This is a genomic window from Streptomyces sp. NPDC048278 (assembly GCF_040652195.1).
Lineage (GTDB): Bacteria > Actinomycetota > Actinomycetes > Streptomycetales > Streptomycetaceae > Streptomyces.
This window is the reverse complement of sequence record NZ_JBEZLP010000047.1, coordinates 1-57,671: the sequence shown is the minus strand read 5'-3', so window position 1 is coordinate 57,671 and position 57,671 is coordinate 1. Positions and strand designations below refer to the sequence as shown.

Genomic DNA, 57,671 nt, shown 5'->3' with positions numbered 1-57,671 from the left:
CGGCGATACGGCAGGGTAGCCCGCCGTGGAAAGCGTCCCTCTCCCCGGCCGGATCGTTTCCAGGAACAGGATGGAGCCCAGGGGACTCGGCAATGCGGGTCGGCGCGTGCAGGCCCGTGCGGTCGGCGCGAGGAGAACTACCATGACAACCTCCGATGCCTCAGCACCGCACAGAACTCCGGCCGGGCTGAAACTCGGCGGCGTGGAGTCTGAGCATCATCCCTGGCAGATACGCCTGGTGGATCATCCCAAGCGCTTCGAATCGGCGTACTTCCGCGCGGCCAAGGAGACAGCGCACAAGATTCTCGCCGAAATGGACAACGACGACCTTCCCTACGGGTCCCGGCCCTCCGGCGCTCAGCATTGGGAGATGCACCACGGTGGCAGCCTGTGGGTCAAGGGGCAGAACGGTTGGCGGATGTACCGCGCCAGGGTCGGAATCGAGTGGAGCATGCAGTTCTGCGCCGAGCCGTCGAAGGTCGATCGGCTGCGCCGGGATGCGGCCGAGCTGGTCGACGCCTTCCCTCTCACCCTGCCTGCCCTGGCAGCACTGGGGTATGAAGAGTCGGCAGACCTGCTCCGGACCCCGGTCACGGACGCCGATGGCGTCGAACGGTGGACCGACTGCTTGTTCAACGCCTGTGTGCCGATGAGCCATGGCAACCACCAGGGAGTCCTGCCACAAGTTCCCGGGGAGCACCACTACCCCTGGCCTGTGAAGGGCGCGGACTTCGTCCGTTACGAGGACTTCGAGCTGTGGGTGACCCTGCCCGACGGGACTCACGGCGCCGTCGCGCCGGTGAACCGGCGAGGCTCGGGCGACGGCCACGTACGTCTGGTCCACGTGCCGGAGGAGAGCGTGGCGGCGAGAGCGTTCATGCAAGCGCAGGAGCAGGGCAAGATGGCGGTACTGCCGCCCAACAGTTCCGTGGCGCTGCAGGCGTTCAGTCAGCAGATCGAGCCGGACCGACGGACTGCGTCCGGCCCGCTGGTGTCCTCGTCGAGTCGGGCTCGCACATTGAGGCCGGCCTCCGGTCATTCCGGGTAGCCGAGGAGCAGATATGTCGCGCAATATCGTCATCTGCCTGGATGGATCAGGCAACCAGGTGGGTGCCAGCCACCCTACCAACGTGGTAAGGCTGTTCGAGATGCTCGAGGCGGACCACCCCGAACGTCAGCTGCTCTACTACGACCCGGGCGTGGGCACCATGTCGTCGGCCACTGCGCGCGGTCCGGCTGGCCACTGGCTCTCCCGCATGTGCGGGCTGGCCTTCGGCACCGGGCTGAAGGCCAACCTCGCCGAGGCGTACACCTACTTGATGCAGCACTGGCAGCCAGGCGACCGCGTGTACGTTTTCGGCTTCAGTCGCGGCGCGTACACAGCTCGCGCACTCGTCGGAATGCTCAACAAACCCGGACTCATGCGCCCCGGCTCGGAAAACCTGGTCGCGTACGCCGTGGCGAAGTACGCGTTCAATCAGGACATCGAGGCGAGCCAGGAGCAGGTCGCCCGCTTCTCACGCGCCTTCTGCCGACGGACCGAGAGCGAGCCTTTGTGGGCCACGGTGAAACAGAACAACCCGCGGCAGGTCTCGCACCATGCCCTGCCGGTCACCTACCTCGGTCTCTGGGACACAGTGAAGGCAGCCGGTGTGCTCCGGCTGGGCAGTCTGCGTTGGCCCTACACTCACCAGCTGCCCAACGCCGCCCGCATCCGCCATGCCGTGTCCCTCGACGAAAGACGCCGCCCTTACCGCGAATACCTCGTCACCGCCCGCGAAGGACGTCTGCGGGACTCGGCTCAAGAGGTGTGGTTCGCCGGTGTCCATTCCGACGTGGGCGGTACCTTCGCACATGCCGCGGGCGCACCCTTGCTCTCCTCGATACCTCTGAAATGGATCGCCGATGGCGTCCATCAGGAGCTGGATTTCGTTCCCGACGCCTACGACGAAGCCTGCGCCCTGACTGAGGATTTCGCCGACGCACCCCTCCACGACAACGGAGCGCTGTGGATCCTGGCGGGCCGGCGCACCCGCTCCGTACCGAAGGATGCGTCGCTGCACGCGAGCGTCAGGCTGCGGCGCGAGCACGATCCCGGCTACCGCCCTGATCTCCCCGGTCCGCAGGAGGCAGGGCGCTGGGCCGACCTCGACTGGGTCAAGACGACGTGAAAGCGCGCCCGATCCGCCGTTCCGCGCCGCTGGGCGATTCCTCGGCGCTCCGCCGCTCACCAGCACCATCACGAGGCGCTGGAAGTCGTTTTGCGCACGGCTGAGGACGCCGGCCGGCCGGTCCGGGGGCACGGAGGGCGGGGTCTTGTTGATTCCGGCGAAGACGAGGCCGCGGGTGGGATCGCGGAAGATCACGCCCTCTTGCCGAAGGGCCCGGAAGACATTCCGCAGGATGATGTGGATCGAGCGGGCCGGCGTCCCCTTGCGGGTGGCGATGGCCCTCTCGACGTCGTCGCGAGTGATCTCGCGCAGGCTCTCGATGCCGTCCGCGAGCCACCCCTTGGGGATCGGGTCCAGGACATGCCAGTAGCGGACGGAGGCTTCGGTAATCCAAGCGCTTCTGTTGCGAGTCCCGGCGGAACTCAGCATCCGGGATCGGCAGCCCTCGGGTCTCAAGGAACTGCGTGACCCGCCGTCCGCTGAACTTCAGGGGACGGTTGTCGACGAACGCCTGTCTTACCTGACCAACCACACCGTCGCGACCCACTGGGGCTACCCCCAGCCGGACCGGTTCTCCTGCGCCTTCCGCACGGCGGTGGGATGTCGCCGAGCGAGTACCGGGTGGCCATGCGGACGGCTCCGGCGCCGGGTGAGGCAGCAGGCGAGGCGGCGGGTGCTGGATGAGTGCCGCACGGGTGCTCCATGAGGGCCACGGTCAGAGTTGAGTCCGGGCGGCACCGAACCGGGTGTCCTCGCCCAGCGCGGTCTCCTGGGCGAACGCGGCGTACGAACTCGGGTTGACCAGGGCGTCTGCGGTAGGGATGGTGCTGTAGCGCGGCATGGTGACACCGTTGATCACGGCCGGGCTCTGCTGCACTCCGGCGACCACCTCGCTCGACCACTCCGGTACGTCGACGCCGGCGTCGAAGCGGAAGTGGCTCGCCTCGTGGATCAGCGCCGCCGCCCGGCCGTTGGGCCCGTGGAAGGTCGAGAACTCGTTCCCGATCTCGGTCAGTGTGCCCGGCGTGGTCACTGCCGCGAACCCCAGGGCCGCCGTCCACTTGAACTGGTCCGGAAGTGCGGTGAGCCGTTCGCGGATTTGCCGGAGCCGATCGCGGACCGTGTTGACCACGGTCGTGTCCGGGGACCCGGTCATGAAGTGATGCGCGAACGCCGTCAGGGTGGCGGGATCGAGCGGTGTCGCGGCGGCCGCCGTTTCGGCCCGGCCGATCCAGTCCAGGGCGAGCTCGATGGCGGGTCCGGCGTCGAGCAGCGGAAAGAGGCCGTTCCACTGCCCGACGACGTCGGCTGGATCGGTGACGGTGTTGTCGACGACCTCGTGGTCGAAGTCGTAACGGCAGTAGACCGGCACATTCACGACGAAGCCACCGCTCGAGACCCGTCGGCCGTCCCGGTTCACCATGGTGGTGACGGTCCGGAACAGGTACGCCTTGGTGCCGAAGGCCCGCAGGCCGGTGATCTCGCCGTCCAGGTCGTGGGTGAAGTCGCCGCTGGTGTGCCAGTTCGGGCCGATCGGCTTCGGGTAGCCGGCCGAGGCGGCGTTGGCCGGCCAGTCGAAGCGCATGTAGTCCGGGCCGTGGAAGAAGTAGGCGAAGCCGCTCTTCACGCCACCGCCGGGGAAGACGGCGTCGAGCGTGGTCCATTCGGACGGCAGGAACCAGTTGTCCGCCGTCGAGGCGGGGTCGCCGTCCGGCTGCAGTCCGACCAGCTTGATCCGCTGGTAGTTGCCGCCCTGGAAGACGTACTCGAAGTCACTGAAGGCCTGTTGGCCGAGCAGCGCGCCGTCCAGATCACGGTCGAACGGCGCGGGGAAGAGCGGTTGGGTCGGCGCACCCGCGGTGACCACGTGGTCCGCCGCCCAGTCGTAACCCACCGACCAGCCGCCGGCGAAGACGACGCTCAGGCTCGGGTCGGCGTCCGGCGTGGGCAGCGCGCCGGCGATGCGAACGGTGGAGGACATAGCGATCCGCCTGGGGGAGAGGGGCAGGGTGGGGGCCGGGACGTCGTCCGGGTCAGGGGCGGCACGGCGGCTCCTTTCCACGCTAGACCCTCGGGTGCGGGCCCGCACCCGATCGCCGCCGGCCGCGCTCGCCGGCAACTCGACGGGACGTCACCGTTGTTGGAGAGGCTGCAGTCGGGCCCGGACGCCGTCGGGCGTCCGCCGGTACCGGGAACCCGCGGGCAGCAAGGGAGCCGATGCCACCTCGCGAGAAGGTCCCACCGTGGTCGCCGGGCACCTCTTCGGGCTCTTCACGGTCGTCCGGAAGCTGGGCGCCTGCCCTACGGTCTCAACGGCGCCTGTCGCACCCCGTCCTGGCGGCCGAGGAGGTCCCGGGTGAGACCTCGCCGCTGATCGGGGACGCGTACCCGGGCGGCCCTCGCCGATGCTGCGACGGCTGTCGCTCCCCGGTGGCGGGCGTCCGCCACCGGAGTGAGCATGGAAGAGAGCGTGGAAGAGAGGGGAAGGCGCCTTCGTCGCGCCTCACCGCACGCACGACTTCTTCTTCACCTTCACATGAGCCCGGGTGAGCCTCATGTCATTCCGTACCCGCCGTCCTGTGTCCCTCAGGCTCGGGGAGGAGCTGCGCAACCATCCCGGTGAGGAGGGAGGACAGCACGACGACCACGGCGGCGAGCGCGGCGACCGCGCCGGCGGCGGAGGGTTCGGGGGCAGCGGGTTCGGTGGGGGGCGTGGCGGCCCAGGTGGCGGGTTCGGTCCGCCGCACGGCCCGCACCCTGGCCCCCCGCACGGTCCTGGCCCGCACCCTGGTCCCGGCCCGCACCCTGGTCCTGGTCCGCATCCCGGCCCCGGTCCTGGTCCCCATCCTGGGGGTGGGCCCCCGGAACCCCCGCCGCCGCACGAGGTGGACGTCGCGGAGGGGCCGTTCCGGGTGGTACGGCCGGCCGACATGCTTGTCGTCGACATCGCACTGATGGGCCTGCTCTTCGACGGCGCCCGCCACCGTCTCGTGCGAGCCCCCGACGCACTGAACGCCTTCATCGTCGTCGGTCTGCCGCCGCAGCATGTGGTGGAAGAGGTCCCCGACGATCTGAGCAAGGTCACTGCTCCCATGCAGGCAGTCTCCGCCGGCTCCACCCGGCTGGCCTTCTCGGTGCCCGCCGACATCAAGGAGCTGGAGCTGTCGCTGGACGGGTTGCTCGACTGGGAGCGCCTGGTGCCGCTCAGGGTGCCCGACGGCCAACAAATCCCGGACACGCCGGGGACGACGGTCTTCCAGGGCATCCCCAGAAGCGTCATCGAGTTTCCCACCCGGCTGTTGATCAGCTACGACGAGCCCGTGGACTGGTTGGGCGGACCGCAACCCCAACAAGCTGACGGCCGCACCGCTTTGTGGCATGTCCGGCTGCACCCTGCACCGGACGGCGCCGGGCTCGGTGCATCTGACGGCAGCGTGAAGTTGCGGGCCTTCGCGATGGTCACGAACGGTGGGACGCTGCCACCCGGTGCCCCGTACGTAGCGCCTGTCCTGCAGGACCTCGTGACCCTCACCAGTCGCATCCCGTTGCCAGGAATAGGTGGGCCGCTCGAAGTCCACAGTGATCCCCTGCACGCGGAGCAGTTCCTCATCACGCCCATGGGCACCTCGGCCCATCTGCACGGTGCCTGGGATCCGTTGTCGGCTCCTGCCCTCGCCCGCTACCAGGAGGTCGATCGGCGTGCCCCGGCTCTGGTGGCCTACGACCACATCACAGGACTGGGGCGTGACCAGTACGTCCGCATCGTCCACCACGGCCGCCTGTCCACGGGCCATGAGGCCCTGCACATGCAGGAGTACAAGCGACTCTTCATCGCGCGTCCGGACGACGGAATCGTCGCCTACCTACAGCGGGAGGACCGCATCATCGTCAAGCAGCCGGAGATGACGTACGGAGCAGCCAACGGCTTCCAGCACAAGGGACGCGAGATGCCGTTCCAGGTGCTGCGCATCACCGACCGCGTCACTCCGCTGATCATTCCGCCCAAGCCTCCCCATGACCCCCCACTGCCACCCGAACAGGACGAGCCGGACCTCGCGGCCTTCTGGGTGCGTCTCAAAGAATCCGGAAAGGACCATGAATTCACCCTGATCGGCACGGATTCCGAGGCCCGCAAGGTGAGCTTCACCATGCCGATGGTGTTCGTTCCTGACGGACTGGCCGATGAACAGCAGCAGTTGAAGGGCCTCTACGACCCGGAGAAGGAAAACACACCGGCCGAGCCCGGCAAGATGGAGCAGCGCCAGAAGCGGGAGCTGCATGGCCAGGTGATGGCGATGGCGCAGCCCCCGCCCGGCGCTCCCGGCAGCACCAGTCACGCGGTCGGCTCCCTGACCTTCCGGCTCGGGCCGAACGGCGCGCCGGTAGTGGGCCAACCCTGTGTTGCGGCCGCTGAGGTCCGCGTCCCCGCCGTGGAGCAGTTCACCCCGAACGCTGGCAACCTCAAAGTCGAGTTCAACGACACGTATCTGCGGCAGACCATGGACGGGCATCCGGCAGGGGCGTACCTGGATCTGACGGACTCGCTCAAGCTCGTCTTCGGCGCGGAGCAGGCGGGTGGCCTCTCCAGCCCCAACGCCATGGTGAAGACGATCACCAGCCAGGCGGGCGTCATCCCCGACCTCTTCAAGACGGACCCCACCACCGGAGCGGTGGCTGATGCGAAGGACATGCAGGTCATCAGGGAAGCTTTCGGCGGGGCACAGCTGCTCGGCATCGACCTCAGCAATTACCTGAAGAGCCTTGTCAAGGACCAACTCGGCGCACTGCGGCAGCTGAGCGACGAGCAGATCGAGAACATACTCGCGGACGCGAACGGCCTGCTGCCCGCACCCGTGCTGCGTATACGCGACCTGGCGGACGGACAGGGCAAGGAACTGCGGTACGTGTGGAAGCCGCCGTTGGACCGGCCCCCGGCCGCCCTGATCGACGTGTCCAAGGCGTCGCTGATCCTGGACGCCCGGACCGTCCGTTCGACGGACGCCGTCGACAAGTCAACGGTGCAGGGCAGCCTGAGCCACTTCGCGCTGGACTTCCTGGGCATGGCCCGAGTGGATTTCGAGGAGCTGAAGTTCAAGACCGGCCCGGGTCAGAAGCCCGACGTGACCGCCTCCGGTGTGGAGCTGACATTCCAGGGTGCCATGGAGTTCGTCAACACACTCCGCAGCGCCCTGCCCGCTGATGTCTTCGGCGCCGGCGCGTTCATCGACGTCCAGAGCACCGGCATTCGTGCCGGATACACACTCGCCCTTCCCACCCTCTCCCTCGGGGTCTTCAACCTGGCCAATCTCTCCCTGTCGGCCGAGCTAGCGATCCCCTTCGACGGCAAGCCGGTCTCTTTCCGCTTCTCGGTCTGCGAGCAGAAGCATCCTTTCAACCTCACGGTCTCCCTGTTCGGCGGAGGCGGCTACTTCTCCTTGCTGCTCGACGCCAGTGGCGTGCAGGAGGTCGAGGGTGCCATCGAGTTCGGCGGCGCCGCGGCGCTGGACCTCGGGGTGGCGAGCGGCGGGGTCTCCATTATGGCCGGCATTCGCTTCATGCTCGCCAAGGTCAATGGCAAGGACGACGTCAAACTGACCGGCTATCTGCGGTGCAACGGCTTTTTGACGGTGCTGGGCATCGTCACCGTGTCCGTCGAATTCTATCTGGAGCTCACGTACGAGAAAAAGGGCAAGCAGTCGACGGTCCGTGGCAGGGGCACCCTCACGGTCAGCGTACGGATCGCCTTCTTCAGCAAGTCCGTTTCGCTCGAACTGGAGCGGACCTTCGCCGGCGCGCCGGTCGACCCGACCTTCGCGCAGTGCTACTCGAAGGAGCATGACTGGCCGAAGTACTGCGCGGCGTTTGCCGCGTGAGCGAGCCGCGTGGAGACCACCATGGACTTCGAACAGCAGATCAACTGGACCGTTCTCCCCGCGGGGCTGACGGCCGACGGTACGCAGGTCAAGGTGTCGGTGTTCATCGCGCCGCGGCTGCTGGGGCCCGCCCCGCCCGACCCGACGAAACGCCTCACGCTGGACCCGCACTTCCCCGATTTCCTCCGCTGGCCGGAAAAGATCGCACTCGCCACTTTTGATTTCGCCGCCGGCGCGGGCACCGTCGAGCCCTCCACATCCACCGAGGCGGACGAGGAACCCGACACCACGCCCGCTCCCTCGACGCCCTTCGCCACCGGGCTGAAGCCGCAGGACCCGCTGCCCGACGTGCACTTGTGGCAGGCCCTCTTCGGTGCCGGCACGCCGCTCGATCCCTACACCTTCGAAAGGCATACGGACCAGATCTGCCAGACCTACTCCACCAAGGAGGTCAGCACCTTCATCAAGGACAAATACGCCGAAGCGGCCATGACCTCACCCGAGGCGCCACCCCCCACCAGAGACCTGGTGATGCCACCGAGCGACGGCCCTGCGGACGGCGGGGCAACCAACGGCAGCTCCGCCGACGGCGGTTCAACGGACGGCGGTTCCCCGACCGACGGGTCCGGGGGCGCCGTGGGTCCCGGTGCCGTGGGCCCCAGGGACGTGCCCACGGTGGTCGGCGACATCACCGCGGACGAGGATCCACTGATGCCTTCGGAGCTCCAGCGCCTGCACAGCTTCCACACGATTGCCATGCCGCCGCAGCCACCCACCCTCGCCGGCGAAGAACCGCCGCCGCCACCACCACGACCCGCGAAGCACGACCCCGACTTCCACCAGATGCTCACCTGGCTCGGCGATCACCCCACCCTGCTGCGCCACCTCGGACTCGTTCTGGACTTCCGCCTTCCGGCCGACCTGCTTCCCGTCTCGTCAGGGCAGCTGTTCCTGAAGGTCATCCCCCACTGGAAGTCCGAACTGGGAGAGGAGGCGTCGCACGACGTGTCGCCCCGCACGCGATATGTCTTCCTTCCGGACCACCGCGTCTTCGCCCCCAGGGCCGCGGTACCGACCGACGGTCCGCTGACGCCACCCGCCCGCGGCCTGGTGGAACTGAAGGGGAACTTCACTCTCGAACCGGCCGACATCGACGCCGCCGCAGGCAAGATGGTCGGGCCCGCCGAGGGCGCCACCGGGCTCGCCACGGTGCGGACCCATGGGATCGCGCTGGTCAGGGACGAGCGCATGGAAAGCCTCCGGCAGGAGTTCGCCCGGGCAGCCGAGCACGACGCGGCGTTCACCCGGGTGGTCGAGCAGCAGAAAGCGCAAGGTGCGACACCCGACCCGCAGAATCCGGGGGCTGTTCCCCCCACCTCGGCCGACCAAGTGCCCGCCCCCGAACTCTTCGCCGAGAACCTGGTGCGCGGCCACCGGCTGGATATCTGGGACAAGACCCGGGGGCAGTGGTTCTCGCTGCACGAGCGCGAGGTGGAATACCGGAAGCCGCGCGGCGGCCCGCTCCTGCTCACGGCCTCCGACGAGGGCTTCTTCCAGGCCCACCTGCTAAGACCGCCCCCTGAGGCGATGCACCCCGACCACCTCTACGTGCCCGAGCAACTGGTCACCTGGGACGGCTGGTCACTGTCCGCGCCCCGGCCGGGCCTGGTGCTGGACACCGATGCGGGCTCGCTCGACGAGGACCGCCACCCCAACGAGCCGGTGCCACTCGACAACGAGGCGCAGACGAAACTGCCGTTGGAAATCACGCCGAATGTGCGCGCCGGCACGCTGCCCCGGCTGCGGTTCGGCAACGAGTACCGGGTACGCATGCGCACCGTCGACCTGGCGGGCAACGGGCTCGGCAAGTCGGAGGCCGACGCCCTGGTCGACCTGGCGGACAACGCAACGGACGGGGACGGGGCGGCCTCCGAAAGGCTGGAGGACCGGAAGGCCCTGTTGCTCCCCGACGACGCGGGGCTGCTGACCTTCCAGAGGTTCGAGCCCGTTCTGGCGCCCGCCGTGGTGGCCAGGTTCCGGTTCGGCGAAGGCGCCTCGGACTTCCGGCTGGTGATCCGCAGCAGCCCGGGATCCGGCCCGCCGCCGGCGGCTTCGGGGACGACGCCGGTTGTCACCGTCCACCGAGCCAATGTCCAGCCCGGCATGACCAATGACGAGGTACGCATCGTCCAGCAGGCCCTCATCGACCAGGGACATCCCCTCCCGGTCGGCCCGACCGGATTCTTCGGCGACCAGACCAGGGCCGCCTACGCCGCCGAGCAGCGCGCCCAGGGCTTCACGGGCAGCGACGCCGACGGCAGACCCGGCTGTACGACTCTCGTCGCACTCGGCCGCAAGAGCGGCTTCGCCGTCGTCGACTGCGGCAGCGACGGCACCAGCACCAGCACCGGCACGGGAACCGGTACCGCGGCCGGCACCGGAGCCGGTATGACGGCGGAGCAGTACGCCGCGGACTTCAACCGGTCGTCGCCGGTCACGTCGGGAGCCCACGACCCCTACCGGGGAACCGACGAACGCCATCTGGTGGCACCGAAGGCGTCGCTGCGCTGCATCGAGTGGCACGGGCTGCTGGACGACGCCATCGGATCCACGGACATGAACGTACAGAACGCGGTCTACGACCTGGCCGTTCGGGAGAGCGGCTCGCTGAGCGACCCGTCCCAGCCGGACGTCGAAGTGAAGACGATCAAGTCGCCGGCGGCAGACCCCGAGAATCCGGCGAACACCGTGCTGCACACAGGCCAGCAGGTCGAACTCCCCTACCTCCCCGATCCGTTGTCCACGGGCGCCGTCTTCCTGGACCTGCCGGGCATGCCCGATGGGCAGCCCTTCCCGGTCCCCTGGGACGGCGACGTCTGGCACCGCCCGCGTTCCCTCAGGCTGCGGCTGGCCGAGGGCAGCGCGCCGCCGAGCTTCGACGAGGCGTCCCGGGTGCTGACCGTCTCGCTGCCGAAGGGCGCCGTGGCGACCGTCCGGGTGTGTTCCAGGATCGACTTCGACGAGCACATCATGGGCGTGGCCGGCTGGTGCCGGAAGCAGCAGGAATCGGCACCGGGGCTCGCGAGGGAGGGCGAGGGGGAAGATACGGCGAGGGCGGCGGCGCGGCACACCGACGACGTGCTGGCAGTGGCCGCCGCCAGTCGGCACTGGATGTTCACCCCCTGGCAGGAACTGACACTGGTCCACGCGGTCCAACAGCCCTTGAAAACACCGGTGTTGAGCCTCGTACAGCCGGTGCCGCCGACGACTCTGCGTCCCCTCGGCGCGACCGCGGAACACCTCTCCGGGGCCATCGCACTGGACGAGGCGAGTACGGACCGCATCGACCTGATAGCCGAGTGGACCGAGGTGCGGGACGCCGGCCGCGACGGCCGCGACACCCGCGAGATGACCGCCCCGGTCTTCGACCTGCTGACGGCGTGGGCGGCGAGCCAGACGGGCGACCCGGGCGCCGAACCCGCCCTCCTCCGGGCCGACGTCCTGACCTTCAATACCGAGGCGGCGGAGAAGAAGGCGAAGGCCGACGCCGCGGATGCGGTGGCGGACCCGGACAAGCGCCCCGGCCCACCCCACCCCGCTAAGCACGAGTTCGGCGACACCAGACACCGGGCGGTGCGCTACCACCCGATGGCCGGCAGCAAGTTCGCCGACTACTTCCCGGCGGAGTTCGCCGCGCCGGGCGAGAACGCGCTGACCGTGGCGGGGCGGCCGCAGGAACACTCCGTGCCGAGCAGTGCACGCCCCACGGCGCCGCGACTGCAGTACTGCGTGCCCACCCTCACCCTGGAGGAGGTCCAAGGACCGCCCGGCGTCATCGTCCACCGTCGGCACGGTCGCGGGATCCGGGTCTACCTGGACCGACCCTGGTACTCCTCCGGAGACGGCGAACTGCTCGGCGTGGTTCTCGGCGAACCGCCGGGAGGCGACCCCACGTCCGTACGGGATGCCTGGGTCACCCTGATGGGCCGCGACCCCATCCACCGTTCCGCACCGGTCGTGTCCCCGACCCCGGAGATGTTCACCAACGCGGTGCAGCGGACCCCGAAGCCGCTCCCTCTCGATCCCCCCTCGATCGACCTCCCCGTACAGGTCGTCGGCTTCTCTCCGCAGTTCGAGAAGGCCGTTCCGAAGCCCGGCGATGACCCGGACAAGGCCGGCCGCTGGTTCTGTGACCTGGATCTGGACACCGGGGACGCGTGCCTTCCCTTCGTGCGGCTCGCCCTCGTCCGCTACCAGCCGGAATCCGTTCCCGGCGCCGAGATCTCCAAGACCGTCCTCGCGGACCTGGTGCGCACCCTGCCCGACCGCGAGTTGCGGGTCACGCTCGGCGACCCGTTGACGGTCAGCGTCAGCGGACCTTCCTGGGACCCCACCGGCTCCCTGTCGCCACGCATCACCGCCACGCTGCAACGCCGCAACCGTCTGGTCGACGACGACGACCTTGGCTGGGTGACCCTCGACGACACCACCGCCCAACTCACCTCGGTGGACGCGGAGTCCTCCCACACACCCTTCTACACGGGCCAGATCCCGCTACCGCCCGGACGGCCTGGGCCGCTGCGGGTGCTGGTCCTCGAAACCGAGGGCATCCGCCCCGACATCCCCATGTCGCTCACGACGCCGGGGCCGGTGATCTACTGCGACACCGTCGAACTCCCGCCGAGGCCGGGCGGCCCGGACAGCGACCACGACCGCGGCGACGGTCACGATCACGGTGGGCCGGGTGACCACGGTGGCGGATTCGGCGGGTTCCGTCATGACTGACCTGCGGTGGTCTGGCCTGGTGAGGGCGAGGAACTGGGGGCACCTGCCGACGGGAGCCGGGGCCGTCCTCAGGCCGCCCAGCGTTCGGTGAGTGGCTTTATCGGTGAGTGCTGGCTCTGGTCCACTTCGTCGGCTCTGTCGCTGACTTGGGGGTGCGAGACGATCACGAGCAGGTGGGCATCACCTGTGCGTGGGGGATGCGCTTCGCCTGGTCGACCTTTTTCTTCCGAAGGTTGGGGTGGCGGTAGAAGGTGTGGTTCTTGGGGACACTGAGGTCCGACTTGCTGTGCGCTCCTCGGCAGGGTCGGCCGCCTGTCCGGGATGCGGATGGATATCCTCGCGTGTGCACTGCTACTACCAGCGGTTTCTGGCGGACCGTCCCGTCGTCGGCCGACAGGTTCTACTTGATCTGCGGGCACGTCGTCGCGTGTGCGGCAACGACAGCTGTGGGCGTCGGACGTTCGCCGAGCAGATCCCGGACCTGACGCGTCGCCACGCACGCCGCACGGATGCCCTCACTGCCCAGCTCACGGACATCGCCCTGTTCCTGGGCGGGCGTGCCGGAGCCGGTCTGTGCGGACGCATGGCCGTCTCGACGGCCCCGAGGCGCGCGCCCGCCAGGCCCGGCTCGCCAGGCCGCGTCCGGTCCGAAGTGATGTGCTGTTCACCTTCGGGGGCGGGAACACCGCGCTGCTGCGCTGGGCGGGGGCGCACGCGGACGTCGTGGGCCTGAGCGGGTTGGGCCGTACCACCCTGCCCGACGGCCACATGCACGAGACGCGCTGGAAGGCCGAGGACGTTGACCGCCAGATCGACCTGATCGAACGGGGCGCCGCGGGCCGGTGCAGCGCCCCGGCGCGCGAAGCGCTGGTCCAGCTGGTGGAGGTCACCGGCGACGCCGAGGCCGCGGCCCGCCGCATCGCCGGGCAGCTGAACTGCTCCCCGGCCGACGTGCTCGTGTCCCCCTACGCGTGGGTCGGCACGGAACGGGAGATCACGGCCGCGCTCGAGGAGCACCGGCGCCGCTGGGGGATCACCCGCTACGTCGTTCGCGAGTCCCACCTGGACGCGGTGGACCGCCTGCGCGCCCACTTCCCGGGCAGCGGCGGCGCGGCCGTCACCGAACGCGAACAGAGAACGATGGACAACGCGTAGCCGGACGCCGTTCGACGAAATGCATGCACACAGCAGAGGAGGCCGGCCCGTGTGAGCGGAGCGGCCGGGACCACGTTCCTGAGACCCCGCGGGGGCGTGGACCACTCGCCGCACCGCCCGTTCCGCCAGCCTGGTGACCGTCGCCGCCGCTGCCACGCCGGGGTCCCCGGCCCCCACCCGGACACTGCCCGAGGTCAGCACGGCCGAGTCCACCGGCTGCCGCGTCATTCGTGACCCTGCTCGACGTCCAGATGGATCGGACCCCGGACAATGGGGCTGGGCCGGTACGGCGGCGGGTCGGCGACCAGCCTGGGGCGGTGGAGCCGGCGTACCAGCTCGGTCAGCGCGATCTGGGTTTCCCGCCGGGCCAGCGGCGCGCCGAGGGACAGCCGCGCCGGATTGTCGAGCGTGATCCGGTGGAGCACTACGCTCACCTGCTGCTGGGCCGGACCCTGGAGCGCCAGGGCCGCCAGGACGAGGCGCAGCCGTGGCTGCGTATGGCCGCCGCGTTCGCCGGGGAGTTCCCCGAGGGCGGCTGACACGTGCGGCGGCGCGGGTGCGGGCGGTGGGTGCGCATGCCGCGGCGGTCAGCCTGAAACGGATCCCGGGCCGGGCTCATGTGCATCACATGCGCCGGCCCGCTCGGTAGATCGGTGGGCCCGGGCGCTGGTGAAACCTTCCCGCACCCGGGCCACGTCGTCCTCGTCGTTGGAGGGCGCACGATGGCGGGCGGCAGCCAGCACGTCCGGGTGGCCGTTGGACATGGCGTACGAGTGGCCGACCGCGCGGAGCATGGGCAGGTCGTTGGGCATGTCACCGAATGCGGCGATCTCGTCGACGGCGATACCCTGTCGGCCGCTCCAGGCGAGCAGGGTGGTCGCCTTGGTGACGTGCGGCGCGCTGAACTCCACCAGGGACAGCCTGGTGGAGTGCGTGGTCTGGGCGCTCGGTCCGGCGGCGTGCCGTGCCTGTCGGTAGACGTCGGCTGGCGGGAGCGTGGGGTGGTGGGCGAGGATCTTGACCTGGGGGTTGCCGGGGACAGGGGCGAGTATTTCCTCGGCGGGGCCGAGGAGTTCGGCTGCCTTGCCTTCGAACGGCCTGTCCGGGTGGGTCGGTTCGTGCCCCGGGGCCTCGCGGTACTTGAAGGCGAAGGACACGCCGGGGACGGCCGCGCGTACGCGTCGCACGAGCCGTACGGCCGCGGGCAACGGGACCGGGAATGTCTGGGCGACGGCCTCGTCCGGGAGATGGACCGTGGCGCCGTTCGCGGCGATGGCTACGTGGGGCCCGGTCCGCTCGTGTGGTGCTGGTGTGGTTTGTGGTGGTTGGTGGGTGGTGTGTGCTGTGTGTGTGCCTGGCTTGTCTGTTGTGGCCGGGGTGGCTTTTGTGCGGGGTGTCGGTGGTCTGTTGTTGTGCTGTGGTGTGCTGTCCTGGTCGGTGGTGTGCGGCTTTGGTGGTGGGGTGGGTGGCGGGAGCGGTGCGGTGGTCATGGGCGGAGTGGTGGCGCCTTCGGGGTTGGTTTCGGGGTTGGTGGGTGTTTGCTGGTCGCAGCAGTAGTGGGTGGTGGCATCTGTGGTCATGGTGAGGAGGGTGGTGTGGAGGAGGGCGGTGAGTGCTGTGCCGGTGGCCCGGTGGAGGGGGCCGCGTTGTGGGTTGTGTCGGTGCGGGGCCTGGTTGGGGGGCGGTTCGGGATCGTCGTGCTGGGTGGGGGTGGGGGGATCGTTCCGGCAGGGGCGTGTGGGGTCTTGGGGGGTCATGTGGTGGTGGTCGGGCAGGGTCTACCGCCCGGGGGTGGGGGCGGTGGCAGGTGGGCGCGGGCGGGCCGGGGTGGGCGGTGGGCTTTCACCGCTTGCCGTGGCGGCTCTGTGGGGGGCTGCGGGAGTCGCTTTCCGGGCCCGCTGGCGCAGCCGTGGGGTGCTGCCGTGTTTCCTGGTGGCCGGGATGACGCCGGTCCGGGCCGGGTGCCGCACGGTCCCCTCGTGGCTTGAGGGTGTCACGCTCCCGCGGGTGTCGGTGAGGGTGTGGGTGTCCGGCCCGTCGGTGGCCGCCTGCTGGGCCGGTGTGCGCACGGGAGTCTTCGTGTGGGGGCGGGAGGTGATCAGGTTTCCGTGTCCGGTGGCCGTGACCTGGTCCGTCGCCTGCCGGTCGTCCCGGCTGCCGGTGAGGGGCCTGTGGGTCGGCCGGTGCTCGCCGGAGGGGTTCTGCAAGGGGTGGGGCGGGGGCCCGTTGTGCTTCTGCGTGAGGGTGGTCGGTGCTGCCGGAACGCCGGGCGCCTTGGCCGCCTGGGCCGGCGCCGCAAGGGTTTCGGGCACCGTTGTCGGGTCGTGGCTGTGCAGATGGTGAAGCGGCTGGTGGTCGGTCAGCGGCAGGACGCCCGTCTCGGGCGGCGGCGGTGCGGCCGGGCCGCGCACCGGTGGCGTGCTCATGGGAACTCCTCAGCCCGTCCCGGGGTTTCCGGTACGAACAGTTGACACATCACCGATAGGTGAAGTGTCAACTATCTGAGTCGCCCCACGGGCGCGCCGCCGCGCCGCCGCCCGCGGTCGGCTTCGTGTACCGCTGTGGTGTGGTGTGCCGTGCTGCGCCGTGCCGGGCACCGCCCGTGGGTGAGCGCCTGTGCCTGCCCCTGTGGCGGGAGGCGTCCGGGGCGTGTTCAGGTCACGGTCGCCTTCGGGTTCTCCTGGCGGGCGAGGAGGCCGGACGCGGTCACCTCGGCCGTCCGGCGCAGGGTGTCGGTGAAGCCGATGCGCATGGCCGCCAGTGCGGGATCGGAGGCGTAGGCGGCGAGGACGGCTTGCGGGGGACGGCTGCACGGCCAGGCGGCCATGGCCGTCAGCAGGGTCGTCTCCACGAGGGCCGAGGCGCCGTCGTCGCCGAGCTCCGGCAGGTACCGGGCGGCGAGAGCGGTCAGGTTGCCCAGGGACTTGCGGGCGGCGTGCTTGTGCCGGGTCGCGGTCTCGGCGGAGATGTTGTGCTCCAGCACCGCGGCCTGCGAGCTGAACAGGTCGCACAGAACGGGCCGTCGCGCCATGGAGACGGCCAGGAGGTCGGCGAGCCGCTCCCCGCGCCCCCTGCTGCCGCCACCGGTGGGAACGGTTTCCCGCTCCAGCTCGGCGACCCAGTCGGCGACCTGGGTCTCCAGCAGCTCCAGCAGCACCGCCTCGCGCGACTCGAAGTAGCGCAGCACGTTGGCCTTGGCCAGGCAGACCCGGCGGCTCAGGGCGCTGAGGCTGAGCTCGGCCACCGTCATCTCGGTCAGCATCGCGTCCGCGGCGTCGAGGATCTGCCGCCGCCGCTCGCTGCGCTGCTCGTCGGTTCGTGCTCGCTGGAACGTCACTCCGCCATCTTACAGACCGCCGGTACTTTACTAACGGACCGCCGGTTCGTTATGTTGGCCGGGAGGCAAGATACCGGCAGTACTTTATGGAGGTCGTCATGTACCAGGTCCCCGGCCAGCAGGGAAAGCTCGCCGTCGTCACCGGCGCGAACAGCGGCACGGGCAAGGAGGCGGCCAAACGCCTCGCGGCGGCAGGAGCCGACGTCGTCCTCGCGGTGCGTACCGAGGCCAGGGGGGAACAGGCGAAGGCGGAGATCCTGGCCGCGCACCCCGGTGCCCGCGCGGAGGTCCGCCGTCTGGACCTGGCGGACCAGTCCTCGGTGCGGGCGTTCGCCGACGGCCTGATCGCCGACGGCCGTCCGCTGGACGTGCTGGTGAACAACGCCGGCGTGATGAACGTGCCCGCGCGCACGGAAACGGTCGACGGCTTCGAACTGCAGCTGGCCAGCAACTTCCTGGGCCCGTTCGCCCTCACGGTCCGGCTTCTGCCGCTGCTGCTGTCCGCGGCGGCGCCGCGGGTCGCCACGATGAGCAGCGGCGTGGCGGCGCGGGCGCGGATCGACTTCGAGGACCTGCAGGCCGTCCGCCGCTACAGTCCGACCCGGGCGTACGCCCAGTCGAAGCTGGCCGATCTCCTGATGATGGCGCATCTGGCCCGCCTTGCCGCGGAGCGCGGCTGGCCCCTGCTCTCGGCGGGCGCGCACCCGGGCTACACCCGCACCGGCCTGACGACGTCCGGCCCGCACCTCAACGGCGGCCGTCCCGGCCTGATCGAGTCCCTGGCCTACCGCGTCGTCCCCTCCCAGGGGCCCGGGCAGGGTGCCGAACCCCTGCTGTTCGCCGCAGCCGACCCCGGTGCCGCCCCCGGCGGCTACTACGGCCCCCGCTGGGCGGTCGTCGGTCCGGCCAGGCCTGTCGCGCTGCCGCGCCCCGGCCGGGACGTGGCCGCCGCGGCCCGCCTGTGGCAGGAGGCCGAACACCTCACCGGCGAGTCCCTCCCCGCCCGGGCCACCGCATGAGCGGTGCCGCCGGCTCCTGCTGCCGGCCGGCAGCATGCCTTCCCCGCCCGCCGGGGGCCGCGTCCGCGCATCGGCCCCGGGCCTCCTGGAATGGGTCATCCGGGTTCTGGAATGGGTCATCTGGGCCGGCGTGGTGACTGACGAGCGGCGGGTGCCGGGTGCCGGGTGCCGGGTGTGGGTGTGGCCGTCGGGAGTCCGGGCCACGGCCGTGGGGGTGGCCCGCGTACGGGCGTGGGGGACCGGGCGGGAGGACGCGCTGTTCCGCGGCCCCCTTTGGCGAAGGCCTTCGCCGCCGCCGGTGGCCTGTGGCCCTCCTCGCGGCCGTTCCCCGGTGACGGGGCCGCTCGCCGCTGCCGGCTGGCCGTGGCGTTCCCGGTCGTCATCAGGACGGAGTTCCTCGGCGAGCTGTTGCGGCTGGCCTCCGCCTGCGGGGTCGGGCAGGTCGTACTGCTCGGCGCCGGCACGGACAGCCGGGCCTTGCGGATGGACTGGTCCTGGGGGAGCGGGAACCGGAAACGGGCTTTGCCGTCGGGGAGTCGGAGCTTTTCTGCCGTGTTTCCGAGGAGCTCGCGGAGCGCGGAGCCTTCGAACCCGTTCGAACCCGGGGGTCTGCGCGGCCTTCAGGCCATCGGCGGCCTGTACCGGATCCAGACCCGCGTGGAGCTGAGCCCGCAGGACAGGGAACGCCGCCCCGGCGAACCGGAGTTCACCAGGGCCGTGCAGTACGTCCAGGGCGCTGGCGTTTTCCCGTCCGTGGGCCCGGGTGGGGTGTGGTGGGGCTGGGGGTGGGTGGGTGTGGGTGTTGTGCTGGGGGTGGTGGTGTGTTTCGGTGTCTGTGCGCAGTGCGGCGGAATCGGGACCCGCAGTATTCAGGGCCTGGTTGGCTTTGTTGAATCGTGCTTCGGTTGAGCGGGTGCGTGGTGGAGCCGTGTGCTGCTGCTGTGTTTCCCGGTCTGGTCTGCGTGGTCTGCGGTGCTTGTGTCGGTGTCCGGGGTGTCGTCGGCCGGCTGCGGGGCTGGAGGGGGTGGCACCTGCCGTGCGGTTGGTGCGGTGGGCGGTTCTAGGATGCCCGGAGTGATCTCCTGGGTGGCCCGGACTCGTCCGCGGGGCCTGGGCGGGGGTCGGTGTTCCGGGCGTGCCGGTGTGTGTCGGCGGATGCGGCGACTGTGATGGTGGTGGTGTGGTGGCCTTGCGTGTGGCTTTTGTGGGTGCTGGGCGTATGGGGACTCCTGTGTGCGGGCGTTTCGTGTCGGCCGGGCACGCGGTGACCGTTTTCGATGTGCGTCCCGAACGGGAAGGGGCGGTGCGTTCGTTGGGTGCGGGCTGGGCGCGGTCCGCGGTGGAGGCTGCGGCGGGGGCGGAGGTGCTGGTCTCGGTGTTGCCTGGGCCGCGGGAGGCGGAGGCGGCGCTTGAGGACGCGGTGTTCGGTGTGCTGGCGCCGGGGGCGGTGTGGATAGACATGACGAGCAACGCGCCGGCTGTTGGGGCGGTGTTGCGGGAACGGGCAGGGGCTCACGGTGTCGATGTCCTCGAAGCGCCCCTGGGCGGCAGTCCGGATGATGCGGGACGGGGGTGTGTGAGGCTGTTCGTGGGCGGCTCGTGCGAGGTCCTCAAGCGGTGCAGGCCGTTGCTGGAGGCTGTGACGAGTGCGGACCGGATCAGCCTTGTGGGTGGTCCGGGGGCCGGTTACATCACGAAGCTTCTTGTGAATCTGCTGTGGTTCGGGCAGGCCGTGGCGACCGCCGAGGCTCTTCTGCTGGGGCGGCGGGCGGGCATTGACCTTGCTGTTCTGCGGGATGTGCTGGCCGGCAGTGCGGCGGGGAGTGATTTCATCCGCAGGGATTTGTCGGCGCTGTTCGCCGGGGACTATCTCCCGTCGTACGGACTGGACCGCATTCGCGACCAGTTGGAGGTCATCACGGGTGAGGCCCGGGATCTGGGTAGCCCGCACGGGGTGGCCGACGCGGTGCTGGACGTCCACCGGCGGGCCCTGGAGCGGTTCGGGCCGGTGGACGGCGAACTTCTCGCTGTGGCCCTTCTGGAGGAGTGGGCCGGTACCTTGCTGCGCCCTTGACCGGTTCGTGTGCCGGCCGGTGTGCTGTCCGCGCTGTGGGACGGGGGCGGGTTCGGTGGCCCGGGGGGGCCTGCGGGGCATGTCCCGCCCGGCTCCGGTGATCCTGCTCGGCCGGCCGAAGCAGAGGCCGGCCTGGTGCCGGAGGGTGGTGAGGCCGGGGGTGGAGTCCCGGGGTACGGGTGCCGAGTCGCCCTGGGCGGTGCCGGTGCGTGATTGTGCCCGGTGACCGGGGCGGGAAGCCCCGCGCGGCCGGCCGGCCGGCCGACGGGCGGGTGCGGGTGCCGATGCCGGTGGCTGCGCTGCCCCTCAAGAAGAGGCGCTGGTGGTGTGCCGGGTGGCTGGCGGCATGGTCAGAGCAGTCTTCCGGTGAAGTTGAGTTCGAAGGTGCCGCCGCCGGACGGGGGGAGTCCGGTGGCGGCTTCGGTGTCGAACTGGGCCGGGCTGGGCGGGAAGGTGCCGATGTCGTCGGGGAGGTCCGGTTCGAACGGTGCGGAGCCTGTTCCGTCGAAGAAGTCCCTGGACAGGTAGCGGCAGGAGTGGAAGCCGCCGCCGTCGGTGATGATGCCCAGTTCGACGCGGCCCAGTCCGTTTGTGATCGGCTGGGTGACGTCGACGGGCTGGGTCTGGCCCTCTTGGTCCATGGTGCCGTCGAAGATCACGTCGCCGTTCAGTTTGAGCTGGACATGGCGTGTGCCCGGGCTCGCCTTGAAGATCGTGTCGAAGTGCACTGCTTGCTGCATGGCCGCCGCCTCCGGGTGCCGGTTCGCCCCCCTTCGTTGGTTCCAGGAGAGCATGACGGCCCGGCGGGCGGAAATTCGGCGGCCCTCGTGCACCGCTCGCTGGCGTCTGCGGGATTGCCGGTGGTGGAGCGGGCTCCACCACCGGTCCGGGTGGCCGGGTCCTCCTCGCGGCGCACCGGCCGCGGGAGGGTTGTTCCCACAAGGCCAGCTCCTCCGTACGGACAGGACGTCACGATGCCGCACCCCAGCGCCGCCGCGGTCCGCAAGCCCCGCACCGCCCGCCCGGTCCCGGGCACCCCCGTCCCGGCCCGTCCGGCCGCCACCGCCCGCGTCATGCCTCTGTGGGAGGCCATGGCCCTGCTCTTCGCTCCGGCCAAGAGCACGGAACGGCCCTGAGCCGCCGCCCGCCATGCAGAACATGCAGAACGTGCAGAACATGCGGAACTACGCAAAGCACCGGGCCCCCGCCCCCGCCCCGGCCGCCCCGGGCCCGTTGGCCTCTTTCGCCCGGTTCGTGCTGTTCGGCGGCGGGGTCGGTGTCCTGTCCAGCGGGGCGGTGACCCTGCTGGCCGGGGCCGTGCCCTGGATGCTGGCCAACGCCGTGGTCACGGTCGCCTCCACCGTCCTGTGCACCGAACTGCACGCCCGTTTCACTTTCGGGACGGGCCGGCGGGCCGGCTGGCAGGAGCACTGGCAGTCTGCCGGTTCCGCCGCCGTCGCCTATGCCGTGACCTGCGCCGCCATGGTCCTGCTCCACCTCGTCCAGGCCGCCCCGGGCGCGCTGACGGAGCAGTTTGTCTATCTCGGCGCCTCCGCCCTCGCCGGTCTCGGCCGCTTCCTCGTCCTGCGCCTGTACGTATTCGCCACCGGCCGCCGTGGCCGGACCCCGGCCACGCCCTCGACAGCGAGCCTCACGCCGCCGCCGCTGGCTGTGCTGGCCGCGGCCTGACGCTGACGCGGTCACGATGCGGGCAGTGCAGCGGGAGGCGCCCGGGCCGACCGCGGCCACGTACGACGTCACCGGCCCCCCCGCGGGTGGCGCGCGGCCGGTGTGGTCCTGTCCGGTGGGGTCGGCGCCCGCCCGGGTGTCACTGCCGCCGAGTGTCCCGACCCGCAGGCCGCGCTCATCGGACTGCGGCACCTGTGCGGCCTGCGGATCAGTATCCGCACGGTGCGGGGTGCGGGGTGCAGGGTGGCGGCGGGGACGTGGTGATCGTCCGCGACATCACCGGTGGCGCCTCCTGCAGCCCCTCCGACCCGACCGGTGCGGTCCGCACCGCCGGCGATCTCACTGCCCTGGCCGGCACGACCGCCGACCGCCGACCGCCGACCGCCGGCACCGGCACCGGGGCCCTGGTCCTGGCCGGCGAGGCGTAGGGCGGACTCGTCCGCACGGCCGGGCTGTTCGTCTTCGCGCTGCGGGTGCCGGGCCTTGCCGGACGCACTCTGTCCTGCGGGGCCTTCTTCGAGAGCTACGCCATGACCGGCCGGCGGTTCGGCTGTTTCACGGGCCGCCGGGGTGTTGTTGCGGTCGCTGCCCGCGTGCATGCCACCGTCGGCGGCTTCGTCGGCGGCTTCGTCGGCGGTTTCGTCAACTCGGCCGTGCGGCGGGCTGTGTTGGCCGTGCTGGGCACCGCCGGCGCCGGCTTCCGCCGGATGCACCGTGGGCGCCGGATGTGCGGTGGGCGCCGGATGCGCCGGTGTCGGCCGGATGCGCCGGTGTCGGCCGGATGTGCCGGGCCTGTGTGGTGCGCCGGGCTCTGATGCCGGGTGAGCTGTCCGGGATCAGGGGCCTGCGCGCTCGGGCCCGGGGGTCGCGTTCTGTGCTTTTCCCGCCTGCCTGCGGGGCCGGCGTTCCGGTGGCCGGACTCGTCCGGGGCCTGCGGGAGTTCGGCGTCGCGGTGCGGCCCGGCAGTGGGTTCGGTGCGGCGGGGGAGGGGTGCCTGCGGCTGTCGTACGCCGCCGCCTGGGAGGGTGTCGTCGGGGGTGTTCGGGGCGGGGCCGGCGGCGCCGGCCTGAGCGGTCGGCCTGAGCGGTCAGTCGGCGCGGTCAGTCGGCGCGGTAGAGCGCTGTGAGCAGTTCCACGGCGGGCTGGGTGGCGGGGTGTGGGTCGTCGTGCCACCAGGCGAGCCGTACGGCGATCGGTTCGGCGTCGAGGACGGGGAGGTAGGTGACGCCGGGGCGGGGGTACTGGTGGGCGGTGGACTCCGCCGTCATGCCGACGCACCGGCCGCTGGCGATCACGGTGAGCCAGTCGTCGACGTCGTGGGTGTCCTCGGTCGCCGGGCGGGATCCGGGCGGCCACAGTTCCGGTGTGGTGGTCCCGGTGCGCCGGTCGACCAGCAGGGTGCGCTCGGCGAGGTCGGCGAGCCGGACGGGGCCGCCGGCGGCGAGCGCGTCGTCGGCGGAGAGGGCGGCCATGCGCCGTTCCAGGCCGACGATGGCGGAGTCGAACCGGCGGTCGTCCAGGTCCCGGCGGGTCACGGCCAGGTCGCAGGCGCCTTCGGCGAGGCCGGCGGTGGCGGAGTTCAGCCGGATCAGGTGCAGGTCGGTGGCCGGGTGGGTCTTCGCCCAGCGCCGCTGGAAGGCGGCGGTGTGCCGGCCGAGCGCGGACCAGGCGTAGCCGACCCGCAGGGTGCGGTGGCCCGAGGCGGCCTCGCGGACCAGGCCGTCGGCTTCCGCGAGGACCCGCCGGGCCTGTGCGACCACCCGCAGTCCGGTCGCCGTGGGTGTCACCTCCCGCGAGGTGCGCCGCAGCAGCCGTACGCCCAGGGCCCGTTCGAGCGAGGCCAGGGTGCGGGACACGGCTGCCTGGGAGACGCCGAGCGTGATGGCCGCGTCGGTGAAGGTGCCCTCGTCGACGATGGCGACGAGGCAGCGCAGATGCCGTAGCTCCATGTCCATGACTCCAGCGTATAGACGGTCCGGCGGATGCATTTTGCGCAGCGGTCCGGGTGCCGCACGCTTGGGACATGCGAGCCGCTGCCCTCCCCGCCTCAGCCTCCGCTTCCGCTCCCGCCTCAGCCTCCGCCCGGGCCCCCGCTCCCGCCGCCTGCGCTCCCGTTTCTTCTCCGGCCTCCGCCCCGGCCCCGGCTCCCGCCCCGGCCCCGGCCTCGGCTCCCGTTTCCGTCTCTGCCCGCGCCGTGGGGGGTTTGGTGCCGCCGGTGTCTCCCGGGCCGTCCCGGGGGCGGCTGGCCGGTGTGGCGACGATGGTCGGCAGCGGGCTGTCCAATCAGACCGGAGCCGCGATCGGCTCGCTGGCCTTCCCGGTGCTCGGGCCGGTCGGGGTCGTCGCGGTCCGGCAGTACGTTGCCGCCGCCGTCCTGATGGTTGTCGGACGGCCGGGGCTGCGCCGTCTCACCTGGTGGCAGTGGCGGCCGGTGCTGGCCCTGGCCCTGGTGTTCGCCACCATGAACCTCTCCCTCTACACCGCGATCGACCGTGTGGGGCTGGGTCTTGCGGTGACCTTGGAGTTCCTCGGTCCGCTCGCCATCGCGCTGTCCGGGGCGCGCCGCCGGATCGACGCGGTGTGTGCCCTGGCCGCCGCCGCGGGCGCGGTCACGCTGATGCGCCCGCAGCCCTCCACCGACTACGTGGGTCTCGGGCTCGGTCTGCTCGCCGCGTGCTGCTGGGCCTCGTACATCCTGCTCAACCGGACCGTGGGCCACCGGGTGCCGGGCGCGCAGGGCGCCGCGGCGGCCTCGCTGGTCTCCGCCGTGGTGTTCCTGCCCGTCGGGGCGGTGGTCGCCCTCCGGCATCCCCCGGCCCTCGGTGCCGTGGGCTGTGCGGTCGCGGCCGGGGTGCTCTCCTCGGCCGTCCCCTACCTCGCCGACCTGTTCACCCTGCGCCACGTGCCCGCCCAGACGTTCGGCCTGTTCATGAGCGTCAACCCCCTTCTCGCCGCCCTGGTCGGCTGGATCGGCCTCGGACAGGGCCTGGGCGCCCTGGAGTGGGCGGCGATCGGGACGGTCGTCGCCGCGAACGCGGTGAGCATGCTGACCCGCACCTGAAAGGGGGGGGTTCCGCCGCGCGTGGCGCGGACGCCTCCCCGCAGTCCGCCCGCCGAAGGGCACCGGCCACGGCCGCCGGACCCGGAACCGGAGCGCCCCCGGACCTGGAACCGGAGCGCCCCCGGACCGGGAGCGGGACCGAGCCCCGAACCCGAACCCGAACCCGAACCCGAACCCGAACCCGAACCTGAACCTGAACCCGGACCCGGAGCCCCCCGGACCGGAGCGAGCCTCGGTCCGGAGGCCGGATCGGGCCCCGGTCCGGAGGCCGGAGCGCCCTCTGGACCTGGCACCGGAGCGCCCCCCCGGACCGCCGGGAGGCCGGATCGGGTCCCGGTCCGGGGCCGGTGACTCCGTCAGATGACGCCCTGTGCCGTCATGGCCCCCGCCACCCGCAGGAACCCCGTCGCGTTCGCGCCGAGCACGTAGTCCTCGGGGTCGCCCCCGTACGTCTCGGCGGCAGCCCGGCACTCGGCGTGGATGTCACGCATGACGGTCGCGAGCCGGGCCTCGGTGTCGGCGAAGGACCAGGTCGTGCGGGCGGCGTTCTGCTGCATCTCCAGCGCCGAGGTGGCCACCCCGCCCGCGTTCGCGGCCTTGCCGGGGCCGAAGAGCACGCCGGCCTGCGGCTTCTCATTTTGATGTCACCAGTAGTTCTCATCTGGATGTCATGCATCTCTGCCGTTCGGAGTGCAGTAGTGGTGACATCGAGTGAGAAACATTGGTGACATCGAGTGAGAATTCCCAGCGCGTTGAAATGAGAAGGCCTTAGAGATGACCGTCTGATCTGCTGCTTTACGCTGCGACCTTGCTGGTTAGGGGCCGTGAATGGTGGCCGAGAGAGGCGGCGTGCGGCAGGCGCACCGCGCCGTTCACGGCAGGCGCGGTGGTGGCATCGGGAGTGTCGGCAGAGTAAGGGTGCTGAGTGGCTCGTGTGAGGGTGGGGTCAGGATGGGCGTGCTTGAGGGCAGGCATCCCGTAACGGACGAGACAGGAAACCCCCACGCGTGTGGGGAAGACACGTAGCTCCGTCCGGCCGCGATGTCCGGCAGGGACACACCCCCACGCATGTGGGAAGCTCCGCCTCGGGCGCGGGAGGGTCCGAGAAGAGCGAAACACCCCCACGCGTGTGAGGAAGATCCCGCCTACGCCGAGGCCCGGCCGACTGCCCGGGACAGACCCCCACGCGCGTGGGGAAGGCCTTGAACTCGTCGTCCTGTCACCGCAGTTGGAGGAAAGACCCCCACGCGTGTGGGGAAGACGCAGTAAACCCGGCCATGCGCTGTTCGTGATCGGGCAGACCCCCACGCGTGTGGGGAAGACGGGGTGCCCAACATCGCTGCGACGATCTGGTGGGGCAGACCCCCACGCGTGTGGGGAAGACGCGAACGGCGAGCGCGCAGTCGGCCCGTTCCAGGGCAGACCCCCACGCGTGTGGGGAAGACCCTTGCCCACCTGTGGTTTTGGAGATGGGTACAGCTCCTTTTGCGTACTTTACATGAGCGAGCCCTGTCGGGTTGAGCCGTTGCCTGACGCGGGCTCCCATGCTCTGTCCCATGTCACAGTCAGGGGTGCTGCGTGCTTATAGAGGGGGAGCGCGGCGTGACGGACGCCGCCTTGGACACAGGGAATGGGTATGGATCCCACGGCGACAACGGCTGCGGCGGGACTTGCCGCGGGCGGATACATCCTGCGTCTCGGTCACCGCTGGATCGGGCTCCGCGCGCAGATCCGGCGGGCGGAACTCGCCCAGCACGGGCTGTCGGAGCGGACCCGGTCACTGCCGGCGGGCAGCCGGCTCATCGAGAGGACCGCGCATCATGACGTCGACATCGTGATCGGCGGCCCGGCTGCCGGCCGCCCGGCGAGGTGATACCCGCCATGGCCCTGGAACAGCAGCCCCCGCCCGCTCCTGCCGCCACCGAACACGCCCGGCCCGCGCCGTGCGCCCCGTTCCTGCGTGATGACTTCAACGCCTTCTACACCCAGGAGATGGCCGCGGTCACGGTGTTCCTGATGCACCAGGGCGCCACCGCCTACGAAGCGGCCGACGCCGCCCACGAGGCCATGACCAGACTCCTGCCGGACCTGTGGCGCACCTTGGACCACCCACGGACCTGGTTACGAGTCAGCGCGCAGCGCTGCTACTGGCGCCAGAGCAGCACCCGTACCGCTCTCACCGATCCGGTCCCGGACCGCCCGAGCGGCACCTGCCCCCTGGACACCGTGGTCATCTCCGAATTCCAGCAGACCGTTCTGAACGCCCTGCGTCAGCTGCCGCCCACCATGCGCACCGTCATGGCCTGGGACATCGACGGCTTCACCTACACGGAGATCGCCGAAGCACTGGCCATGACCCCCGCCGCCGTACGACAGAACATCAGCCGCGCCCGCAAACGGCTGATCACCCTCCTCAGCCTGTAACCACCGTCCTCGACCTCCTCAAAGGGGGATGCACATGAACACCCACCCCGACCGCGCGTTCCGCGAGGACGGCGGGGGAAACGATCCCGAACAGCTCCTGGACCAGCTGCTGGCCCACCACCGCACCCGGCTGACGAACGTGGTGGCCCAGGCCCTGGACACCGAGACCGGCAGCAACGCGCTGACGCCGCTGCGCCGCGAACTCTTCCACGGCCTCAAGCCCTTCAAGCTTGCTGCCCCCCTCGGCCCCACGGCCACCGGCAGCATCGCCGAGCCGGGTGCCCCGTCGCCGTCCGCCCGCCTGCAGGAAGTCCTCACTCGGTTGCGCGACATCCGGCTGACGGTGGAAAGGGCGTGCGCCGGCACCGACGTGCCGCCCGACGTTCATACCAGGGCACAGACCGTGACCGCCGTTCTCCAAGGCCTGCACACCGGCCTGCAGGCACGCACCCTGGCCCACGACCAGGTCCACGAGCTGTTTCGGGAACTGAAAATGAACACCGCGCACATCGGCACGGCGATGCTGGCACTGCGCACGCCGCTGCCCCGCCGTGCCGTCGAGGAATGGCTGCGAACAGCCGGTTCACTGCGGGGTGTCGAGCGCATGATTGTGCACTTGCTCAGGGATGCCGACGACAACGTACCCACGCAGGGCTGACCACCGCAGTCACGTTCTGCTGAGGGCAGACGTCGGTGAACAGCGCGCGAGGCCAGGCTTCCGGCAGTTCTCCGGGCCACCTGGCCTCACACTCGCGGCTGACAGAACTTGATGAATGCTCCGCGCACGATGGCCTTCAGCGGCCGGCGAGGAAGTCTTCGTCGGGCTCCCGGTCCTCCTCATAGAGCTCCAGAACCACCGGCTCGGGCCCGAGGAAGCTGCGGATGTTCTTCTCCAGCATCGTTTCCTGCCCCAGGTCTCCCAGCTCTTGGAGTTCCTCGCCCTGCACTTTCAGGTTGCAGGCAAAGCACAAGAAGGTGCCCGGGGTGAAGCGAACGAATCGCCCCTCCTTGTCAACCAGGGTGGTGCCGTGCACCCACGCCTTCGAATGGCAGGCGGGACAGGGTTTGTCGATGCAGTCTCTCGCCCAGGCGGGACGACGGGTCACCGTGGCCAGGACCACTCCCCGCTCCTGGGGGCCAAGGTGTCCGAAGCGATGCTCGAACGTGGTCCGGGCCTGAGCGAGCTTCTGCTGCAGCCGGAGGCTTGTTTCCCGGATCCGCTCCCGGATCAGTTCGTCGTGAAGGTCTTGATAGCGGCCCCAGTAGGTGTCGGGAGAGATGTTCAGTTCAACCAGGAGCGGGTCCAGCAAACGCAGGCAAGTGGTGAACACTGTGCGGACGTCCGTAACCTCGTGGAGGCCGCTGTGTGCGACGCCGTTTCGTGCGTTGGCGAGGGGGAGTAGGTCCTGCTGGCTGACCGGGATCTTGTTCCGGAGGATTCGATAAGCGCGGGAATGAGCCTCAACCAGTCCAATCGTCTTGATTTTAGTCTCTGGTGCAGAGGCGTGAGCACCCTGTCCGGTGGCGTGCAGCAGGGAGTCGAAGTCTTTTCCTTCAACCACCAAGGCCGGGTGCAAGGAGACGAGGAATGCCTTGAGTAGATGCTCGGCGGCGATTCCGGCATGGTGGACTGCGAAGTCGTAGGACTCGGAGCCCTGTGAAAAGGCAGCAAGGGCGGCTGCCATCCATCTCTGCGAGGAGACCCGAAGCCGTTCTGCATCCATGCACCGGACCCTAGGACCCGAGGCGTCGATGGTGGACCTGTTTTCCTGATCAAGGCCGTAGAGGTCATCTCATTGGATGGGGGCAAACATGGATTTCTGCGACATGAGGACTGCCGCCGCCAGCCGGGCGACCGCCCCTTCACGGCCACGCGCGTCCTGTGGCCCCGGCCGCGGGGCCGGGGCCGCGTGCGCGCCTACGGCGGGCCTGGACGGGACGGTCTGCCTGACCAGGCATGCCGACGCCATGGCCACTGGCCGAGCCGGGAGTGTTCACCGTCCGGGTTGCCGCTGTGCATGCGGGAGTGACCACCGTCCACGTCCATGCCTGGTGCCGGACCGCTGACGGCCTGGAAGGCCCCGGGAGTGCCGAAGGAGATGATTGCATCATGCAGGTGCTGCTGGCCTGACCGCAGCGGAGTGGCCGTCAACATGCCGGATTCCATCAATCGATCGGGTGAAGTGGGTCAGTCGTTCTGGCTGGCCACACGCGTCCAGCGCCAGGATGATCCGCGTCGGCCTATCGCCTGAGGCAGTTCCTGTTTGCGTCCTGCCGCCGCCCGCAGGCGCGAACAGCTGCGGTCTGCCGCACCACGTGCAAGCCGCCCCTTCCCGGAGCGGCCCTGGAAACCGGGGGAGTCCCATCATGGCGTGGCCCACACTGCGTACTTGCCAGCAGGAGGCTTTCGACCAGTACATGGCAGACCGCAGGCGCAAGCGTGAATGGCTGGCCATGCTCACACCGGGCGCCGGCAAGACCATCTTCGCCCTGTATGTGGCCGCCACTCTCAAACAGCTGGGTGTCATCTACCGCGTCGCCGTGTACGTGCCCAGCGACTCACTGCGCCAGCAGTGGGCCGATGTGGCCTCCGCTTTCGGCCTTGAACTGTTTCCCGTCAAAGAACCCTCGGACTACAACGACCCTGAGGCCGACGGCTTCGTCGCCACCTACGCCCAGATGAACCCCACGGGCGCCAAACTGGCCGCTCGCGCGGTCTGCTCCGCACCGACCCTGGCCATCCTGGACGAAGTGCACCACCTCGGCGACAAAAAAGTCTGGGGGGAAGGAACCCAGCGGGCCCTGGCCCAGGCCGAGAACATTCTCATGCTCACCGGCACACCGTGGCGCTCCGACGACTGCCCTATTCCATGGTGTGCATACGATCCCGAAACCGGGCGCGTCCAGGTCGACTTCGCCTACGAGTACGGCAACGCCGTCGCCGATGCCGTATGCCGGGCGGTGGAGATCCAGGCATTCGACGGGCAAGCCCGCTATCTCGACAACGCCACTGAGATCACCAAGTCCCTCAAGGACACCGGCAAGGGGCGTGAACTCGGCAAGATGTTCGACGCCGTGTTCGATCCGCAGCAGCAGTGGACCCCCATGCTGCTGGAGAAGGCCCACCAACTGCTCGTCGACCGGCGACGGGACGTGCCCGACGCCGGGGGACTGGTCGTCACCGACAATGTGAAGACGGCAGAGGCCATCGCCGGGCACCTGGCCCGGATCAGCGGGCAAAAACCCACCGTCGTCGTCAGCGAGGACGACGATGCTGTCGCCAAACTGGACACCTTCCGCCGCGACGGCACCCGGATGTGGCTCGTTGCCATCCGCATGGTCTCCGAAGGCGTCGACGTTCCCCGCCTCATGGTCGGCTGCTACCTCAGCCGCTGGAAGACACCTCTGTTCTTCCGCCAGTTCGTCGGACGCTTCGTCCGCACCCGCCCCGACTGCCCGCCGTCCTACGACGCCCACATCATCATCCCGGCCGTCTCCGTCCTGATGGAGCTCAGCACCGAGATCGAACAGGAACTGCGCGACCAGCTCAGCCGGTTCGACGACGACGAACTGGACGCCGACGACCCCCTGGTCGGCCAGATCCCGCACCAGCAGCCCGCGGACATTCCTCAGCAGGGCAGCGAAAGCGCCGCCTGCGCACAAGCCGGGCAGGCTGAACTCTTCGACCTGGACGGCAACCCGACTGCGGACGACGAGCCCCCAACTTCACGGACGTCCGGCACGGTCGTCCTGGAAGCCGGCTCCGCAGCCTTCCACCGCTCCGACCGCCGGGGCATCGGACAGCCTCCCGAGGTCTACCTCCCCGGAACACCAGAAATGCCTCGACCACAACATCCCCACCACCTACGCCCGCAGCGTCGGCACCATGCTCGCCGAAGGAGGCCGCGCCGGCGCCGCGGAGCCACCCGCCGCGCCCTCGCCGACGCCCGCCTACAAGAAGAAGGACATGCTGCGGGCGGACATCGACCGGAACGTCGAAAAACTGGCCCGTATGCGATGCCGCCGCCTCGGCAATGACGGCTCCGACGAGCGCGGAAATCAGCAAAAAGCGATCAATGTCGATCTGATGAAGCGCCTCGGCGCGAGAGCCCACGTGCCGACCTCTACCCTCAAGCGTATCCGTGACTATCTGGCCACAGAGATCAAAAAGGAAGCAGCTCGCTCGTGACGCCCCGCGACACACAGCACCCTGCGCCAGGTGACCTCAAGGAGCGTGGTCAGCTTGTCGCCTCCCTCGGGTCGTCGCTGCGTTCGGGAGCCACGTCCCTGGGCACCGTTCCCAAGCTTCTGGAACAACTGCTCACCACCGGCGGCTGGATGGACTTCGTCACCCGCCTCGGTGATCACATCACCTACGACGCTGGCGAGTTCCCCGACTTCGTCGAAACGCTGCCCCTGCAAGGACTCGGTGCTGACCTTGCGGTCGTCGAACGACTGATCGGCCCAAGTCCCGATCTCCTGGCCATCTTCTACGAACTGACGCCCCCGCGTGAGCGGGGCAGGCCGAAAAATGCGAACGATGTACATAATTCTTCCGGTCATGCGGCTCCTGCTCCTGACGAACCCCCTGCCCCGCGCAGGCAGCCGCCCGCCGGCAACCGCGCCGAGGCCATCATGCGCAGACTCGCCAAAGACCGTCCGGACCTTCTCGAAGAAGTCACGTCAGGACGGATGAAGGCCTACACCGCAGCCGTCGAGGCCGGGTGGCGCAGCCCGCAGACCACCATCCCGCTGGCCGACCCGGAAGCCATCGCCCGCAAACTCTTCGCCAAACTCGGCACCGAACAGGCGCAGGAGGTGTGCAGTGCACTGGCACGGCTCGTCGAGCAGCCGTCCGGTGACATCTGACGCCGGTGCCGCGGCGCCCGTACGCGGCGGCCTCGTACCCGGGGCCTTCCCCCTGCCTGTAACGGCAACGCTGACGCCTTGATCACCGGCCCCCTCACCCGGCAGCTATCCGAACAGAGTCACATCGCTATGTCTCGACGTGCTCCTTGGCCTAAAGTCCATGGGTTTCGGCCTGGATCCTTTGCCGCAGTGGACAGGCATGGCTGCTCAGTTCGCCCTGCTGCGTGCCACAACGCCCAGTCAACGAGGCTGAGGCGGCTCCGGTCGCGGAGGCGGTCAGGCGCCAGCCAGGCGCTGGCCTGACCAGCGCTCGAAAGAAGACTTTCTATGACGACTCTGCACGCGAGGTGCCTTGCCGACGCAAGAGAGCCGTCGGCCCCGGGTGTTCCAGTGAGGCACCCGCCTCGCGTCGTGTCCGCGTCTGGAACGTGCCGAGATCATCCTCTGGCTCGTCGCCGGCGTTGACCTGAGCTGTGCAGATCAACAGGAGCCGCGCTACGACTGTCTGGAGGCACCACGCCTCGCCCGCCATCGCCCGATGAGGCCCCGATCACGACGTGCAGAGACGATCTGCACGCGAGATCCCCACACATGTGGGGCTTGCGTGAGGCGGCGCACCGGGGATAGGGGATGACGGACAGACCCCCACGTGCGTAGGGAAAGTTGGTGCATCCGGTCAGGGCGATAGAGCTCTCTCGGCAGACCCCCACGCGCGTGAGGACAGCTAGGGGCTTTCGTTTGGATCATCGTGCTGACCAGAGGAAGATGCCCGCGATGTGAAGTCCGGCCATGTAGATGGTGGCGGTCTTCTCGTAGCGGGTCGCGATCCCTCGCCACTGCTTCAGGCGGTTGATGCACCGTTCGACGGTGTTGCGCAGCTTGTAGGTCTGGCGGTCGAAGGCCGGTGGCCTGCCGCCCCGGCTGCCGAGTCGTAGCCGGTGGCCCCGCTGGTCCGCCGGGACCGGGATGACCGCCCGGATGCCGCGCTTGCGCAAGTGATCGCGGATCGCGCGGGACGAGTAGGCCCTGTCCGCCAGGATCATGTCCGGCCTGGTGCGCGGACGGCCAAGCCGTCGGGGAACGCGCAGGCGGGCCATGACGGCGGTGAAGGCGGGTGCATCACCGGCCTGTCCGGCGGTGAGGACGAACGCGAGGGGCCGGCAGCGGGCATCGGCCGCGAGGTGGATCTTGGTGGTCAGTCCGCCCCGGGACCGGCCGATGGCATGGTCGGCCGGTTCGCCGGCCGGGGCCCCTTTTTGCGGGCTCCGGCCGCGTGCTGGTGAGCACGCACGATCGTGGAGTCCACCGACACCGCCCAGGCCAGGTCCTCGTCGGCATCGGCCTGGGCCATCAGCATGGTGAAGACCCGCTGCCAGGTGCCGTCGAGGGCCCACATCCGCAGCCGGTTGTAGACGCCTCTCCAGTTGCCGTACTTCTCCGGCAGGTGGACCCACTGCGTCCCGGTCTGGAACTTGAAGGCGATCGCGTCGATCACCTCCCGGTGATCCCGCCAGCGACCACCACGCTGCGGTGTCCGGTCCGGGAGCAACGGCTCAATCCGCGCCCACTGCACATCTGTCAACGGCACACCCGGACCAACGACCGACTGATCCAAACGAAACTGCCTAGGCCCGCAGTGGTCTGTGATGACCAGCAGAGATGGACCTACATAAGGTGAGGAACCAGCGGACCCGGGCCGAGGATACACCCACCCGCGCCCGGGACTGCCGCCGCCCAAGATGATCCGCATAGGGCATGCTGGGCTGCAACACCTCTGGTTCTGGGGTGTGTTGACGTAGGGCTGGGAGCAGTCGGTGGGAGTGCGGGAGGATGCCCGGCGCGGCGGAATCAATCTGACGCCGTGGGGCAAGTTCGACCGCGGGCAGCGGGCCGTGTATCCGCTGCTGTTCCATCTGCTGGACGTTGCGGCGATCGCCGGTGTGGTCTGGGACCGGTACCTGACCCGCGGCCAGCGCCGACTGGTCGCTTTCGGCCTGGGCGTCACTCTGGCCGAGGCACGCTGCCTGGTGATGTTCTATGCCGGTCTGCATGATCTGGGCAAGCTGTCCGCTTTCCAGGAGCAGGAGGCGCATCCCTGGGCCCGTGTCAGCGACGCCCTGCGCTCGGACACCCGTAACTGGCGGCGTGTCCCGCACGAACGGGCGTCCATGCACGGCGTGCTGCACCTGCTGGCAGAGGCAGGTTACCCGGCGGACACGTCCGACAGCCCCGGTGTGCTGGTGGCGCAGATCCTGGGCGGGCACCACGGCCGGTTCCTGCAGGTCGACATCGACGGCGCGGCCAGGACCGCCCGCGTCAACCTCACCCTGGGCGGACCGGCCTGGCAGAACCTGCGACGCCGCTATTTCGCCCTGGTGCGCCATCTGACCGGCGCCACCGCAGTGCCCACGGACGTGACGGTGCCGGCGGCCGTGCTGATCACCGGAGTCGGCATCATCGCGGACCGGCTGGCCAGCCAGGGGCATTACTGGCTGCCCAAGGCCCAGGCGCCCGCCTTCGGCGCCGGTGAACACTACGCCCAGGCCGTCCGGGACGCCCCCGCCCTGTTCGAGGAGTCCGGGCTGGACTGCGTCGTCCTGCCGGAAACACCCTTCACCCAGGCCCACGGCGGCCTGGACACCCCCAACGACCTGCAGGCCTCGGTGATGGAGCAACTCGGGGCTGTGGTGGGGGAGAAGGGGCCCGGCATCCTCGTCGTCACCGATGCCACCGGCGGCGGCAAGACCGTCGCCGCGCTGGAAGCCGCGCGGATCTTCAACGCCACCGGCGACACGGCCGGCATCCTGTGGCTGCTGCCGACCACGGCCACCACGGACGCCGCCTACGACATCCTCGAGGCCTACGTGGCCGCCCACCGGCCCGAGCACGCCCCTGTCTCTGTAGTCCACAGTCACCCGTACCTCAACGCCGCCTACAACGATCACCGCCTCGCTGCGCATGAACCCTCCACGAGCGATGCCTACTGGCCCGGCAGCGACGACGGCGACGGGCCGGCTGCGGGGGAGCGGCCCGAGGAGCGCGTGACGGTCCCGGACGGCTGGCTGCGCGGCTGGGACAGGGCGCTGCTGGCCCAGTTCACCGTCGCCACCCACGACCAGGCCCTCATGGCCGCTCTGCCGGTCCGCTTCAGCGCCCTGCGCATGCTGGCCCTCTCCGGGCGGACCGTCATCGTCGACGAGGTCCACGCCCTGCCCCCGTTCATGCGGCGGATGCTGTCACGGCTGCTGCACTGGCTGGGCGCGCTCGGCTGCCCGGTGGTGCTGCTGTCCGCGACGCTGCCCGCCGGCACCGCCGACGAACTCGTGCGCAGCTATCTTGACGGTGCCGGCCACCCCCATACGGCAACGGCGCACCTGGACTGCCGGCCCCCCTACCCCGGCTGGCTCCATGCCGCGGCCTGCGACGCCTCACTCACCCGCATCGACCCTGCCGCGGCCGCCGCCCACGCCGACCGGCACCGGCGCCGCGCCGACATCCGCCTCCATCCGGTACGCCACCCTTCCTGCACCGACCCCGAGAACACCCCCGCCCGGGAAGAACGCCTGGACCGCATCACCCGGGAGATCGCCCCGGTCGCCCGGTCCGGGGGCTGCGCGGCCGTCTACTGCGCCACCATGGCTGATGCGCAGGCCACCTACGAGCACCTGCGCGCTGCCCTGCAGTGGCCGGACGGCGGCCCCGACAGGCAACTGCTTCTGCTGCACGCCCGCCTGCCCGGCCATCGACGTGAAGCCCGCACCCGCCGCATCCGCACCGCCCTGTCCTCGCACGGTGAGCGCCCCGAGCGCCTGGTGATCGTCACCACCAGCCTTCTGGACATGAGCCTCGACATCGACGTCGACGTCATGGTCAGCGACCTGGCCCCGATGCACACCCTCCTGCAGCGTCTGGGCCGCCTGTGGCGCTTCGGCCACATTCCCCGGCCCGCCTGGCTGCCCGAACGCCCCCGCCTGATCGTCCTCGAGCCCGCCGACCACCGCGGTCGCACCCTCCTGCCGCCCGCCTGGCGCTCCCTGGACTCCCCGTTCCTGCCGCTCGCCACCGCTGCCTGCCTCACCCGCCGGCCCGAGCAGGTGCTCACCCTTCCCGACGACGTGCAGGACCTGGTGGAGAGCGTGCACGGCGACGTCGGCGAACTCGCCCGCGCCGACGCCGCCCTGCGCCGCAGCCACACCCTCCACCAGGCCCGGACCCGCACCGAGGAACACCACAGCACACTGCACCTCGTCCCCGTCTGGCACGACACGCTCTCGCTGTCCGACCTGCACCGCCAAAACCTCCACCCCCGCGAGGCCGCCACCCGCCTGGGCGCCATGCCCCGCCGCCTGTTGCCCGTCTACCGCACACCAGGCGGCCGCCTCGCCCTGGACGCGGCCGGCACCCAGCCGCTGCCCGAGCAGCACAAGCCGACCACCACCCAGGTCCGCACGATCCTCCAGCACACGCTGCCCGTTCCCGCCGCCTGGGTCGCCGACCGCCACGGACACCCCCAAGTTCCCGCCGCCTGGCGCACCCACGCTCTCCTCGCCGACCTCGTCCTGCTCCCACGGCCAGCCGACGACCCCACCCGGCCGGTGCGCTTCGGCCGCCACCGCCTCCACCTCGACAAAGACTTGGGGCTCGTCCACAGCACGGACTGAACCGCCTCCGTTTCCGGCCGCTCACGTGCCGCCGCCCGCGCCCTCCACACGTGCCGGTGCTGTCGTCCAGCAGGCCGGGCAAACCGTTCGTCGCGCCGACCGCAAGCCGCGCCGGCACGCCAACACCTCGGCGGTCCCGCACCCAGGCCGGCACGGAGCAGGCAGGGGGAGCGCCCTCCTGCATGCCGGGCAGGGCGCTGCCGGCGGCAGGACAGAACGCCAAGCACATCGGCGACCCGCAGTGAGAGAAACAGGCTTCAAAAGCCGGGAATTGACTCCGATTCAAAAAAGGAAAACTGACCGGTAATTGCCCGCTTAACTATGTGGTTCGGAAGCTGCTTGTCTGTGGCTAATATGGAAATCCGGAGCCGGACTGGTGTTCGAGTCCGGTATCTCACGTATTCCTGCCTGCTGTGGTGCGCGCACCACACCCTTGGTGCCCCCTGCAGCAGGACCTGCCCGTCGGCGCGGCTTGACCCAGCTCACGCCATCGTGGCCTGCCCTCCCTGTTCCGGCAGCCCGCCGCGGCATCCCGTGGCGACCCGACCCGAACGGACTGCCGGTACCGGCAAAAGCGCCTTCCCGCATTCCCCATTCTTCTCTTCCATCGTTTTCACACCCGGCAACGGAGCCCGTGTGCAACCCCCGCAATACGAGACCGACAAAGAACCGTGCATCCCCGTCCTGTTCCTGGACGGGCACCAGGAAGACCTGGGATGGCGGGACGTGCTGCTGCGCGCCCACCTCATCAAGGACCTGGCACTTCCGCTCCCGCCCGCGGCATCCGCCGCCCTGCGGCTGCTCGTCGTGATGGCCGCACGCGTGACCTGTCTGGACGGACAAGCACAACCACGCGTGAGCGCACGGCAGTGGGCAGCCCGCCGCCGGGAACTGCTGAAGAACCCCGACGGGTTCGACCCCCACGCCGTTCACGCCTACTTCGACCAGTACATCTGGGATCTTTTCCACCCCGTGCGGCCGTTTCTCGGCGACCCCCGCCTGGCCAGCCAGTGCACCAAGCGAGCCGGCGTCAACAAACTGGTCTTCGGCCGCCCCGAAGGCAACAACCTCGCCTGGTTCAGCCCGCACACCGACACCGACCCGCAGCCGGTCCCCAGCGCCGAGGCCCTGTGGCACCTGCTCATCCACCACTACTACGGCGCGGCCGGACAGTGCTCCGTGCGCACCGTGGACGGTCGCTCCCTCGGAGGAGCCAAAGCCGGACCGCTGCGCTCGACGCTCTCGTTCCATCCCCTGGGCCGCACCCTGTACGAAACCCTCCTGGCGGGCATCCCCAAGCCCTCCCATCAGTGGCCCGGCACCCCGGACTGCTGCCCGTGGGAGGAGCCACTGCACACCCCCGACCCCGACGGCGATCCTGACGACGGCCCCGACCCCGACGTCGCCCCACCACCGGTGACCTCGCCGGGGCGCCTGCTGACCGGCCGCTCCCGCCACGCCGTTCTCCTGCTGCCCTCGCCGGACGGACGCCACGTGGTCGACGCCTACTTGACCTGGGCCACCCAGAAGAAACTCCCGGCCCTTGACCCGTACCTCATCCACCACATCCACACCGGCAAGCACCTCACCCGCCGCCACGCACCACGCCGTGCAGACGCCGACCGGGCTCTGTGGCGCGACCTGGACGCCCTCTTGCTGGCGGGCGACGAGGACGACAGCAAAGGGAAACAGAACAAGACCAGCAAACGCCGCTACACCGTCCAGCGTCCCGAAGCCTTCACGACCCTCAACGACCTGCCCCCCGACCTGCGCGCCGCCCTGCGCGTGCGGGTCTACGGATTCGACCAGGAGGGCAAGACCACCAACCGCACCTGGTACACGGCCCTGACCCCGCCGATCTGGCCCTGGACCCAGGAGAACGACCCCGCTGCGGCCGAGCGCATCGCCGAATGCCGCAAGGCCGCCGAGGAGATCGGCGCGTGCCTCGACACCGTCTCCCAGGAGGCCTGGAGCGAGACCACCGACGACGCCCCCCGTCACCTGCCGCCCTGGACCCACACCGCGCGCACCCTGTACTGGCCCCGCGCCGAGGCCACCTTCTGGAGCCTCCTGGACGGCGACCCCGCCCGCAGCGCGCGTGCTGCGTTCGCCGCCGACGCCATCGCCGCACTGCGTACCGCCACCCGCCCGGCGATCGCCCAGCGCTTCCGCACGGCCGAGGCCGTCGCCACCGCCGTAGCCCAGCTGCGCCTGCGCAGCCGCTGACCTTCCCCCACCTTCCTGCCACCTAACCGAAGGCTGCCGCACCATGCCCGTCACCACGGCGCAACGCCGCGCCCACTACGACGACTTCGTCCGCCAGGTCATCACCCTGTGCGCGGTCAACAGCATCCGCGCAGACCTCGCCTCGGGCCTCGCACGCCCCGTCGCCCAGTGCCCGCGCATGCCCGAACACCTCACCCGGCACATCGCCGGCTTCGGAGCACGCCGCGCCCACTACACCGTCGCCAGCCTCATCGCCGTGCACCGCGACCTGCCCCACGAAGACGACCCCTACCAACCCGAACTGCTCACCCCGGACCCCGGCAACAACCAGCACAACCCCGCCGCACCCGATGCCACCCGCGCCTCCACGCCACCCCACGGCCAGCCCCTCCCGCAACCGGCCACGCCCGCGCGGCCCTGGCGCAGCCGCCCCGATCTCGGCACCCACCTCGCCATCGCCGTGGCCCGATACGGCTTCAAGGAAGCCAGCATGACCAACCGGGTCAGGGTTCTCACCGGACTCGACACCGCACTGCTGCACCCGCAGCTGTGGGCGCTGGCCAGCCATCTGCACAGCCGAGGTGCCGCCCGCCTCGACTTCGCTGTTCTCCTCGAGGACCTGGCCTGGTGGGACGACGACCGGATGGAGATCGCTGCTCGCTGGCGCGAGAACTACTTCCTCGCCCTCCACACCCTCAACCTCACGGAGCACTGACATGGCCGCCTACGCCCCCGCCCGCTACGCCGACTTCCACGTCCTGCACCCTGTGGGCGCCTCCCTCCTGAACCGAGGGGAGGACGACCTGCCCAAAACCATGGAATTCGGCGGCGTCATCCGGCCCATGGTGTCCTCCCAGGCCTGGAAGCGGCCCGTCCGCCTGTGGCTGGAGGAAATCCTCGACGAACGCGCTGCCCGCACCCGCAAGCTGCCCCTGAGGGTGGCAGACCGCCTGCGCGCAGCCGGTCTGCCCGATGACCTCGCCGCCTTCGCCGGAGCCCAGATCGTGCGCTCGGCCACCCGGGACGGACTGAAGACCGAGGAAAACCAGAACGGCATCACCTCAGCCACCCTCTTCCTGCCGCGCGACGTCCTCGACGACTTCACAGCCCTGTGCATCGAACACCGCCCGCAGCTCGAAGAAGCCCTCCTCGCCCACACCGCCGAACAGGCCAAGCCCAAGGCCAAGAAGACCAAGCCGGACGCAGTCCTGCCCACCCGCACGGTCACCGCCCTCATCCGCCGCCGCACCGCCACCATCAACCTCTTCGGCCGCATGCTCGCCGAGATCAGCGGCGCCCACGTGGACGGCGCTGTACAGATGGCGCATGCCTTCAGCGTGCACCAAGGCGCTTCCCAGCCGGACTACTTCACGGCGGTGGACGACTGGACGGAGCACGATGAAACCGGAAGCGCCCACCTGCAGACCGCCTTCTTCACCACCGGCCTGTTCTACCGCTACGCCACCGTCAACCTCACCGAACTGACCCGCAACCTGGACGGCGACCACAAGCAGGCCCTGCACCTGCTGGCCCTGTTCGCTGAGGCCTTCACCGACGTCATGCCTGGTGCGAAGAAGACATCCACCGCCCCGCACACCTACCCCCACCTCATCCACTACGCGATCCGCGACCGCCGCCCCGTCTCCTACGCCGGCGCGTTCGAAAAGCCCGTCAAGCACGCCCACGGCGGCGGCTACACCACCCCCGCCGTCCACGCCCTGTCCGAACACGCCGGCCAGCTGAACCGGATGATCGGCACCCGCCGTCTCATCGGCTCCGGCTACACCACCCTCCAAAACGAGCCTGTCGACCACCTCGGCACCGCCCATTCCAGCCTCGACGACCTCATCGACGTGCTCACCGAGACCGCTGCCCTGCCCTCGGCCGCGACCGTATGAACGGCATCCTGCTCCGCCTGGCCGCACCCCTGATGTCGTTCGGGGAACACGCCGCGTTCCACTACCGCGACACCCTCCCCTTCCCCTCGCGCTCGGCCCTCATCGGCATGTTCGCCGCCGCCGACGGACGCGCCCGGGAGGAAGCCCTCGCACCCGACCCGGCCACCGGGAAAATCCCGTACACGGACCTGGAGCTCACCGTCCGCATCGACCGCCCCGGCACCCGCCACACCGACTACCACACGGTCGGCGGCGGCCGCGGCCACCAGGAGGGCTTGCGCACCAGCAGCGGCGAATACCGCCCCGCAGAGAAATCCACCCTCATCAGCGAACGCGTCTACCTCGCCGACGCCGTCTTCACCCTCGCCGTACAAGGCCCCGATCCGCTGCTGGAGCACCTCGCCCACCGCCTCGAACAGCCCGCCTTCGCCCCCTACCTGGGCCGGCGCTCCTGCGTCCCCAACGAACCCCTCGTCCTGCACGGCCCGCACCCCGACCCGGTCGGTGAACTCCTCCACCACGTCCCGCTCAGCCTGAGCGTCCCACCCAGGCCCGGGCAGGACACGGTGCCCGTGGACTTCATCTGGGAGAACCCGCCAGCCCACGTGCCCGCCGCCCGCAGCGAACGTGAAGTCGCCGACGTGCCCACCGACTTCACCCCCACACGGCGCTCCCACCGCACCCGCCGCATCTGGCGCAGCACCGAGCCCCTTCCCGCCACCCTGTACGCCCCGCCCCCCGCGCTCACCGAACTGACCGCCTACATCCACCAGGAGACACCGTCCTGTGACCAGCCCTCTTGCCGACACCCTCGCTGCCACAGCGACGCTCACCCGGATCCGTCTCAACCGCCGCAGCCAGGCTGCGCGCCGTGACCTCGCCGACTCCGCCAGCCTGCACAAGACCGTGATGCTCCTGGCCCCCGACGACCTCGGCGACCACCCACGCCAGAAGGCAGGACTCCTCTTCCGTCTGGAAGACGCCACCGACACCACCCCGCCCACCCTGCTCATCCAGTCCCACCAGCCGCCCGACCTCACCCGCCTGCCCGACCGCTACGGCACCGCCGAAACCCGCACCCTGCACCCCATGTTCCAGGCCTTGGCCCCGGGCCGCCAGGTGAACTACCGCATCACCGCCAACGCCAGCGCCGTCCGCCGCGTCCTGGACGACCACCAGCCCGTCGACCACCCACACGGCAGGAAAGTCATCCCCCTTACCGGCGACGACGCCCTCGCCTGGTGGCAGCGCCGCGCCCACCAGGCCGGCCTCACCCTGACCACCGCCGACGCCACCCCCGCCCGCTTCCGCCGCTCCCGGAAACACCACCCCGGCAGCACCGACGAATCCGCCCACACGCCCGGCCCCGTACACGCGCTGACCCGCTTCGACGGCCTGGCCACCATCACCGACCCCGACCAGCTCAGCCACGCCCTGCTCACCGGCATCGGCCGCGGCAAACCCTACGGCGCCGGCCTGCTCACCCTCGCCCCCGCCTGACCCACCCGCCCCCTTGCCCGGCACTCGACCGAAAGCCCCGCCCCGTGCCTGCCACACCCCCACCCGACGGCACCTACGACACCACCTCCCTGCGCGCCGCCGCCATACGACGCCTGCTGCGCCTACGCGCCGCACAGAACCTCACCCACCACGACGTCCGAACCGTCGCCAGCGCCTTCACCGTCCACTGGCGCACCGTGCGCCGCTGGATGGACAACGCCGACACCCACAAAGGCACCTACACCCCAAAGGGCCGCCACCACTTCACCCTCACCCCGGCCATGCACGAGACCCTGACCCAATGGCACGGCAACGTCACTGCCGCCTACCGGGAACTCGCCCAACGCGCCCTCCTCGGCACCCCGCCGACATCCCTGGCCACCTTCCACCGCGCCGTGGGCCGCGAACTCAACCACGGCCAACGCGCCGCCCTCAAGGACGGAGAAGCCGGGCGCCGCCGCCACGACGTGCACGCCCTGCGTCCGCACGGCAACCGCAACGACGTCTGGGAAACCGACCACGTCGAAGCCAGCGTCTTCGTCAACGTCGACGGACAGCGCAGCAAACCCTGGATCACCTGGTTCGTCGACCACGCCACCTGCACCATCTGCGGCCTGGCCGTCACCCCCCACCAGCCCGGCCAGGACGCCATCCTCGCCGCCGCCCGCGACGCCATCCTCTGTGGCGACCACTACCGGCCTTTCGGCGGCATCCCCCGCAAAGTCCGCGTCGACCGCGGCCGCGACTTCCTGAGCACCTGCGTCGACGAGGCGTTCAAGAAATTCGGCACCGAACTGATCGTCCTGCCCCCCTACAGCCCCCACCTCAAAGGCACCGTCGAAGCCGTCAACGGCGCCGTCAAACACACACTGTTCAAAGGCCTGCCCGGCTACTCCCACACCCCCCGAAGCCGCCGCGACCGCCGAGGCCGCCCCCTGTGGGAAATGGACGAACTCCTCGACTACGAAACCTTCGTCACCCTCCTGCTGGACTGGGTCGACTGGTGGAACAACGACCACACCATCGCCCGCCTCTACCGGCGCACCCCCGCCCAGGCCTGGCACGCCGACCTCACCCCCATCGACACCCTCGATGCCGAAGACCTCCACACCTACACCCTCAAGGACACCGGCCCGGCCCTGAAGATCACCAGCAAAGGCGTCCGCTGGAAGAGCGCCTACTACGTCGGCGACTGGATGCACGGCCACGGCAGCGCCGGCGAGATGGTCCGCCTGCGCCACGAACCCAACCAGTTCCACCGCGTCGAGCTCTACGACTCCGACACCCTCGCCTACCGCGGCGCCGCCTTCCGCAGCGACGAGATCAGCCCCCAGCAAGCCCACGACCTGCGCAACGCCCGCCGCCGCGAAGCCGACCACTACGCCGCCAAAGCCCGCCGGGCCCGCAAGAACTCCAAACCCCGCTTCGTCCCCACCACCGTCGCCCAACCACCCCAGCCCCGCAACCGCCTCACCGCCAGCCAGGCAGCCGACCAACTGCGCAAACTGCGCACACCCCCGCACGACCCGCACTCCGAGGCCCGGCCCGACCTCCTCAACCGGCCTCAGCCCGCATCCGACCGCTGGACACCACCCCTGCCCGGCCCCAAGCCCCAGGACACCCCATGACCCAACCGGCCGCCATCCCCGGCAACCACCCGGCCACCGGCCCCAACTACCACTACCTCGGCCTGCCGAACGCCCGCGCCATCCTCACCCAAGCCAGCGCAGAGACCTACGCCAACCTCGTCACCACCCTCAACGCCCACGACGGCAGGGGCGCCATGATGTGCGTCCACGGCGGCGTCGGCCTCGGCAAGACCTTCGCCGTCAACAGCCACCTCGACGACCTCGCCCCCCACACCACCCTGCGCGTCAAACTCAGCTCCTCCAGGATCCAGGCCCTCCTGGAGACCCTCTACAAAAAGCTCGACCTGCCCGGCCAGCCTCCCGCCCGCAGCACCCGCTGCGAAGCCATGATCAAAGAGGCACTGTCCGAAACCTCCCACGTCCTGGTCGTCGACGAAGCCCAGTGGCTCGACACTCGCGCCTTCGAATTCATCCGTGAACTCTGGGACGACGAGGACACCCGCATCGCCGTTGTCCTCGTCGGCGCGGAAAGCTGCTACCAGAAGATCAAAAACCGGCCCGCGCTCGACTCCCGCATCCTCGTCTGGCAGCGCTACAAACCACTCACACCCGGTGAAGTCCTCACCGTCATCCCCCAGTACCACCCCCTATGGAGCAGCGCTCCCTCCGACGACCTGCTGTGGATCGACGACCTCGTCTGCCACGGCAACTTCCGCCAATGGGCAAAGATCACCTACCTGATCCAAGAACAACTGCACGGACCCGCCACGCCAAACGCACCAGTCGAACCCCCGCACGCACCCACCGGCCCCACCCGCGACGAACCCGCCCGCGAACCAAGCCTTCCCTACAGCCGTGACCTGGTCCGCGCCGTACTCAGCCGACTCGACCCGACCCAGCGCCACACAGACTGATCCGACCGCCCCCAGCCGCTGGCGTATTCCTCACCCAGCTGCGAGAGGAATACGCCGGCGGCTGCGGCACCTCATCTCGCGGCTCCCCAGAGTTGGAGTCCCTACCGATCTCAACCGCACGGCTTCTCATCTCAGAGCAGCGCTGTCAGCCAGCTGTCTCCGGGTGGAGGGACGAAGAAGTACCCTCCGCCGGTGGTGAGGGTGTACTTGGTCATGGCCTCGCCCTGGAGCCGGTGCTGTACGGCTTCGAAGCCCTTTTCGAGGTCGCGTTGGAAGCAGGAGAAGATCAGGCCCTGGTCGTCCGTGCTGCGCTGGTAGTTGTAGCCGCGCCGGACCAGGGGCGGAGGATGGCGCCGGTCGGGCGCGGCCTTGCGGACGTGTGAGTCGAGCGGGGTGATCTTTCCTGCGGGGTCTGCGGCGAATGCGGGCTGTTCGGTGCTCGGAGTGCCGTCCAGCCATCGGCCGTCCCTGCGCCGACCGATGACGCGTTCCTGCTCGTGGACGGTGTCACGGTCCCAGAAGTCGGTGGCGAGGCGGATGATCCGCACCACCTGGTAGCTTCCGCCCACCGCCCAGTCCGGTTCTCCCTGGTCGGCCGTGACCACTGCTCGCTCAGTGATCCCTGCGGTGGTGTCGGGGTTGCCGTAGCCCTCGGCGAAGTGGAAAGGGTTGCGGGCCAGTCCTTTGCCGTGTTCGACGTGGTTCTCGGGGCGGTGGCCGTCCAGGTGCCACCGCACGTCCCATTGAGGCAGGGCCCGCAGTGCCTGGCCGGCCGCGTCTGACACTGCCCGGGCCGAGGCTGCGGTGATGTGGATCAGAAGGTCGCCATGCGAGCTGGAGGAGTCGAGCAGGTCACCGGCGAAGGAGGGCATTCGCTTCAACTGCCGTGGAATGATGGCACTTTGGGGTAATCCGTCTGCGCCGATGGCCATCCAGGCGGCTGTCTGCCCGCCATCGACGGCTGCGACAGCCCGGCATGCGGCACCGAGGGCGTCAGCGCGGTGCTTCTCATCGATGGCCAGATTCAAGGAAATGACCCGGGCATACGGCAGCGGTGCTGCGCCACGCAGGTGGGCGGGCGCCTGAGTCCCGTGCTCGGATGCGCCTTTCAGAGCGGCAGCGCCCACAGCACCCAGCCCGGCGATGCCGATGGCGGCGGCCACAGAGGTCCGCAGGATTCCGCGTCTGCTTGTCATCGTAAGGAGAGAGTCCTTCGAGAGTGGCGGGCCAGAGGCGACGGCGTGATGAGAACGTTCTTCAGCCGCGGTCCAGGACTTGGCGTGCCACCGCGCGCTCGAACTGGGTGCGGAGGCTGTCGTGCACTGCGGTCAGCTCTTCCTCGAACGTCGCGAGGTCGTCGGGCCAGTACCGGTCGCGGTAGTACAACTCGGCCTGGGCCTGGTAGACGGCTGCTTGATCGAGCGCGGACTGCACGGCCAGGCGCTGAGCATCCGGGTCGGTCCTCAGGTAGTCGTCGCAGATGGTGCGCACTCTCGTCAGCACGGTGTCCTCGGCCCTCCGTGGGTCCGCGGTGCCGGCCGCCTGCTCACGGAGCAACTCTGTGGCCAACCCGCCGGGCCCGCCGCGCAGTTGTCCAAGGCCGGCGTTGCCGTGCCGGATTTCGTCCTTCACCACGGTCTCGACCAGATGACGCAGCAGCACCCGCAGTTCGAGCGGCTCCCAGATGCGGCCGCGTACGTCGTAGAGTTCGGTGCGCTGTTGCACCCCCGGCCGCCCCCATTGGGCGATCTGACGGTTCAGTGTCAGGTATGCGGCCATCTGCTGTGCGTGTTGCTGCTGGGTCTTGAGCTCTTCGGGGCCCCGGCGATCCCACACGTTCAGCCCGAAGAGCTCTTCGAGTTCGGCCGTGAACATCAGCTCCGCCGACGATGTGCCGCCCACCCGGGAGTAGCGCTGGAAGTACTCGAAGACCGAGACCGTCGCAGTGATCCACTGCGTGTCACTGGCCGGCATCCCCTCCTTGGTCTCGATCGCCTGGAGCAGTCCTCCGTGCAAGCGCACCCCGGCGGGCAAAGTGCCGGAGGCCAGGGGCACCACGGCACCGTCGGTGATGTCGTAATCACGGCCCCGGGCGTAGCAGCCTGCGGCGGCGACCGCCTCCGTGACGCGTTTCTCCAGCAGCAGGGTCTCGACGTGGGCTGGATCGATCACGCCAAAGGCATCGTGCAGCCGTTTGCGCCCCTCCGCCGTGAGCCGTACGACACCACGTGCCGTATCGACCGCGTAGTCCAGTCCACCGCGCAATGCGGCTGCCATACGGGCCGACTTCCGCAGCTCTTCCGCCGGGGAGGCTTCGTCCTCCAGCAGCATCAGCGGTTCGACGATCGGGGCGATCAGCACGTGCCCCGGGTCCTTCACCACCGCCGCACACGGTGCCGGGCGCGCCCCGTCCCGCGGCTCCAGGGACTGCCGGTCGCGAAGCAGGTCCATACCGAACCTGCGATACGCCCCCACCGTGACATCGGCGGCGTAGGCCGTGCCGCGCTCGTCCTCGTCCATGCCTTCGCGCAGGACACCGACGCTGATACCCAGCGGCCCGTACACCGCTGCGGCCCGTTCCCCCTCTTCCCGCGCCTGCCGTGCGTCGGGCGTGATCAGATGGACCCCGCCATGGGCCAGCGCGTGCAGACACCCGGCCAGCAACCTGGCTCCGCGCAGACGTTCTTCCCCGGCGGCCCGGCCGCCGTGGATCATCGTGCCGTCCGCCACGCGGACGGCCATCTGCCGGGCATCCTCGTCGAAGGACACGCCCTCCATGGGGGCAGCGGATCGTCTGAGGAGGCCGAGTGCCGGATGGGAGAGGGCCTCCAACGGCTCTCCGGCGTCGGCCCGGTGCTTCAGTTGCCGTAGTGCGGCACGCGCATCCATCCAGGCCCCCACTCTCGTCTCAGCCGGCGCCCGGGAGGTGCCCGGGCAGGTGCATGTCGGGCAGCTTGTCAACGAAACGCGTGATGGCCTCTGTTGCCTCGCCCGTGCGTGTCTGCGGATTCTTCTTCGGATCGAGTTCGATCCTGCCCTCGAACCTTCCCGATCCGACCCTGTTCTTCCCCGGCGGCCGGTACAGCGGGGAGTCCTCGGGGATGGTCCACGTGCCGTCGGCGTTGCGGACGGCTCCTGTGGTGAAGTCCGGGTTGACCGCGGCCGGATCAACGCCGCAGTTGTGGACCAGAAGAGGCGTCGTGCCTGCGAGCACATAGTAGGTGTGGAGGCCGTCGACGGTGAGGTTGTAGACCGTGGTCTGTTCGGTGTGCCGGCGGATGGCGGTGATCTGGACCCAGGTGCCGCTGCTGGTCTGCAGCCACTGGCCGGCTTGGAGGTCGCCGGCATCGACCCACTGGTGCAGGCGGGGGACCCAGAAGGGGTGGCCGTCGGTGGCGGTGACGGTGCTGGTCTTGCTGCCGGTCGGGCCGTCGGTGTCGAGGGTGACGTCGACGAGCTGTTTGTCGCCGCTTCCTTGGATCAGGGCGGTGACGGTGCGCGGTCCGCTCTCACCCGTGGCCGGGTCGGTGGCGATCACGCGGTCGCCGATGCCGAGGTCCCTGATGGGTTTGTGGGTGCCGTCGGCCATCAGGACGGGGGTGTCGCCGGTAAAGCTGTTGGGCACGGCGCACTGGCCGAGTCTGCTTCCTGCTCTGGCATCGGAGGCGATCGTGCCGAGGCCTTCGCCGAGCATGCCGGCCAGGCAGCCGGTGGCGGCAGCGATACCGACCTGGCCCCAGTTGACCTTGCGGCCGGACAGGCGCTGGGTGAGCCAGTCCAGGCCGCCGTCCACGACACCGCCGATGACACAGGCGGCGATCAGGGGGTTCTTCCCGGAGGGGTCGGTGTAGGTGGTGGGGGAGGAGAGGGCGTACTGGTAGAGGTTGCTGCCGCCGGCCTGGCCGATGGGGTCCTGGGAGATGAAACGGCCGGTCTGGGGGTCGTAGTAGCGGTTGCGGTAGTAGAGCAGGCCGGTGCCGTCGTCCTCGCGGCCGGTGTAGGTGTGCGGGTTCGACGAGGCGGTGCCGGCGGCGGTGGTGGTGCCGTTCGGGTCGTAGGCGTAGGTGGTGGCGACACTGCCGTCGGTGTTCGCGAGGCCGACCACGCTGCCGAGGGCATCGGTCAGGTAGACCTGGGTCGTGCCGGCTTCGGTGCGGGTGAGGAAGTCGTCCAGGCCGGAGGTGGCCACTGTGGCGGTGGTCGTCCCGGAACCGTCCTGTTCCACCAGGGGGTTGGAGCCATCGGTCAGGTACCGGCTGGTGGCGGTGCCGGTGGTTTTGGAGACGCGGCCGCCGAGCGCGTCGTAGCCGAACGACGAGGCAGCACCGCCCGCTTGGGTGACACCGGTGAGTTCGCCGCGGGCGTTCCAGCCGTAGGTGCGCAGTCCGTCGCCGGTGAGCTGCCCGTCGGCGTCGTAGGTGAAGGCGCGCCCGTCATAGCTGGTGATGCGGTTGTCCTTGCCGAACTGCGTGCCGCTTTCCGCGGCGGGCAGGGCCACTTTCGCCAACGAGCCGGTCAGCCCTGTCTGCAGCGTCCTCTGGTCGCGTGTGTAGGCCAGGTTGCCGATGGGCGTGCTGCCTCGTGTGTAGGCGATGGACGTGACGATGCCGGTGGCGTCGTAGCCGGTGGTGCGGGTGATCCCGCCGGGCAGGGAGGCGGTCTTCTCGCGCCCTACGGTGTCCAGGCCGAAGTCGACCTCCTGCGAGCCGGAGGCGATCGACGTGAGGACGTCCGAGTTGTCGTAGCCGTACGTGGTCGTGGTTCCGGCGGCCGTCATCTGGGTACGACGGTCGGCGGCATCGTAGGTGTAGTCGACGGTGCCCGTGGGGCCGGCGGTGGAAGTTGTGCGGTCGTAGGCGTCGTAGGCGAATGTCTGGTCGCCGGTCTGGCTGTCGGTGATCTGCCTGAGCCGGTCCTTGTCGTCGTAGCCGTAGCCGACGGTCGATTGTGCGTGGCCCAGATCGTCGACTCCGTACTGGACGGTCTTCAGCCGGCCCAGCAGGTCGTAGTCGGCCTTGGCCGTCAGGCCGGACCGGTTGGTGGCCTTGTCGAGGAAGCCGGCGTCGTCGTAGGCGAACAGCGCCTGGACGCCGAGGGGGTCGGTGGCCGACTCGGGCCGGTCGGCGTCGTCGTAGGACCAGGTGGTGGTGTTCTGGCGGGGGTCGGTGAGGGACGTGAGATTGCCGTTGTTGTCGTAGCCGAGGACGGTGGTGTGGTCGAGCGGGTCGGTCAGCGTGCGGGGCTGGTTGAGCTTGTCGTAGGAGACGGCGGTACGTGAGCCGGCTTCGTCGGTCAGCACGCTGGGCCGGCCTGCACTGTCGGTGTACTGGGTGCTGGTGCGGCCCTCGGCGTCGGTGACCGAGGTGAGGTCGCCGTTGCTGTAGGTGTAGGTGGTGACCGCGTGTGAGTTGTCGGTGGCGGTCTTGAGCAGGCCGGTGTCGGTGTAGGTGTAAAGAGTCTGCCGACCTGCGGCGTCGGTGAAGGTGACCAGGTTGCCGGCGGCGTCGTAGGCGAGCTGGGTGGTGTGACCGAGGGCGTCAGTGATGCTGCTGGGCTGGTCGAAGGGCCCGTCGTAGGCGATCGTTCCGATGGAGCGGGCCTGGTCGGTCCCGGCCAGTTCCACAGCGCCGGTCAGGTTGCCCGCGGTGTCGTAGTGCAGTTCGGTGCGCCGCTGGTAGGGGTCGGTCACGGCGTCGACGCGGTGACCGGTACCGCGTTCCAGGAGGGTGGCGCGGGCAAGGCTGGTGCCGTAGGCCTCGGTGTCCTTGGTGCCGTACCCGCTGTCGAACTCCACCCGTCGTACAGCTCCGCCGGGCCGGGTTACCTCGGTGGCGGTGATTTCCCCGGTACCGGTCGTGGTGTAGGCGAAAGAGTAGGCCTGGCCTTCGGTCAGGGTCTGGTGCTTGACCCGTCCGGCGTCGTCGTAGGTGTTGGTCATGTAGACGATGTCGCGGGCGTCTTTGGCGGTGGCGATGCGGTTGGAAGTGCCGTCGTAGGTGTAGGAGCTCACCTTCCCCGCGGGGTCGGTGACGGTCTGCAGGCGTCCGGCCGAGTCGTAGCCGTAGGAGACGCTGCGGCCTGAGTTGTCGGTGGCGGAGGTGACCCGGTTGCTGCTGTCGTAGGAGAAGCTGATCCAGCGGCCCGCCGACGTCATCACGCGGGTGACAGGACCTCGTGTGTCGTCGGCACGCGTGATGGTCAGGGCGTTGCCGTAGCGGTCGCGGATCTCCTTCAGCGGCGCGTACTGGGGAAATGCCCACACGGTGCCGTCCGGGAAGGTCATCTCCCACACCGCGTTGTGGTACTTGATGACCGTGCCGCGGAATCGGCCCGAGGCCGCTTGCGGCTGGAAGACGGCATCGGCGTAGCCGGTGCCGGCGGACGTACGGACGTAGTGCACCTTCTGCCCGCCGGGCACGTACAGGTCGACTTCCTGATACTGCTCCTCGGAGTGCAGGAACGCGTTGTAGATCAGGTCGCGTCCGATACCGAAGGCGCGGCTGGCGGTGTCGCCCTGCCAGTAGGTGCGGGTCACCTCGATCGGGGTGAGCTGGTCGTCGACGGCGAGGTCGGTGCGGGAATCGGTGAGCAGCCCGGTGGACAGGTCGACCGGGTCGCCGGAGAGCCAGTCGATGGCGTCGTCCAGCCAGGACGTCGCCCAGGACGGCAGGGTGGAAATGTTGAACATCGCGCCGTGGAAGGCCCACACCCGGGTCTTCTTGTCGGGGACGATCTGGGTGCCGTCTGCGCTGACCTGGCCGTGCCCGTAGACGTACCAGCCCTTGCCCTTGGGGTCGTAGTCCATGAAGTCGACCCGGGTGCCGGGCGGTTCATGCGTGTAGTTCGGATAGATGATCTGCGCGCCCTCGGGGAACACGTACGTTCCGCCCGGCTGCACCGTGAAGTACACCGGGACGACGCTGTTCTTGGGCAGCGGGAAGGGCGGCCGGTCGATGGGGATGGCGGTGATGCCCAGTTCGGTGACCGTGTCGCCGTTCTCGTCGCGGACCACCGAGCCCTTGGGGATGCGGACCTCAAGGCCCGGGATCTGCGGGGTGGTCAGCGTGATGTCCTTCTTCGCGGGGGCGTCGAAGGTGACGGTGTGCTTGGTGTCCAGCGGCGTCATCCACACCGGGAAGCCGAGGTCCGTGGACTCGTCCGCCCGGGGATGGATACGGATGTCGAAGCGGCCGTAGGCACGGGCCCCGGTGGTGGCAGTGGAGCCGTCGACGGTCAGCGTGGTGGCGTGCGGGCTGATCCCGGCCAGAAGGAACCGGCCCTGGGCGTCGGTGCGGGCACGAAGGACGCCGACCCGCACGCTCACACCGGCCAGCGGCGCCCCGTCCAGCTTGCGCACCTGCCCGGTCAGCGAGGTCTGACCCGGCGGTGCACGCAGCGCAGCGGGGGCTTTCGGCGCGGCGGAGCGCCGGGTCACCCAGTCCTGGCCCGCGAGGTTGTGCTTGTCCGGCTGCCAGGCATCCGTGCCGCGGGGGACGCTCCCGCCGCCGTCCGGCGCTGTGCCCGCATCAACACGGCTGCCGCTGTCGCTGCTGGTGCTTACGCGGACGGTCTTCGCTTTGTCGGGCAGCAGGGTGCCTGCTGCTCCGGCGTCGTCCCCCGGGGAACTCGCGAGGGTTGCAGTGGTCGACAGACCGAGGCTGAAGGTGCCGGTCTTCTGCGCCGCGGGGTCGAGCGTGAGCGTGTACGTGCCGCTCGACGGCAGGGCTGTCAGGGCGTAGGACGTCGTGGTTGTGCTCATGTACCGGTCGCTGACGAGCCACTTGGCGTCGGGACCGTAGACGGACAGGTACCAGGCGTCCGGGGGCGTGCCGCTCACGGTGAGGGTGAGTTTCTGCCCTGCAGTGCCGGCGAAGGTGAAGCGGGCGTTCTGACCCGTCGTGGTGAGTGTCGCGGACCGGGCTGTGCCGTCCACGCTCAGAGCGCCCGCGTTCAGGTCGGGGACCAGGGTGGCGGTGGTACTGCCGGTGACGGGTTTGGCCGGCTGCAGCAGGAGCCGGTAGGTACCGGCCGACAGCGGAGCTTTGAGGTCCACGTCGGAGGTAGACAGGATGCCGAGGTAGGCCGGGTCGCTCGCTCCCGGGGCCAGCGACTGGATCGTGGTGGTCCCGGTCAAAGTGGTGTTGCCGAACGTCACGGATGCCCCGTCGCCGGCAGCGGCGGCCAGCGTGTATTCCAGTTGCTGGCCGGGGCGGCTGATCGTCCCCGTGGTGCCGGACGCGGACAGCGCTCCCGCTGTCAGGGGGCTGGACAGCCACAGTGTCACGGCACCGCTGCCGGCGGACTGCGGTTCCAGCAGCAGGGTGTAGGCCGTGCCCGGTGTCACCGGATGGAGATGGATGGCCTGCGTGGTGTTCTTGACCACCGAGGTCACGAAGGTGCCGCTGCCTCCCGCCGGGCCGATCAGGTTGATGTAGGTGGTCTGGTTGACGGTGTTGCTGGTCAGTCCGACACCGATGAAGTCGGCGGCGGGGTCGGTGAACTGGGCGCGGATGCGCTGGCCCGGCCGGGTGGCGGTGGCAGCGACAGAGCTTCCGTCGACGCTCACGTTCACGGTCACATCAGCCGACAGGGTCATCTTCAGGCTGCCCACCGCGCCCTGGTAGGGATCCAGGACCACCGTGTACGTGCCGGTCTCGGCGAGGTCGGACAGCCCCTTGGTCAGCGCGCTGCCGGCGGACACCACGGCGGAGGTGACGATCTTGGCACCGGAGGGAGCGATGACATCCACGTAGGCCGTGGTGGTGAACGTGTTGTCCGTGAATCCGAGCGACAGATCGTCCCCCGCCGACGCGGTGAAGGTTGCCTCCGCGTTCTGCCCGAGACGGGTGACACTCGCGGAAGCCGAGTCCCCGGACGTGGTCAGCCGTCCGATATCCGCCGGACGGGACAGGGTGGCGACCAGAGTTCCCGTGCCCAGGCGGTCTGGTGACGTCCTCAGACGGTACGTGCCGCTCTGGGGGAGGGCGGTGCTGTCCCACTCCGCGGTGCTGTTGGCGGACACGATGAAGCTGTCCACCTTCGTGCCGTCGGGCGCGTACACGGCGCAGGTGACGTAGGAGGAGAAGGCCGTTGAGGTGACGCCGAGCGAGATCTTCTGGCCTGCGGTCGCGCTGAAACTGGCTGTCCCGTCCTGGCCCGGCCGGGTGATTCCCAGCGGGACGGCGTCTCCGTCGGTGGTGAGGTCGGAGGCGGACGCGTAGTGCGAGATGGTGACGGTCGCGGTGCCCGTCGCAGCGTTCGAGGGGTCCAGGTAGAGGGTGTAGGTGCCGGTGGCAGGCAGAGCATCGATGTCGAGCGAGGTGTAATAGGCCTTCGACACGAACAGCGAGTTCAGCTGGTCCTGGTTGGGCGCGTACAGGCGCACGTTCGTGGTGTCGCCCATTCCGGCGGTGTCGATGCCCACGCTGAACGAGTCACCCTTGACCGCATCGAACGTCCACGCACCGTCCTGTCCCGTCCGGTTCATTGTCGTGGCGATGGGGGCGTCGGTGAAAGACAGCGCCCCACCCACCGGCTGGGACACGGTGACCAGCGCCGCTCCCGTGGCTGTCGAGGGAGGATCGATCACCAGCGAATAGGTTCCCGAGACCGGCAGATTGCGGACCTCGTAGTCACTGGAACCGGTGTAGATGTAGCCGGTGCTGCCCACCGAATCACCGCGCGGATCGACCAGCGTCACGGCAGGGGTGGACGTGAAGGTGGACTGAGCGAATCCCACCGAGATGCTCTGGCCCTGGTCCGCGTCGAACAGCACCCGGGCGCGTTTGCCGGACGTGGTGACAGCGGCGGATACCGCATCGCCGGTCACCGACGCCCGGACGGTCGTCTCGAAGTCGTCCGCGCCCGAGAGCGGTATCGTGAAATCCCCGGGAGACGTCGCTTTCCCGTCCGGGGTCTGCACGGTGATCTTGCCCGTGGTCGCGGCGCCCGGAGGCACCCTCACCGTGAGCGTGGTGTCGGTGGCGCTGACCATCTCCGCGAATGTTCCGCCGTTGAAGCGTACGACGTTGTCGCTGATCGATGGAGCAAACCCAGAGCCGGTGAGAGTGACGTCGGTCCCGGCCACACCGGAGGACGGCTCGACCTTCGTGATGGCGGGGGCAGCAGGAACGGTGAACGACTCGGGCGCCTCGGCACTCGCACCGCCCACAGCCACGGCGACCTTTCCGCTGACCGCGTCCGCCGGCACGGTCACCACGACACGCGTGGCGGAAGCCGAGATCACGCTTGCCGCCTTGCCTCCGAAGGTGACGGTGTTGCCGGCGGCAGTGGGGGAGAAGCCGGTGCCCGACAGGGTCACCTTGGCACCAGGCGCAGCACGTACCGGCACGATGGAGAGCACCGAGAGAGTGCTGGACGCGTACCGGTCGATGCCGAGCCTGTTGCCGGCTTCGTCGTAGTGGTAGCGGGCTGTCTGGCCATCCGGGTCGGTCACACCGACCAAGCGGCCTGCTGCATCGTAGGCGTAGGCGGCATCGTCGGTGGTGGGCTCGGCGGCTGCCGTGTCGGCCGCCGTGGCGGAGGAGGTGGCCTTGGGCCCGGACGAAGCCTTCTGCGGAGATGAGGCCGTCCTGGCCGGCTCCGGGTGCCGCGGGGCAGCCTGCAGCGACACGCTGCCTGCAGCCAGGGCCAGGACGAGCGCACCCGTCGTCAGCAACCGGTGGCGGCCGTGTCTTAAAACGCGAAAGAGCCTGTCCCGTGACTGCATGCGCCCTCCCCAGAGCACGTCATGAGGAGCACGCGCCGCATGACCCCCACCCTCACATCGCACGAGCCGTAACACCGTATGCGTCAAGCGTCATGTACGCGACAGCAGTGAGAGTGAATGGCCGAGACCATCTCCGTGCCGGTCCCCGGCAGCAGCTCCCCCCGGCGGACCCCGAGAGACTTGAGCAGCGGAAGGAACCGGCTCGGTGAGGACGGATCCCAGCGGGAGTGCACGCTCCTGGCGCGCCTGATGGCGTGAATGTGCTGGTGCCGCCTCAGAGGGTCACACGGAATCCGCGTGCTGGTCTCGATGACCTCGCTTTGCTGTGACCGTGGCAACGCGCCTCAGGGAGCCGTCCGCTGCGGTCCAGGCAGGACGTTTCCGTGGTTGCGCCCCGTGTCGCTTCCCGGTGCAGCGTTTTGCCCCCGACCCGCCTTTCCTTGTGGTGAGGGCGGCCTCCGGCCAAGGCCCCGAAACCAGCTGGAGACGGCGTGGGAACACTCAACGATGCGGCACCGGCCGCAGCAGCCGCAGCGGCTTCTCTGATGATTCGGCGCGGCAGGGGAGCGGGCGTGTGGCGCCTCCTCCTGGAAACGGTCCGCTCCCGCGTGAGCGCCCGTACCGAGAAAGAACGGCATGCGGGACTGGCAGCTTTGGCGGAGAAGCTTCCACCGGGCAGCCGGCTTGTCGTGCGTCAGGGACCGGGCGGCCACCACAGCGTGGAAATCCATACCGAGCAGCGTCCGTGTGATCCCGACCGGCATCAGGCGTCATGACGAGCGGTACGCCCCATCCAGCCGACGAGTTCGAGTCGTTCTTCATGCGCTACGAGCCACGGGTGCGCCGCTACCTCTTCGCGCGCGGAGCCCGCAGCGACGTTCTGGAGGCGGCCGCCGACGCGACGATGGAGGAGGCCCTGCGCTACTGGGAGCGTCTCCAGAGCCATCCAAACCCACAGGCGTGGCTGTTCACGGTGGCAGCCCAGCGGCATGCCAAGAGCTACAAGGAACACTTACGACGCAAAGAGCTGACCGATCCCGGCGCATTCGACCAGCTCATTGACACCGGCACCGGAATCTCCTGCGACGAGCGGCTCGACCTGCTGCGCAAACTGCGCCAACTGCCCGAACAACAGCGTGAGGCCCTGGTCCTGTTCTGGCTTCTCGACATGCCCTACGAACAGGTCGCTGACGTCATGGGCATCCAAACTGGCACGGCGCGGGCACACGTGGCCCGCGCACGGTCCCGTCTCGCGCAGATGTACGCCGACGAGGAAGGGGGATGCGCATGAACACCCAGGAGCGCCTGGAGCAGACACGCCAGGCCCTGGCAGAGATGTGGTGCGACGAGGAAGCAACCGCCGAACGCCTCAAGCAACTTGTGGCCCGCACCCACAGCGCTGCATCTGCTCCCGGCGCACCGCCCCCCGCCATCATGGCAGCGGCAAGCGACCACGAAACCGCGGCATGCCAAGTACGCAGCTACAACGGCGAGCTCGCGCTCTGCGCGGCGATCGGGCAGGCCGACCGACCGTACGAACCTGCCGCGTGCCATCCGGCCGCGGACAGCGAAAGCGGCCGCGTCACAGACCTCGTGGAGCGTGCCCAGGCCGGCGAGGCCGACGCCTTCGGCCGCCTCTACGACCAGTACAGCGACACCGTCTACCGCTACATCTACTACCGCGTCGGCGGCAAGGC

37 protein-coding genes and 6 pseudogenes are annotated in these 57,671 nt (G+C 69.7%); 29 read left to right on the top strand and 14 right to left on the bottom strand.

Annotated elements, in window-relative coordinates:
- Positions 1 to 142 precede the first annotated feature (142 nt).
- Together AB0D74_RS45265 and AB0D74_RS45260 are read left to right on the top strand one after the other, a co-directional pair.
- The gene (locus AB0D74_RS45265) at positions 143 to 1,048 is read left to right on the top strand and encodes a DUF6424 family protein (RefSeq protein WP_362600554.1); all 906 of its coding nucleotides are present in this window, start codon (positions 143 to 145) and stop codon (positions 1,046 to 1,048) included.
- Between the two features lie 13 nt (positions 1,049 to 1,061).
- The gene (locus AB0D74_RS45260) at positions 1,062 to 2,171 is read left to right on the top strand and encodes a DUF2235 domain-containing protein (RefSeq protein ID WP_362600551.1); all 1,110 of its coding nucleotides are present in this window, start codon (positions 1,062 to 1,064) and stop codon (positions 2,169 to 2,171) included.
- A 715-nt stretch (positions 2,172 to 2,886) separates the two neighbouring features.
- Here the strand turns inward: AB0D74_RS45260 and AB0D74_RS45255 are convergent.
- Together AB0D74_RS45255 and AB0D74_RS45250 are read right to left on the bottom strand one after the other, a co-directional pair.
- A complete protein-coding gene (locus AB0D74_RS45255; RefSeq protein ID WP_362600548.1) occupies positions 2,887 to 4,152 on the bottom strand; it encodes a hypothetical protein in 1,266 nt (421 codons plus the stop codon).
- A 577-nt stretch (positions 4,153 to 4,729) separates the two neighbouring features.
- A complete protein-coding gene (locus AB0D74_RS45250) occupies positions 4,730 to 4,993 on the bottom strand; it encodes a hypothetical protein (protein WP_362600545.1) in 264 nt (87 codons plus the stop codon).
- Between the two features lie 108 nt (positions 4,994 to 5,101).
- On the opposite strand from AB0D74_RS45250, the gene AB0D74_RS45245 reads away from it, so the two are divergent.
- The 3 genes from AB0D74_RS45245 (at position 5,102) to AB0D74_RS45235 (ending at position 13,984) form a co-directional block, all read left to right on the top strand.
- Positions 5,102 to 8,044: a hypothetical protein gene (locus tag AB0D74_RS45245; RefSeq protein WP_362600542.1), complete on the top strand. Its 2,943-nt coding sequence runs from the start codon at positions 5,102 to 5,104 to the stop codon at positions 8,042 to 8,044.
- Positions 8,045 to 8,065: 21 nt separating this feature from the next.
- Positions 8,066 to 12,829, top strand: a complete 4,764-nt coding sequence (locus AB0D74_RS45240; protein WP_362600539.1) for a hypothetical protein — start codon at positions 8,066 to 8,068, stop codon at positions 12,827 to 12,829.
- Between the two features lie 573 nt (positions 12,830 to 13,402).
- Entirely contained in the window at positions 13,403 to 13,984 is a 582-nt protein-coding gene (locus AB0D74_RS45235; RefSeq protein ID WP_362600536.1) for a hypothetical protein, read from the top strand.
- A gap of 224 nt (positions 13,985 to 14,208) precedes the next feature.
- Here AB0D74_RS45235 and AB0D74_RS45230 read toward each other — a convergent pair.
- A pseudogene (locus AB0D74_RS45230) lies at positions 14,209 to 14,364 on the bottom strand (cytochrome P450); the annotation flags it as partial.
- Between AB0D74_RS45230 and AB0D74_RS45225 the strand changes: the two are divergent.
- A pseudogene (locus AB0D74_RS45225) lies at positions 14,356 to 14,523 on the top strand (tetratricopeptide repeat protein); the annotation flags it as partial. The pseudogenes AB0D74_RS45230 and AB0D74_RS45225 overlap by 9 nt on opposite strands.
- Positions 14,524 to 14,571: 48 nt before the next feature.
- Here AB0D74_RS45225 and AB0D74_RS45220 read toward each other — a convergent pair.
- From AB0D74_RS45220 to AB0D74_RS45210, 3 genes are all read right to left on the bottom strand, one after another.
- Positions 14,572 to 15,171, bottom strand: a complete 600-nt coding sequence (locus AB0D74_RS45220) for an HAD hydrolase family protein (protein ID WP_362600533.1) — start codon at positions 15,169 to 15,171, stop codon at positions 14,572 to 14,574.
- A gap of 591 nt (positions 15,172 to 15,762) precedes the next feature.
- The gene (locus tag AB0D74_RS45215; protein ID WP_362600530.1) at positions 15,763 to 16,410 is read right to left on the bottom strand and encodes a hypothetical protein; all 648 of its coding nucleotides are present in this window, start codon (positions 16,408 to 16,410) and stop codon (positions 15,763 to 15,765) included.
- Between the two features lie 227 nt (positions 16,411 to 16,637).
- Positions 16,638 to 17,321: a TetR/AcrR family transcriptional regulator gene (locus AB0D74_RS45210; protein WP_362600527.1), complete on the bottom strand. Its 684-nt coding sequence runs from the start codon at positions 17,319 to 17,321 to the stop codon at positions 16,638 to 16,640.
- A gap of 98 nt (positions 17,322 to 17,419) precedes the next feature.
- On the opposite strand from AB0D74_RS45210, the gene AB0D74_RS45205 reads away from it, so the two are divergent.
- The 3 genes and pseudogenes from AB0D74_RS45205 to AB0D74_RS45195 all read left to right on the top strand — a co-directional run bounded on the left by AB0D74_RS45205 (position 17,420) and on the right by AB0D74_RS45195 (position 20,414).
- A complete protein-coding gene (locus tag AB0D74_RS45205; protein WP_362600524.1) occupies positions 17,420 to 18,340 on the top strand; it encodes an SDR family oxidoreductase in 921 nt (306 codons plus the stop codon).
- A 178-nt stretch (positions 18,341 to 18,518) separates the two neighbouring features.
- Positions 18,519 to 18,832: pseudogene (locus tag AB0D74_RS45200) on the top strand (class I SAM-dependent methyltransferase); the annotation flags it as partial.
- A gap of 643 nt (positions 18,833 to 19,475) precedes the next feature.
- Entirely contained in the window at positions 19,476 to 20,414 is a 939-nt protein-coding gene (locus AB0D74_RS45195) for an NAD(P)-dependent oxidoreductase (RefSeq protein WP_362600522.1), read from the top strand.
- Positions 20,415 to 20,764: 350 nt separating this feature from the next.
- Here the strand turns inward: AB0D74_RS45195 and AB0D74_RS45190 are convergent, their stop codons facing one another.
- Positions 20,765 to 21,154 carry a hypothetical protein gene (locus AB0D74_RS45190; RefSeq protein ID WP_362600519.1) on the bottom strand — a complete coding sequence of 130 codons (390 nt, stop codon included), beginning with the start codon at positions 21,152 to 21,154 and terminating at the stop codon, positions 20,765 to 20,767.
- Between the two features lie 234 nt (positions 21,155 to 21,388).
- Between AB0D74_RS45190 and AB0D74_RS45185 the strand changes: the two genes are divergently transcribed.
- The 3 genes from AB0D74_RS45185 (at position 21,389) to AB0D74_RS45175 (ending at position 22,531) form a co-directional block, all read left to right on the top strand.
- The gene (locus AB0D74_RS45185) at positions 21,389 to 21,550 is read left to right on the top strand and encodes a hypothetical protein (RefSeq protein ID WP_362600516.1); all 162 of its coding nucleotides are present in this window, start codon (positions 21,389 to 21,391) and stop codon (positions 21,548 to 21,550) included.
- Between the two features lie 40 nt (positions 21,551 to 21,590).
- Positions 21,591 to 22,103 carry a GtrA family protein gene (locus tag AB0D74_RS45180; protein WP_362600513.1) on the top strand — a complete coding sequence of 171 codons (513 nt, stop codon included), beginning with the start codon at positions 21,591 to 21,593 and terminating at the stop codon, positions 22,101 to 22,103.
- A gap of 257 nt (positions 22,104 to 22,360) precedes the next feature.
- Positions 22,361 to 22,531 carry a hypothetical protein gene (locus tag AB0D74_RS45175; protein ID WP_362600510.1) on the top strand — a complete coding sequence of 57 codons (171 nt, stop codon included), beginning with the start codon at positions 22,361 to 22,363 and terminating at the stop codon, positions 22,529 to 22,531.
- Positions 22,532 to 23,203: 672 nt separating this feature from the next.
- On the opposite strand, the gene AB0D74_RS45170 is transcribed toward AB0D74_RS45175, so the two are convergent.
- Positions 23,204 to 24,058 carry a LysR family transcriptional regulator gene (locus AB0D74_RS45170; RefSeq protein WP_362600507.1) on the bottom strand — a complete coding sequence of 285 codons (855 nt, stop codon included), beginning with the start codon at positions 24,056 to 24,058 and terminating at the stop codon, positions 23,204 to 23,206.
- Between the two features lie 305 nt (positions 24,059 to 24,363).
- Between AB0D74_RS45170 and AB0D74_RS45165 the strand changes: the two genes are divergently transcribed.
- On the top strand, positions 24,364 to 25,164 hold the full coding sequence (locus tag AB0D74_RS45165) for an EamA family transporter (RefSeq protein ID WP_362600633.1): 801 nt from the start codon (positions 24,364 to 24,366) through the stop codon (positions 25,162 to 25,164).
- 356 nt (positions 25,165 to 25,520) lie between these two features.
- Here AB0D74_RS45165 and AB0D74_RS45160 read toward each other — a convergent pair.
- A pseudogene (locus AB0D74_RS45160) lies at positions 25,521 to 25,790 on the bottom strand (glutamate dehydrogenase); the annotation flags it as partial.
- A 1,010-nt stretch (positions 25,791 to 26,800) separates the two neighbouring features.
- Here AB0D74_RS45160 and AB0D74_RS45155 point away from each other — a divergent pair.
- Genes AB0D74_RS45155 through AB0D74_RS45145 form a run of 3 tightly spaced genes read left to right on the top strand, consistent with a single transcriptional unit; the run spans position 26,801 to position 28,246 of the window.
- Positions 26,801 to 27,037 (top strand): hypothetical protein, encoded by a 237-nt coding sequence (locus tag AB0D74_RS45155; protein ID WP_362600504.1) that lies wholly within the window; start codon positions 26,801 to 26,803, stop codon positions 27,035 to 27,037.
- Positions 27,038 to 27,045: 8 nt separating this feature from the next.
- On the top strand, positions 27,046 to 27,588 hold the full coding sequence (locus AB0D74_RS45150; protein ID WP_362600502.1) for a sigma-70 family RNA polymerase sigma factor: 543 nt from the start codon (positions 27,046 to 27,048) through the stop codon (positions 27,586 to 27,588).
- 34 nt (positions 27,589 to 27,622) lie between these two features.
- Positions 27,623 to 28,246: a hypothetical protein gene (locus AB0D74_RS45145; protein ID WP_362600499.1), complete on the top strand. Its 624-nt coding sequence runs from the start codon at positions 27,623 to 27,625 to the stop codon at positions 28,244 to 28,246.
- 136 nt (positions 28,247 to 28,382) lie between these two features.
- On the opposite strand, the gene AB0D74_RS45140 is transcribed toward AB0D74_RS45145, so the two are convergent.
- Positions 28,383 to 29,312 carry a hypothetical protein gene (locus tag AB0D74_RS45140; protein WP_362600496.1) on the bottom strand — a complete coding sequence of 310 codons (930 nt, stop codon included), beginning with the start codon at positions 29,310 to 29,312 and terminating at the stop codon, positions 28,383 to 28,385.
- 643 nt (positions 29,313 to 29,955) lie between these two features.
- On the opposite strand from AB0D74_RS45140, the gene AB0D74_RS45135 reads away from it, so the two are divergent.
- The 3 genes from AB0D74_RS45135 to AB0D74_RS45125 are packed head-to-tail and all read left to right on the top strand — an operon-like array spanning position 29,956 to position 32,457.
- Positions 29,956 to 31,626, top strand: a complete 1,671-nt coding sequence (locus tag AB0D74_RS45135) for a DEAD/DEAH box helicase family protein (protein WP_362600493.1) — start codon at positions 29,956 to 29,958, stop codon at positions 31,624 to 31,626.
- Positions 31,556 to 31,777 carry a hypothetical protein gene (locus AB0D74_RS45130; protein ID WP_362600491.1) on the top strand — a complete coding sequence of 74 codons (222 nt, stop codon included), beginning with the start codon at positions 31,556 to 31,558 and terminating at the stop codon, positions 31,775 to 31,777. The genes AB0D74_RS45135 and AB0D74_RS45130 overlap by 71 nt, the downstream gene beginning before the upstream one ends.
- Positions 31,774 to 32,457 (top strand): hypothetical protein, encoded by a 684-nt coding sequence (locus tag AB0D74_RS45125; RefSeq protein ID WP_362600488.1) that lies wholly within the window; start codon positions 31,774 to 31,776, stop codon positions 32,455 to 32,457. Before AB0D74_RS45130 ends, AB0D74_RS45125 begins: the two co-directional genes overlap by 4 nt.
- Before the next feature lie 743 nt (positions 32,458 to 33,200).
- Here AB0D74_RS45125 and AB0D74_RS45120 read toward each other — a convergent pair.
- Positions 33,201 to 34,072: pseudogene (locus AB0D74_RS45120) on the bottom strand (IS5 family transposase).
- Between the two features lie 199 nt (positions 34,073 to 34,271).
- On the opposite strand from AB0D74_RS45120, the gene cas3 reads away from it, so the two are divergent.
- The 8 genes from cas3 to AB0D74_RS45080 all read left to right on the top strand — a co-directional run bounded on the left by cas3 (position 34,272) and on the right by AB0D74_RS45080 (position 45,245).
- Positions 34,272 to 37,118 (top strand): CRISPR-associated helicase Cas3', encoded by a 2,847-nt coding sequence (gene cas3, locus AB0D74_RS45115; protein WP_362600485.1) that lies wholly within the window; start codon positions 34,272 to 34,274, stop codon positions 37,116 to 37,118.
- 636 nt (positions 37,119 to 37,754) lie between these two features.
- Positions 37,755 to 39,344, top strand: coding sequence for a type I-E CRISPR-associated protein Cse1/CasA (casA, locus tag AB0D74_RS45110; protein ID WP_362600481.1), 1,590 nt, complete (start codon positions 37,755 to 37,757; stop codon positions 39,342 to 39,344).
- Between the two features lie 43 nt (positions 39,345 to 39,387).
- Complete coding sequence (locus AB0D74_RS45105; RefSeq protein ID WP_362600478.1) at positions 39,388 to 40,059, top strand: type I-E CRISPR-associated protein Cse2/CasB; 672 nt, start codon at positions 39,388 to 39,390, stop codon at positions 40,057 to 40,059.
- A 1-nt stretch (position 40,060) separates the two neighbouring features.
- Complete coding sequence (cas7e, locus tag AB0D74_RS45100; RefSeq protein ID WP_362600475.1) at positions 40,061 to 41,242, top strand: type I-E CRISPR-associated protein Cas7/Cse4/CasC; 1,182 nt, start codon at positions 40,061 to 40,063, stop codon at positions 41,240 to 41,242.
- Positions 41,239 to 42,117 (top strand): type I-E CRISPR-associated protein Cas5/CasD, encoded by an 879-nt coding sequence (gene cas5e, locus AB0D74_RS45095; RefSeq protein ID WP_362600472.1) that lies wholly within the window; start codon positions 41,239 to 41,241, stop codon positions 42,115 to 42,117. Before cas7e ends, cas5e begins: the two co-directional genes overlap by 4 nt.
- Positions 42,029 to 42,742: a type I-E CRISPR-associated protein Cas6/Cse3/CasE gene (gene cas6e / locus AB0D74_RS45090; RefSeq protein ID WP_362600469.1), complete on the top strand. Its 714-nt coding sequence runs from the start codon at positions 42,029 to 42,031 to the stop codon at positions 42,740 to 42,742. Before cas5e ends, cas6e begins: the two co-directional genes overlap by 89 nt.
- Positions 42,743 to 42,786: 44 nt before the next feature.
- The gene (locus tag AB0D74_RS45085; protein WP_362600466.1) at positions 42,787 to 44,370 is read left to right on the top strand and encodes a recombinase; all 1,584 of its coding nucleotides are present in this window, start codon (positions 42,787 to 42,789) and stop codon (positions 44,368 to 44,370) included.
- On the top strand, positions 44,367 to 45,245 hold the full coding sequence (locus AB0D74_RS45080) for an ATP-binding protein (protein WP_362600463.1): 879 nt from the start codon (positions 44,367 to 44,369) through the stop codon (positions 45,243 to 45,245). The genes AB0D74_RS45085 and AB0D74_RS45080 overlap by 4 nt, the downstream gene beginning before the upstream one ends.
- A gap of 131 nt (positions 45,246 to 45,376) precedes the next feature.
- Here the strand turns inward: AB0D74_RS45080 and AB0D74_RS45075 are convergent, their stop codons facing one another.
- The 3 genes from AB0D74_RS45075 to AB0D74_RS45065 form a co-directional block, all read right to left on the bottom strand.
- On the bottom strand, positions 45,377 to 46,408 hold the full coding sequence (locus AB0D74_RS45075) for a Dyp-type peroxidase (protein ID WP_362600461.1): 1,032 nt from the start codon (positions 46,406 to 46,408) through the stop codon (positions 45,377 to 45,379).
- A gap of 94 nt (positions 46,409 to 46,502) precedes the next feature.
- On the bottom strand, positions 46,503 to 48,134 hold the full coding sequence (locus AB0D74_RS45070; RefSeq protein ID WP_362600458.1) for a hypothetical protein: 1,632 nt from the start codon (positions 48,132 to 48,134) through the stop codon (positions 46,503 to 46,505).
- A 19-nt stretch (positions 48,135 to 48,153) separates the two neighbouring features.
- Complete coding sequence (locus AB0D74_RS45065) at positions 48,154 to 55,878, bottom strand: RHS repeat-associated core domain-containing protein (protein ID WP_362600455.1); 7,725 nt, start codon at positions 55,876 to 55,878, stop codon at positions 48,154 to 48,156.
- Between the two features lie 868 nt (positions 55,879 to 56,746).
- Here AB0D74_RS45065 and AB0D74_RS45060 point away from each other — a divergent pair.
- Together AB0D74_RS45060 and AB0D74_RS45055 are read left to right on the top strand one after the other, a co-directional pair.
- On the top strand, positions 56,747 to 57,265 hold the full coding sequence (locus AB0D74_RS45060; RefSeq protein ID WP_362600452.1) for an RNA polymerase sigma factor: 519 nt from the start codon (positions 56,747 to 56,749) through the stop codon (positions 57,263 to 57,265).
- A pseudogene (locus AB0D74_RS45055) lies at positions 57,262 to 57,671 on the top strand (hypothetical protein); the annotation flags it as partial. The gene AB0D74_RS45060 and the pseudogene AB0D74_RS45055, both read left to right, overlap by 4 nt.

Excerpts from the sequence above, each read along its gene's own strand:
- AB0D74_RS45215 (WP_362600530.1), bottom strand. The coding sequence starts at position 16,410 with ATGAGCACGCCACCGGTGCGCGGCCCGGCCGCACCGCCGCCGCCCGAG.
- AB0D74_RS45265 (WP_362600554.1), top strand. The coding sequence starts at position 143 with ATGACAACCTCCGATGCCTCAGCACCGCACAGAACTCCGGCCGGGCTG.
- AB0D74_RS45205 (WP_362600524.1), top strand. The coding sequence starts at position 17,420 with ATGTACCAGGTCCCCGGCCAGCAGGGAAAGCTCGCCGTCGTCACCGGC.
- cas5e (WP_362600472.1), top strand. The coding sequence starts at position 41,239 with ATGAACGGCATCCTGCTCCGCCTGGCCGCACCCCTGATGTCGTTCGGG.
- AB0D74_RS45190 (WP_362600519.1), bottom strand. The coding sequence starts at position 21,154 with ATGCAGCAAGCAGTGCACTTCGACACGATCTTCAAGGCGAGCCCGGGC.
- AB0D74_RS45185 (WP_362600516.1), top strand. The coding sequence starts at position 21,389 with ATGCCGCACCCCAGCGCCGCCGCGGTCCGCAAGCCCCGCACCGCCCGC.
- AB0D74_RS45150 (WP_362600502.1), top strand. The coding sequence starts at position 27,046 with ATGGCCCTGGAACAGCAGCCCCCGCCCGCTCCTGCCGCCACCGAACAC.
- AB0D74_RS45155 (WP_362600504.1), top strand. The coding sequence starts at position 26,801 with ATGGATCCCACGGCGACAACGGCTGCGGCGGGACTTGCCGCGGGCGGA.
- AB0D74_RS45250 (WP_362600545.1), bottom strand. The coding sequence starts at position 4,993 with ATGCGGACCAGGACCAGGGTGCGGGCCGGGACCAGGGTGCGGGCCAGG.
- AB0D74_RS45140 (WP_362600496.1), bottom strand. The coding sequence starts at position 29,312 with ATGGATGCAGAACGGCTTCGGGTCTCCTCGCAGAGATGGATGGCAGCC.
- AB0D74_RS45170 (WP_362600507.1), bottom strand. The coding sequence starts at position 24,058 with ATGGACATGGAGCTACGGCATCTGCGCTGCCTCGTCGCCATCGTCGAC.
- AB0D74_RS45180 (WP_362600513.1), top strand. The coding sequence starts at position 21,591 with ATGCGGAACTACGCAAAGCACCGGGCCCCCGCCCCCGCCCCGGCCGCC.
- AB0D74_RS45070 (WP_362600458.1), bottom strand. The coding sequence starts at position 48,134 with ATGGATGCGCGTGCCGCACTACGGCAACTGAAGCACCGGGCCGACGCC.
- AB0D74_RS45105 (WP_362600478.1), top strand. The coding sequence starts at position 39,388 with ATGCCCGTCACCACGGCGCAACGCCGCGCCCACTACGACGACTTCGTC.
- AB0D74_RS45245 (WP_362600542.1), top strand. The coding sequence starts at position 5,102 with ATGCTTGTCGTCGACATCGCACTGATGGGCCTGCTCTTCGACGGCGCC.
- AB0D74_RS45145 (WP_362600499.1), top strand. The coding sequence starts at position 27,623 with ATGAACACCCACCCCGACCGCGCGTTCCGCGAGGACGGCGGGGGAAAC.
- AB0D74_RS45135 (WP_362600493.1), top strand. The coding sequence starts at position 29,956 with ATGGCGTGGCCCACACTGCGTACTTGCCAGCAGGAGGCTTTCGACCAG.
- cas7e (WP_362600475.1), top strand. The coding sequence starts at position 40,061 with ATGGCCGCCTACGCCCCCGCCCGCTACGCCGACTTCCACGTCCTGCAC.
- AB0D74_RS45060 (WP_362600452.1), top strand. The coding sequence starts at position 56,747 with ATGACGAGCGGTACGCCCCATCCAGCCGACGAGTTCGAGTCGTTCTTC.
- AB0D74_RS45130 (WP_362600491.1), top strand. The coding sequence starts at position 31,556 with ATGCTGCGGGCGGACATCGACCGGAACGTCGAAAAACTGGCCCGTATG.
- AB0D74_RS45260 (WP_362600551.1), top strand. The coding sequence starts at position 1,062 with ATGTCGCGCAATATCGTCATCTGCCTGGATGGATCAGGCAACCAGGTG.
- AB0D74_RS45240 (WP_362600539.1), top strand. The coding sequence starts at position 8,066 with ATGGACTTCGAACAGCAGATCAACTGGACCGTTCTCCCCGCGGGGCTG.
- AB0D74_RS45165 (WP_362600633.1), top strand. The coding sequence starts at position 24,364 with ATGGTCGGCAGCGGGCTGTCCAATCAGACCGGAGCCGCGATCGGCTCG.
- AB0D74_RS45255 (WP_362600548.1), bottom strand. The coding sequence starts at position 4,152 with ATGTCCTCCACCGTTCGCATCGCCGGCGCGCTGCCCACGCCGGACGCC.
- AB0D74_RS45080 (WP_362600463.1), top strand. The coding sequence starts at position 44,367 with ATGACCCAACCGGCCGCCATCCCCGGCAACCACCCGGCCACCGGCCCC.